At 46.3% G+C, this 57,671-nt stretch carries 56 protein-coding genes, 2 tRNA genes, 1 rRNA gene, 2 pseudogenes and 1 riboswitch (1 of these 62 running past the window's edge); of the genes and pseudogenes, 38 read left to right on the forward strand and 23 right to left on the reverse strand.

What is annotated here, in order from left to right; translation table 11 throughout:
- The first annotated feature begins 51 nt into the window (after nt 1-51).
- From rrf to ACN084_RS07240, 3 genes are all read left to right on the forward strand, one after another.
- Nucleotides 52-168: ribosomal RNA gene (gene rrf, locus ACN084_RS07230) — 5S ribosomal RNA — on the forward strand.
- A 199-nt stretch (nt 169-367) separates the two neighbouring features.
- Entirely contained in the window at nt 368-1,255 is an 888-nt protein-coding gene (locus tag ACN084_RS07235) for a DsbA family protein (RefSeq protein ID WP_419102426.1), read from the forward strand.
- Nucleotides 1,256-1,435: 180 nt separating this feature from the next.
- Nucleotides 1,436-1,512 (forward strand) — tRNA-Thr (locus ACN084_RS07240).
- A gap of 131 nt (nt 1,513-1,643) precedes the next feature.
- On the opposite strand, the gene ACN084_RS07245 is transcribed toward ACN084_RS07240, so the two are convergent.
- Nucleotides 1,644-3,275 (reverse strand): ABC-F family ATP-binding cassette domain-containing protein, encoded by a 1,632-nt coding sequence (locus ACN084_RS07245; RefSeq protein WP_419106400.1) that lies wholly within the window; start codon nt 3,273-3,275, stop codon nt 1,644-1,646.
- Nucleotides 3,276-3,739: 464 nt separating this feature from the next.
- Between ACN084_RS07245 and ACN084_RS07250 the strand changes: the two genes are divergently transcribed.
- The 11 genes from ACN084_RS07250 to ACN084_RS07300 all read left to right on the forward strand — a co-directional run bounded on the left by ACN084_RS07250 (nt 3,740) and on the right by ACN084_RS07300 (nt 13,105).
- On the forward strand, nt 3,740-4,087 hold the full coding sequence (locus ACN084_RS07250; RefSeq protein WP_419106401.1) for a hypothetical protein: 348 nt from the start codon (nt 3,740-3,742) through the stop codon (nt 4,085-4,087).
- A gap of 475 nt (nt 4,088-4,562) precedes the next feature.
- A complete protein-coding gene (locus tag ACN084_RS07255) occupies nt 4,563-5,624 on the forward strand; it encodes a zinc-dependent alcohol dehydrogenase family protein (RefSeq protein WP_419102423.1) in 1,062 nt (353 codons plus the stop codon).
- A gap of 617 nt (nt 5,625-6,241) precedes the next feature.
- The gene (gene rpmB / locus ACN084_RS07260; RefSeq protein WP_419102422.1) at nt 6,242-6,478 is read left to right on the forward strand and encodes a 50S ribosomal protein L28; all 237 of its coding nucleotides are present in this window, start codon (nt 6,242-6,244) and stop codon (nt 6,476-6,478) included.
- Nucleotides 6,479-6,480: 2 nt separating this feature from the next.
- Nucleotides 6,481-6,651, forward strand: coding sequence for a 50S ribosomal protein L33 (gene rpmG, locus ACN084_RS07265; protein WP_145175751.1), 171 nt, complete (start codon nt 6,481-6,483; stop codon nt 6,649-6,651).
- 3 nt (nt 6,652-6,654) lie between these two features.
- Entirely contained in the window at nt 6,655-6,960 is a 306-nt protein-coding gene (rpsN, locus tag ACN084_RS07270; RefSeq protein ID WP_419102421.1) for a 30S ribosomal protein S14, read from the forward strand.
- Nucleotides 6,961-7,031: 71 nt separating this feature from the next.
- Nucleotides 7,032-7,319 (forward strand): HU family DNA-binding protein, encoded by a 288-nt coding sequence (locus ACN084_RS07275; protein WP_419102420.1) that lies wholly within the window; start codon nt 7,032-7,034, stop codon nt 7,317-7,319.
- Nucleotides 7,320-7,477: 158 nt separating this feature from the next.
- Nucleotides 7,478-8,116 carry a hypothetical protein gene (locus ACN084_RS07280; RefSeq protein ID WP_419106402.1) on the forward strand — a complete coding sequence of 213 codons (639 nt, stop codon included), beginning with the start codon at nt 7,478-7,480 and terminating at the stop codon, nt 8,114-8,116.
- Nucleotides 8,117-8,139: 23 nt separating this feature from the next.
- Nucleotides 8,140-8,721 (forward strand): copper resistance CopC family protein, encoded by a 582-nt coding sequence (locus tag ACN084_RS07285; protein ID WP_419106403.1) that lies wholly within the window; start codon nt 8,140-8,142, stop codon nt 8,719-8,721.
- A 66-nt stretch (nt 8,722-8,787) separates the two neighbouring features.
- Complete coding sequence (locus ACN084_RS07290) at nt 8,788-9,507, forward strand: copper chaperone PCu(A)C (RefSeq protein ID WP_419106404.1); 720 nt, start codon at nt 8,788-8,790, stop codon at nt 9,505-9,507.
- Nucleotides 9,508-9,566: 59 nt separating this feature from the next.
- Entirely contained in the window at nt 9,567-10,877 is a 1,311-nt protein-coding gene (locus ACN084_RS07295; protein WP_419106405.1) for a Dyp-type peroxidase, read from the forward strand.
- Nucleotides 10,878-10,918: 41 nt separating this feature from the next.
- Entirely contained in the window at nt 10,919-13,105 is a 2,187-nt protein-coding gene (locus ACN084_RS07300; RefSeq protein ID WP_419106406.1) for a cytochrome c oxidase assembly protein, read from the forward strand.
- A gap of 3 nt (nt 13,106-13,108) precedes the next feature.
- On the opposite strand, the gene ACN084_RS07305 is transcribed toward ACN084_RS07300, so the two are convergent.
- Nucleotides 13,109-14,509 carry an amino acid permease gene (locus ACN084_RS07305; protein ID WP_419106407.1) on the reverse strand — a complete coding sequence of 467 codons (1,401 nt, stop codon included), beginning with the start codon at nt 14,507-14,509 and terminating at the stop codon, nt 13,109-13,111.
- A 272-nt stretch (nt 14,510-14,781) separates the two neighbouring features.
- Between ACN084_RS07305 and ACN084_RS07310 the strand changes: the two genes are divergently transcribed.
- Nucleotides 14,782-16,707: an NHL domain-containing thioredoxin family protein gene (locus ACN084_RS07310; RefSeq protein ID WP_419106408.1), complete on the forward strand. Its 1,926-nt coding sequence runs from the start codon at nt 14,782-14,784 to the stop codon at nt 16,705-16,707.
- A 63-nt stretch (nt 16,708-16,770) separates the two neighbouring features.
- Here the strand turns inward: ACN084_RS07310 and ACN084_RS07315 are convergent, their stop codons facing one another.
- Complete coding sequence (locus tag ACN084_RS07315; RefSeq protein WP_419106409.1) at nt 16,771-17,757, reverse strand: hypothetical protein; 987 nt, start codon at nt 17,755-17,757, stop codon at nt 16,771-16,773.
- 97 nt (nt 17,758-17,854) lie between these two features.
- Between ACN084_RS07315 and ACN084_RS07320 the strand changes: the two genes are divergently transcribed.
- Entirely contained in the window at nt 17,855-18,550 is a 696-nt protein-coding gene (locus ACN084_RS07320; protein WP_419102411.1) for a hypothetical protein, read from the forward strand.
- Nucleotides 18,551-18,621: 71 nt separating this feature from the next.
- Here ACN084_RS07320 and ACN084_RS07325 read toward each other — a convergent pair whose 3' ends face one another.
- On the reverse strand, nt 18,622-19,251 hold the full coding sequence (locus ACN084_RS07325) for a class I SAM-dependent methyltransferase (RefSeq protein WP_419106410.1): 630 nt from the start codon (nt 19,249-19,251) through the stop codon (nt 18,622-18,624).
- A gap of 68 nt (nt 19,252-19,319) precedes the next feature.
- Nucleotides 19,320-20,411, reverse strand: coding sequence for a MauE/DoxX family redox-associated membrane protein (locus ACN084_RS07330; protein ID WP_419106411.1), 1,092 nt, complete (start codon nt 20,409-20,411; stop codon nt 19,320-19,322).
- A gap of 288 nt (nt 20,412-20,699) precedes the next feature.
- On the opposite strand from ACN084_RS07330, the gene ACN084_RS07335 reads away from it, so the two are divergent.
- Both ACN084_RS07335 and ACN084_RS07340 read left to right on the forward strand, forming a co-directional pair.
- A complete protein-coding gene (locus ACN084_RS07335; RefSeq protein ID WP_419106412.1) occupies nt 20,700-22,121 on the forward strand; it encodes an FTR1 family iron permease in 1,422 nt (473 codons plus the stop codon).
- Nucleotides 22,122-22,241: 120 nt separating this feature from the next.
- Nucleotides 22,242-23,081: an iron transporter gene (locus ACN084_RS07340; RefSeq protein ID WP_419106413.1), complete on the forward strand. Its 840-nt coding sequence runs from the start codon at nt 22,242-22,244 to the stop codon at nt 23,079-23,081.
- 77 nt (nt 23,082-23,158) lie between these two features.
- Here the strand turns inward: ACN084_RS07340 and ACN084_RS07345 are convergent, their stop codons facing one another.
- Nucleotides 23,159-23,926, reverse strand: a complete 768-nt coding sequence (locus ACN084_RS07345; RefSeq protein WP_419106414.1) for a trypsin-like serine protease — start codon at nt 23,924-23,926, stop codon at nt 23,159-23,161.
- A gap of 475 nt (nt 23,927-24,401) precedes the next feature.
- Between ACN084_RS07345 and ACN084_RS07350 the strand changes: the two genes are divergently transcribed.
- Together ACN084_RS07350 and ACN084_RS07355 are read left to right on the forward strand one after the other, a co-directional pair.
- Entirely contained in the window at nt 24,402-25,055 is a 654-nt protein-coding gene (locus tag ACN084_RS07350; RefSeq protein ID WP_419106415.1) for a DUF6318 family protein, read from the forward strand.
- The gene (locus tag ACN084_RS07355; RefSeq protein ID WP_419106416.1) at nt 25,045-26,001 is read left to right on the forward strand and encodes a hypothetical protein; all 957 of its coding nucleotides are present in this window, start codon (nt 25,045-25,047) and stop codon (nt 25,999-26,001) included. Before ACN084_RS07350 ends, ACN084_RS07355 begins: the two co-directional genes overlap by 11 nt.
- Before the next feature lie 67 nt (nt 26,002-26,068).
- Here the strand turns inward: ACN084_RS07355 and ACN084_RS07360 are convergent, their stop codons facing one another.
- The 7 genes from ACN084_RS07360 to ACN084_RS07390 all read right to left on the reverse strand — a co-directional run bounded on the left by ACN084_RS07360 (nt 26,069) and on the right by ACN084_RS07390 (nt 33,763).
- Nucleotides 26,069-26,737, reverse strand: a complete 669-nt coding sequence (locus ACN084_RS07360) for an ABC transporter ATP-binding protein (RefSeq protein ID WP_419106417.1) — start codon at nt 26,735-26,737, stop codon at nt 26,069-26,071.
- Complete coding sequence (locus tag ACN084_RS07365; RefSeq protein ID WP_419106418.1) at nt 26,734-27,843, reverse strand: hypothetical protein; 1,110 nt, start codon at nt 27,841-27,843, stop codon at nt 26,734-26,736. Before ACN084_RS07365 ends, ACN084_RS07360 begins: the two co-directional genes overlap by 4 nt.
- 1,131 nt (nt 27,844-28,974) lie before the next feature.
- Nucleotides 28,975-29,538, reverse strand: coding sequence for a hypothetical protein (locus ACN084_RS07370; RefSeq protein WP_419106419.1), 564 nt, complete (start codon nt 29,536-29,538; stop codon nt 28,975-28,977).
- A gap of 107 nt (nt 29,539-29,645) precedes the next feature.
- Nucleotides 29,646-30,251 carry an ATP-binding cassette domain-containing protein gene (locus ACN084_RS07375; RefSeq protein ID WP_419106420.1) on the reverse strand — a complete coding sequence of 202 codons (606 nt, stop codon included), beginning with the start codon at nt 30,249-30,251 and terminating at the stop codon, nt 29,646-29,648.
- The gene (locus ACN084_RS07380; RefSeq protein ID WP_419106421.1) at nt 30,244-31,134 is read right to left on the reverse strand and encodes a hypothetical protein; all 891 of its coding nucleotides are present in this window, start codon (nt 31,132-31,134) and stop codon (nt 30,244-30,246) included. The genes ACN084_RS07375 and ACN084_RS07380 overlap by 8 nt, the downstream gene beginning before the upstream one ends.
- A gap of 881 nt (nt 31,135-32,015) precedes the next feature.
- A complete protein-coding gene (locus tag ACN084_RS07385) occupies nt 32,016-32,252 on the reverse strand; it encodes a hypothetical protein (RefSeq protein WP_419106422.1) in 237 nt (78 codons plus the stop codon).
- 566 nt (nt 32,253-32,818) lie between these two features.
- The gene (locus ACN084_RS07390; RefSeq protein WP_419106423.1) at nt 32,819-33,763 is read right to left on the reverse strand and encodes an endonuclease/exonuclease/phosphatase family protein; all 945 of its coding nucleotides are present in this window, start codon (nt 33,761-33,763) and stop codon (nt 32,819-32,821) included.
- Nucleotides 33,764-34,709: 946 nt separating this feature from the next.
- Between ACN084_RS07390 and ACN084_RS07395 the strand changes: the two genes are divergently transcribed.
- The 9 genes from ACN084_RS07395 (at nt 34,710) to ACN084_RS07435 (ending at nt 41,252) form a co-directional block, all read left to right on the forward strand.
- On the forward strand, nt 34,710-35,747 hold the full coding sequence (locus ACN084_RS07395; RefSeq protein WP_419106424.1) for a YncE family protein: 1,038 nt from the start codon (nt 34,710-34,712) through the stop codon (nt 35,745-35,747).
- A gap of 56 nt (nt 35,748-35,803) precedes the next feature.
- On the forward strand, nt 35,804-36,436 hold the full coding sequence (locus tag ACN084_RS07400; protein WP_419106425.1) for a hypothetical protein: 633 nt from the start codon (nt 35,804-35,806) through the stop codon (nt 36,434-36,436).
- Entirely contained in the window at nt 36,433-37,554 is a 1,122-nt protein-coding gene (locus ACN084_RS07405; RefSeq protein ID WP_419106426.1) for a DNA glycosylase AlkZ-like family protein, read from the forward strand. Before ACN084_RS07400 ends, ACN084_RS07405 begins: the two co-directional genes overlap by 4 nt.
- Nucleotides 37,527-38,792, forward strand: a complete 1,266-nt coding sequence (locus tag ACN084_RS07410) for an MFS transporter (RefSeq protein ID WP_419106427.1) — start codon at nt 37,527-37,529, stop codon at nt 38,790-38,792. The genes ACN084_RS07405 and ACN084_RS07410 overlap by 28 nt, the downstream gene beginning before the upstream one ends.
- Before the next feature lie 104 nt (nt 38,793-38,896).
- On the forward strand, nt 38,897-39,283 hold the full coding sequence (locus tag ACN084_RS07415) for a hypothetical protein (RefSeq protein WP_419106428.1): 387 nt from the start codon (nt 38,897-38,899) through the stop codon (nt 39,281-39,283).
- On the forward strand, nt 39,280-39,852 hold the full coding sequence (locus ACN084_RS07420; protein WP_419106429.1) for a thiamine pyrophosphate-dependent enzyme: 573 nt from the start codon (nt 39,280-39,282) through the stop codon (nt 39,850-39,852). The genes ACN084_RS07415 and ACN084_RS07420 overlap by 4 nt, the downstream gene beginning before the upstream one ends.
- 335 nt (nt 39,853-40,187) lie before the next feature.
- Nucleotides 40,188-40,661 (forward strand): helix-turn-helix domain-containing protein, encoded by a 474-nt coding sequence (locus ACN084_RS07425; RefSeq protein ID WP_419106430.1) that lies wholly within the window; start codon nt 40,188-40,190, stop codon nt 40,659-40,661.
- The gene (locus ACN084_RS07430; protein ID WP_419106431.1) at nt 40,662-40,796 is read left to right on the forward strand and encodes a hypothetical protein; all 135 of its coding nucleotides are present in this window, start codon (nt 40,662-40,664) and stop codon (nt 40,794-40,796) included. It abuts the gene before it with no gap.
- 123 nt (nt 40,797-40,919) lie between these two features.
- Complete coding sequence (locus ACN084_RS07435; protein ID WP_419106432.1) at nt 40,920-41,252, forward strand: ImmA/IrrE family metallo-endopeptidase; 333 nt, start codon at nt 40,920-40,922, stop codon at nt 41,250-41,252.
- Nucleotides 41,253-41,301: 49 nt separating this feature from the next.
- Here the strand turns inward: ACN084_RS07435 and ACN084_RS07440 are convergent.
- From ACN084_RS07440 to ACN084_RS07450, 3 genes and pseudogenes are all read right to left on the reverse strand, one after another.
- Nucleotides 41,302-41,412: pseudogene (locus ACN084_RS07440) on the reverse strand (IS3 family transposase); the annotation flags it as partial.
- Nucleotides 41,413-41,778: 366 nt separating this feature from the next.
- Nucleotides 41,779-41,964: pseudogene (locus ACN084_RS07445) on the reverse strand (IS3 family transposase); the annotation flags it as partial.
- Nucleotides 41,965-42,654: 690 nt separating this feature from the next.
- On the reverse strand, nt 42,655-42,816 hold the full coding sequence (locus tag ACN084_RS07450; protein ID WP_419106433.1) for a hypothetical protein: 162 nt from the start codon (nt 42,814-42,816) through the stop codon (nt 42,655-42,657).
- Between the two features lie 412 nt (nt 42,817-43,228).
- Between ACN084_RS07450 and ACN084_RS07455 the strand changes: the two genes are divergently transcribed.
- The 4 genes from ACN084_RS07455 to ACN084_RS07470 all read left to right on the forward strand — a co-directional run bounded on the left by ACN084_RS07455 (nt 43,229) and on the right by ACN084_RS07470 (nt 46,732).
- Nucleotides 43,229-43,615, forward strand: coding sequence for a hypothetical protein (locus tag ACN084_RS07455; protein WP_419106434.1), 387 nt, complete (start codon nt 43,229-43,231; stop codon nt 43,613-43,615).
- A gap of 576 nt (nt 43,616-44,191) precedes the next feature.
- Nucleotides 44,192-45,493 carry a daptide-type RiPP biosynthesis aminotransferase gene (mpaD, locus tag ACN084_RS07460; RefSeq protein ID WP_419106435.1) on the forward strand — a complete coding sequence of 434 codons (1,302 nt, stop codon included), beginning with the start codon at nt 44,192-44,194 and terminating at the stop codon, nt 45,491-45,493.
- Nucleotides 45,480-46,649, forward strand: a complete 1,170-nt coding sequence (locus ACN084_RS07465; protein WP_419106436.1) for an iron-containing alcohol dehydrogenase — start codon at nt 45,480-45,482, stop codon at nt 46,647-46,649. The genes mpaD and ACN084_RS07465 overlap by 14 nt, the downstream gene beginning before the upstream one ends.
- A gap of 11 nt (nt 46,650-46,660) precedes the next feature.
- The gene (locus ACN084_RS07470; protein WP_419106458.1) at nt 46,661-46,732 is read left to right on the forward strand and encodes a daptide-type RiPP; all 72 of its coding nucleotides are present in this window, start codon (nt 46,661-46,663) and stop codon (nt 46,730-46,732) included.
- Between the two features lie 647 nt (nt 46,733-47,379).
- Here the strand turns inward: ACN084_RS07470 and ACN084_RS07475 are convergent.
- Nucleotides 47,380-47,453, reverse strand: a tRNA-Gly gene (locus tag ACN084_RS07475).
- A gap of 114 nt (nt 47,454-47,567) precedes the next feature.
- Between ACN084_RS07475 and dcd the strand changes: the two genes are divergently transcribed.
- Together dcd and ACN084_RS07485 are read left to right on the forward strand one after the other, a co-directional pair.
- The gene (gene dcd, locus ACN084_RS07480; protein WP_419101969.1) at nt 47,568-48,155 is read left to right on the forward strand and encodes a dCTP deaminase; all 588 of its coding nucleotides are present in this window, start codon (nt 47,568-47,570) and stop codon (nt 48,153-48,155) included.
- Between the two features lie 7 nt (nt 48,156-48,162).
- Entirely contained in the window at nt 48,163-49,296 is a 1,134-nt protein-coding gene (locus ACN084_RS07485; protein WP_419106437.1) for a hypothetical protein, read from the forward strand.
- A 108-nt stretch (nt 49,297-49,404) separates the two neighbouring features.
- On the opposite strand, the gene ACN084_RS07490 is transcribed toward ACN084_RS07485, so the two are convergent.
- Entirely contained in the window at nt 49,405-50,754 is a 1,350-nt protein-coding gene (locus ACN084_RS07490; protein ID WP_419106438.1) for an MFS transporter, read from the reverse strand.
- 252 nt (nt 50,755-51,006) lie between these two features.
- Nucleotides 51,007-51,285: a DUF4235 domain-containing protein gene (locus ACN084_RS07495; RefSeq protein WP_419103942.1), complete on the reverse strand. Its 279-nt coding sequence runs from the start codon at nt 51,283-51,285 to the stop codon at nt 51,007-51,009.
- Nucleotides 51,286-51,476: 191 nt separating this feature from the next.
- Nucleotides 51,477-51,579, forward strand: a riboswitch (TPP riboswitch).
- 51 nt (nt 51,580-51,630) lie between these two features.
- Between ACN084_RS07495 and ACN084_RS07500 the strand changes: the two genes are divergently transcribed.
- The 3 genes from ACN084_RS07500 to ACN084_RS07510 are packed head-to-tail and all read left to right on the forward strand — an operon-like array spanning nt 51,631 to nt 54,670.
- On the forward strand, nt 51,631-52,227 hold the full coding sequence (locus ACN084_RS07500; RefSeq protein ID WP_419106439.1) for an ECF transporter S component: 597 nt from the start codon (nt 51,631-51,633) through the stop codon (nt 52,225-52,227).
- 2 nt (nt 52,228-52,229) lie between these two features.
- Nucleotides 52,230-53,867: an ABC transporter ATP-binding protein gene (locus tag ACN084_RS07505; RefSeq protein WP_419106440.1), complete on the forward strand. Its 1,638-nt coding sequence runs from the start codon at nt 52,230-52,232 to the stop codon at nt 53,865-53,867.
- Nucleotides 53,867-54,670 (forward strand): energy-coupling factor transporter transmembrane component T family protein, encoded by an 804-nt coding sequence (locus ACN084_RS07510; RefSeq protein ID WP_419106441.1) that lies wholly within the window; start codon nt 53,867-53,869, stop codon nt 54,668-54,670. Before ACN084_RS07505 ends, ACN084_RS07510 begins: the two co-directional genes overlap by 1 nt.
- Before the next feature lie 17 nt (nt 54,671-54,687).
- Here ACN084_RS07510 and ACN084_RS07515 read toward each other — a convergent pair whose 3' ends face one another.
- The 4 genes from ACN084_RS07515 to ACN084_RS07530 form a co-directional block, all read right to left on the reverse strand.
- Nucleotides 54,688-55,566: an aminodeoxychorismate lyase gene (locus tag ACN084_RS07515; RefSeq protein ID WP_419106442.1), complete on the reverse strand. Its 879-nt coding sequence runs from the start codon at nt 55,564-55,566 to the stop codon at nt 54,688-54,690.
- Nucleotides 55,567-55,594: 28 nt separating this feature from the next.
- Nucleotides 55,595-56,176, reverse strand: coding sequence for a hypothetical protein (locus tag ACN084_RS07520; protein ID WP_419106443.1), 582 nt, complete (start codon nt 56,174-56,176; stop codon nt 55,595-55,597).
- A 22-nt stretch (nt 56,177-56,198) separates the two neighbouring features.
- The gene (locus ACN084_RS07525; RefSeq protein ID WP_419101978.1) at nt 56,199-56,678 is read right to left on the reverse strand and encodes a low molecular weight protein-tyrosine-phosphatase; all 480 of its coding nucleotides are present in this window, start codon (nt 56,676-56,678) and stop codon (nt 56,199-56,201) included.
- A gap of 151 nt (nt 56,679-56,829) precedes the next feature.
- A protein-coding gene (locus ACN084_RS07530) for a hypothetical protein (protein ID WP_419106444.1) crosses the window boundary here: on the reverse strand, nt 56,830-57,671 show its 3' portion. 55 nt of this gene lie beyond the right edge of the window; 842 of the gene's 897 nt are visible here — the last part of the coding sequence; its start codon lies off the right edge, out of view; it ends in the stop codon at nt 56,830-56,832.

Raw genomic sequence — 57,671 nt, forward strand, 5'->3', positions numbered from 1 at the left:
ACGACTAACCTCCAAGTGAGGTTTCAGGCAACGTAAACTTTGTTGTAAGTTTACGGTGGCTATAGCAAGAGGGAAACGCCCGGTTCCATCCCGAACCCGGAAGCTAAGACTCTTTGCGCCGATGGTACTGCACTGGGGACGGTGTGGGAGAGTAGGTCGCCGCCGGTTTTTATCGGGATATTGAGGGGCTTTCACAATTATGTGAAAGCCCCTCTTTTTTATTTAACAACAAGTCCATGAATTTTACGACTTGGTACTCCTGTGGAAAGAATGACAGTTTTCTATAAAAGCCTCTATAACGTTTATTCTTGGGAGATAACTCAGCTAGGCTATTATCCGTAAAATACTATGAAAGAGAGTATCTCTAGTGTCTAAAGAAGATTCTAAAAACTCTGTTGATCCACGCGAACGTGCTCGCCAGATCGCTGCTAAGCAAGCAAAGCTTGGTGCACGTTCTAATAAGCGTTGGATGCAAGCAACCATCGCTTTGGTTGTTGTTGCGATTATCGCTATTGTGGCAACAATCTTTATCACAACGAAGAAAAACACCATTGAGGATGCAGGTCCTGTACCAGAATCAGCTAATAAATATGGTGGTATTGTTCTGACTGCTGACGGTATTGAGAAAGGGGCTTCTGATGAGCCTACACGCGATATCAAGAGCCTTTATAGTGCAACAGCATCGCATCAAGCGACAGAAGGAGCAAAAGAAACACCTTTGCCTCTAGGCGTACAGACTCCTGAGGAAGCTGCACACAACGGGAAACCCGTACGTGTAACGATCTTCCAAGATTATAACTGTGTTCACTGCGCTGAATTTGAAAAAGCTTATGGTGATGAAATAGAAAAACTGGTTAAAGAGGGAAAGATTACTCTTGAAATTCGTAATCTAACTTTCCTTGATGGGGAGTATGCTGGTCAGTATTCTGCTCGTACAGCTGCTGCAGCTTATGCTGTTGCAAATCAGGTTTCACCAGAGAAATTCTTGGAATATCAGAAAGAGATTTTCTCGCATCAGGGTAAAGTCATGAAGAATGCTGAGATTATTGATATCGCTAAAAAATATGGTGCTGATATCAAGGACGATATGGATAACAATAAATGGCGTTCTCTTGTGAATGTTGTGACACCTGAGTCTTCTAATAACGGTGTTTCTGGTACTCCTACGGTTTATGCTGACGGACAACAGTACACTTCTAATGACTTCACAACATGGATTAACGGCATTATTGAAGCTAAACAGAAGTCTGAGTAGTCTCTAACCTTCTAAGACGTTATAGCCGTTTGTAGAGCTTTAAAAAGCGTTTCGCTCATGAGTCTTTTTAGGCATGTGAGCGAAACGCTTTTTTGTGATGTGTTTCCTGTCTTTTAGGTCTTGCTGAAGATGCATATTATCTAAAGTTCAGGTACACTAGTTGAGTGCCTTAGCGCATATGCCTCCTTAGCTCAGCTGGCCAGAGCACCTGTCTTGTAAACAGGGGGTCACCGGTTCGAATCCGGTAGGGGGCTCCACTTATGAGTGCAAACGGTAATACGTTGTTCTAGGAATAAAATTATCTGGGCACTTGTTTTTTCAAAATTTTTGAGAAAACAAGTGCCCATTTTTTATGTACCCGGTTCACTGGTATGGCATAGGATAAGTTTCAGCCCCTGAAGCTACTTCTGTCTTTAAGATGAATTTGTCGTCCGTGCCAGTGGTTGATAAGCCAACGATCGTGACTTGCGATAATGAGTGTTCCCTTCCACATTCTCAGAGCCTTTTCGAGTGCTTGCATGGTGTCTAAATCAAGGTAGTTAGTCGGTTCATCCATTATCAGTATTGAGGGATTCTGCGCTAGTACGATAGCGAGTTGAGCACGTCGTTGATTTCCCGCAGATAAGTCTGGAATGGGCGTGGCCCACATAGAAGGGTGCAGAATTCCTTGACCTAGCTCACCGACACCCTGTTGCCAAAGTCTATTGTTAAATCCGGTATCTCCTTCACTCGGGAGGTTTTGGGGAACAATGCCAATCGAATCATCACGTGAAACTGAGCCGTTTGTTTCTGCTCCTATGGGTGGGTTTCCTGTTGCAATCCAGTTAAGTAACGTGCTTTTACCGGTGCCGTTTCTTCCGGTGATAAGGAGGTGTTCTCCCGCCGATAAATCCATGTCTATTGGTAGAAGTCGGTTAACAATGGATGCCTGCCTAACGGAAACAACAATCCCCGAGCTTGGCTGACCTTGGTATGGAGGGAACTGTAACTTGTAGCTACGAGGTTTGTGGACTTCTTCCTCTTTTAGACGGTTCAACCGAACTTCGTCGCTTCTCATGCGATTAGATGATGTTGCTGAAGCCCTATCAGCAAAAAACTTTTTAGCTACCCCGGTTGCAGTATTGAGGCGAGTTCCACCGCGAGCAATTTTCATACTTTCGTGACGGTGCTCTTGAAGTTTGCGTTTTTGGGACTGCTGAGACGAATGGATTTGTGCATGTTTTTCTTGAGCAGTTTTCTTCGCGGTGAGGTAATCCGAATAGTTCCCTCGACTGCGGAAAAGACCGCTGGAATTATTTTCTCCCCGTGCTTTAGCTAACTCGCTCCATACTGCAATGTCAGTGTCATAAATGATGGTTGCTGTCTCTTCGATAAAAGCCCGATCATGACTTGATACAAGTACAGGACCATCCCACTGACGAGTGGTATCTGAGAGGAAGCTAACTGCGTCTGCATCTAAATGGTTCGTTGGCTCATCGAGAATAAGGGCGTTGGGACGAAGGACGAGTAACGCCGCTAACCGTAATCGAGCGAGTTGCCCAGGAGAGAGCGTATTGAGGCTACGTTCCATTAGGGATGCACCGACTATGTTTAGTCCAAGACCAGTGAGAGTCTCTGCTAGCCGAGAGTCTAATGACCATACATCTCGTGCAGTCATTTCAGCAAGAACATGGTCGTATTCGGTTTCTAATGTACTGTCACCTTCAGATAACGAAGCCAATATCTGATTAAAACGTGCCGATAAATCTCTGATGGGTGCAAATGCGGTATCAAAGTAGTCGTTGACTTGACCTACGAAATGATTGGGGTCGGGCACAAAATGTTGTGATGGGGTGGGGACTACCTGCCCTGAAGTAGGTGATAATTCTCCAGAAGCGACTTTAAGTAGTGTTGTCTTTCCGCTGCCATTGGGGCCAATAATAAATACTCGTTCGCTTTCAGCAACGTGAAGATTTACGCGATTAAGTATTTGGCGAGATCCGTAAGAAAATGAGACGGTGTTAAGAGTAATAGAGGGCATAGTAATCTCCGTGACGTAGAAAAATTGAGGTTACGTCTCAGCGGGGCTGAGTGGAAATTACATCTTCATTTCTATTATGCACTCCTTGAAAAATGATGCTACAAGTAGGCATCGAACGTATGCCATTATAGGTGGAACTCGCATTGAATACACCCCAATGAAGTACTCAGAGATTATCTATGATAGTTATGTTTGGGCAGTTCACCTCAATCTTTGTTGTGTTAAATAGCTTTGATGTGCACCTCAAGTATTTATTGAAAAAATAAGATGAATAATCCTTGTGTATTTTCTTGTGTACATCCTTGGTAATGTGGTTCTACCTGGTTCTACCTGGTTCTACCTGCTTCTACCTGGTTCTGAGGGCTATATGAAAATATCTATGCTTATCGGTGCTCGATCGATAAAAATGGTATGTGTATGGTTATTCCGACGAATAGGCTGATATAAGGGGAGGAGAAAATACAATGTTCACGACAACAGGCGGTAATAAAGCTTTGACCGTTGTTTTACTGGTTGTGCTGATGCTTTGGTCTACGTATTTGGCGAGTTTTCATGCTCCTCATTCTATTGTTGCTGCCGTTTCTTTTGTCTTTCTGCTGGTGCTCTATCTTTATTGGGTTTTGAGAGAACGAATTTTCCTAACGGTTAAGACTCTTCTGCCTCTTTATTGCGTGGTAGGAGCTTCTATGCTGTTCAGGTGTAGCGGGGAGAGTAATAGCGTTCTGGTCCTCATCGCAGATGCTCTAGCTATTATTGCGCTTGTATCCGTATCTTTGCTTCTGTATAAGGAATCTTCTCGCCGTCATTCATAATTTTGGGTGTTATTTTTGGGCTAGAATCGCTACTCGTAGAATACCTAGATAGTTTAAATCTTGGGGCTTTCTTACTGTTGATTTTTGTTGAAAAGCCAATATTAATTGTATTAATGTCATGACTTTAATACTTTTCAATAAAGGTTATTTTCACCTCTTATAAATGAGGGTTTTAGGGGCTTATTTACCTTAAGTTTTTATGCGACACACCGAGGTTTTCTTGTATGTTTCTATGAAACAGCTTGAGTTAAGGTATAAAAATTTTTTTATAGATTTTTATTTTTGCATAAAAAGTTTTCCCATGTGAAAGTATTGTTTTTATGGCTTGGCGACAATATGTAACTTAGTGGGAAAAAAGTAAGTACGAGTTAGTATTGTGTGGCGTAACACAGGGGGCTATCCTTATGTGTAGATGGAAAACGCCCGAGTACCATCACGGGCAACACACTAGACATTTATTGGAGGAGTAGACCTTATGAAGGCACTCGTTTACCACGGTCCCGGCAAGCGTAACTGGGAAGAAGTACCAAACCCCACCATCTTGGAGCCAACCGACGTTATTGCTCGTGTTGACACCACCACTATTTGCGGTACCGACCTCCACATTCTTAAAGGCGATGTTCCTGAAGTTGAAGAGGGTCGTATTCTTGGACACGAAGCTATTGGTACCATTACCGAGGTTGGCGAAGCCGTAACCGACCTTAAAGTTGGCGACCGCATCATCATTCCTGCTGTTACTAACTGTGGTAAGTGCTCCTACTGTAAGGCAAATCAGCCAGCACACTGCCAGACTGTTGGTGGCGTTGGCTGGATTTTTGGTTACATGATTGACGGTACTCAGGCTGAGTACGTTCGTGTTCCTTACGCAGAAACTTCTGTGCACCTCGTACCTGAGGGTCTAGACGACGAAGACGTTCTCTTCCTTACTGACGCTCTACCTACCGGTTTCGAGATTGGTATTCTCAACGGTAACACCAAGCCTGGTGACACTGTTGCAGTTATCGGTGCAGGCCCCGTCGGTCTCGGCGCAATTATGACCGCAAACCTCTGCGGTGCAGGTCGTGTCATCACCGTTGACATGGACGAGAACCGTATGGATAAAGCTCTCGAGCTCGGTGCAACCGATAAGGTTAACGCATCTGATCCTGACGCAATCGAAAAGATTAAGGCTCTCTCTAACGATGGCCTTGGTGTGGACGTTGCAATTGAGGCAGTTGGTATCCCTGCAACCTTCCAGACTTGCATGGACATCGTTCGCCCCTTCGGTTCTATCGCAAACGCTGGTGTTCACGGTAAGCCTGTGGAGCTTCCTATCAATAAGATGTGGATTTCTAACGTCTCCATCAATATGGGTCTCGTAAGCTGCAACACTGTTGGTAACCTCTTGAACATGGTGAAGTCAGGCCGCCTCAACGCTCGCGCAATGGCAACCCACCACTTCACCTTCGATGAATTCGAAGAAGCATACGAGCTTTTTGCAAACGCTGCTAAGCACGACGCTGTAAAGGTTGTTATCTCCCGTGAGAAGAAAGCATAACTAGCTTCTTGCGTTCTACGCTGAAACCTTTAACGGTTGGATAAAAAAGGTGTGTTGCCTCAATCTTTTTTGGGGTAACACACCTTTTTTGTGTGTAGGAACAATGTGCATGAAAAAATTAAGCCGTTAATCTCACACTGTAAATTTCATGCATGTAATTTATCGGGCTTGAGTGCTGTTTTGAGAGGTAGAAATAATGGATAAAATAATCTTAAAACAGTTTTGACAAGCAAAAATGTGAAGTTGTGGTAGACTTATGTATGGCTTGAAGGCGCACTTGCTGTCATTTTTTGAGGCTCAAGTACTCCGATGAAGCGCTGAGTTTCTAGGAATCTTGCACTCTTAAAGGTGGTTTTAGGTTGCATAAAAGCCAGTATTTACATAGTATTTAAGGCTGTCGCATTGGTGGCAACACCTCTCGACACCTTGAACTATTCACCGTTATTCCGCGGCGGGGATTTAGCTTGTTTTCTCACCCAAGCTGAGTCTCATACACTCCAGCCCGGCGAATAACCCGGTGCTCTACCTTGGTGACGGGACGCTCATACAACTTGCACTTGTGCTAAGTATGTACCGCCTGCGCACCGTCATTACGTCAACAAATGGAGGAGAAAACTATGGCAGCAAACTGCCAGGTGACCGGAGCTGTTCCCGGCTTTGGACACAGCATTTCCCACTCGCATCGTCGCAACAAGCGTCGTTTCGATCCGAACATTCAGAAGAAGCGTTACTGGGTGCCTTCACTGCGCCGCAACGTAACCCTCAACGTGTCCGCTAAGGGCATCAAAGTTATTGATGCTCGTGGTATTGATGCTGTTGTTGCAGAAATGATTGCACGCGGGGAGAAGATTTAATTATGGCTTCAAAGACCAAGGACGTACGTCCTATTATCAAGCTTAAGTCCACTGCGGGTACCGGATACACCTACGTAACCCGCAAAAACCGTCGTAACAACCCCGACCGTATGACCCTTAAGAAATACGATCCCGTTGTTCGTAAGCACGTAGAATTCCGAGAGGAGCGATAAGACATGGCTAAGAAGTCCAAAATCGCTCGTAACGAACAGCGCAAAGAAATCGTTGCACGTTACGCAGAAAAGCGCCTAGCGCTCAAAAAGACCCTAGTCGACGAAAACGCTACTCCAGAAGAGCGCGAAGCTGCTCGTCTCGGATTGCAGAAGCTTCCTCGTAACGCTTCTCCAGTACGTGTTCGTAACCGTGACCAGATTGACGGTCGCCCCCGTGGCACTTTCCAAAAATTTGGCATTTCTCGCGTCCGTTTCCGTGAAATGGCACACCGCGGCGAATTGCCCGGTATCACCAAGTCAAGCTGGTAAGGTTTGGCTAGTAACGATTTAGCTACTGAAGCTAATCGCTAGATAAACATAAAGTCTCAGGAGGGGCAACTATGGCTAAGAACCGCAGCGAACTCGTCGCAGAGGTTGCAGAGAAAGCTGGCACCAGCCAGGCAGCTGTAAACGGTGTGCTAGACGCACTATTCCAGGTATTTGAGAAATCTGTCGCCAAAGGCGAAAAGATTACCATTCCTGGTTGGATGGCTATTGAGCGCACTGACCGCGCTGCACGCACCGGTCGCAACCCACAGACCGGGGAAACTATTCAGATTCCTGCTGGTCATGGTGTTAAGCTGACCGCTGGTTCCAAGCTGAAGGCAGCAGTCTCCAACAAGAAATAAAAACTTGTCAAAGACTTACAGAAGAGGTTGTTTCATCGAAAGATGAAGCAACCTCTTCTGTATATCTACGGTGTATAGATGTTTCAGTAACCTCAAGAGGACGAAACCTCAGATACACTAGAAAAAGTATTGGATACACAGGAGAGGAGCCACAACGGATGATACACACATCCCTCGACCGCTCGTCTTCTGAACGTACTGAACAACTACTGCGTGCATGGTGTACCGCACTAACCTCCACCTCAGTAGGAGCCCTTGCCCACGGTATTGCAGGAGGCGGTCTGCCTCACCCCATTATCTGGCTTCTCTGCACCGCACTGACAGCATTAGCCTGTTTACCGTTTAGTACGTATCGCATATCAAAGTATCTCTTAGCCGGAGCAATACTCCTTGGACAAGGATTATTGCATCTCATGCTTGCATATAGCGGGACGTCACTGACCGATACACACAGCCATCATCATGGAGCTCAACGGCTCAACTTTAGCTTGCATTTAGAGACTACTACTCACCACGCGCATCATGGGAATATGCCGCTGATGGTGCTTTTTCACATCGGTGCGGCAGCAATAACTTTTGGCATGTTCTGCTATGGACAAGAAACGATTCGTCGTTGTCTCAACGCCCTAAGCCTTCGCCTGACAGAACTGTTCTGGACTCTACCGGTACACATTCACCTTCCCCGAACATACCGTGTGCCAATCTACTTTTTTGAGCAGACGCTCCATACCCTGCTACTTCTTCTTACACAGCCTCGACGAGGCCCACCTCTATTGCGTTGTTCTTTCCATAACTAAACAACACAATAGAAGGAATATATATGAAGACAGCACCATCTCGTGCACTCCATAAAACACTAATCTCTGCTCTATACGCACTATTAGTGTTAGGTTTGAGCGCCTTAGCCATAACTCCAGCTCAAGCCCATGACCAACTTATTTCTACGGTTCCTGCCGATGGAGAAACCCTTAACCAGCTACCTGACAAAATCACCCTCAAATATAGTGGGAATATTTTAGATGTCGATGGAGCTAACCAAGTACGAGTAACAACCTCGACGGGGGAATCTATCGCTAGCGAATCTCCAGAAATTTCAGGAAAAGATGTCTCGACGACACTTTCAGGAGACAAAAAAGCTAACGAAACATACACCGTTACGTGGCGAGTAGTTTCTGAAGATGGACATCCCATTCAAGGAAAATATGAGTTCGTCGTCGGTGAAGGTGCACCGAAAACATCGGCTACAGAGGCAACAGCAACTCACGAAGTTTCAGCCGAAAAACAGGATGCGCCAGAAACCTCTTTGATCGAGAAAAATAAAGGCATTATCTTTTCTCTTGCAACATTAGCTACGGTAGTCGCCGTTATCGTTCTCCTTCTTAAGAAGCGACGTTCTTCTTAACTCATCTTCTCTATCGTCCAAACGTTCCTAAAAGCGTTTTATTATATTTTTTTTTGAGGAATACTCATGTTTAAGATTTCTACACCCAAAACTACTGTCCTATTGAGCTCTGTCGCTATTGGTGCGCTTGTCCTTACGGGCTGCGGAGCACAAGATACCTCAAACCATCATTCTCAAAGCTCGGCTACTCCCACATCTTCTGCAGATGCTAGCAGTACTGCTACGACACCTACAGAAACTACAACGAATGCCTCTGCGCAAAGTAGTGCACTGGTCTTTTCTGATACTTGGGTTAAAGCTACAAAAGGTGGTATGACCGCGTTCTTCGGGAAAGTAAAAAATACGACGGATAAACCCATCACCATTGTTTCTGCGACGAGCTCTATCTCTGATGATACGCAACTGCATACTACAGAGAAGGACCCCGCTACCGGCTCAACGATGATGAAACAAGTGACAAGTTTTACCATCAACCCCGGAGAAGATTTTGTCTTTGAACCAGGCGGAAACCACATTATGGCAGTGGGAATGAAATGTTCCCTACCTGCAGGACTTCGTGCAAATGTCACCCTCAAAACCGAAGACGGTCAAGAGTTTGGTTTTGAAGCAGTCGCTCGCGACTACTCTGGAGCAAAAGAAGAGTATGCTCCTAGCAAGGAACATACTCCCGCAGAAGGTGAACACTCCCACGAACAGGGAGACTCCCACGAAGGAATGCACCATATGGACGGCATGTCTGAGGATGGAGATAACTCCCAGGGAATGCTGCCACAATGTGCACAATAATATCCACTACATCTAAGACGATGACAGCGTCTTAGAAAACCTCCACCTTGAGGAAACCGATGAGTGATTCTGAGCAGACCCCCGCACACATTTCTGACAAAGAAACAAGACCAGCACCAACACGTAGACACCTCGTCGCAGGTGCCCTCGGTGCCGGTATAGGAGCTCTTGCAACAGAAACAATCCATAGGATGTCCTCCGAAACCCACCAAGAGACAGCAAAAAAACAACAAGCTGCACCTCTTCAGGAATCGAGAACATCCTTTTACGGGGCACGGCAAGTTGGAATAGACACACCAGCACCAGCAATTGGGCATTTTATCGCTATCGACTTAAACGACGACACCGACGCCCAACAGCTAAGCCGTCTGCTCAGAATCCTCACCGATGACGCCGCGCAACTAACTCAAGGACACGCCCCAATCGTTGACCAAGAACCAGAACTCGCAGAAACTCCAGCGTCACTAACCATCACTTTTGGATTCGGCGAAAAAATCTTCGAGATAGCAAACCCCCGCCAAAAACCACCATGGCTCAAACCACTACCACCCTTCGCACAAATCGACCAGCTACAAGAACGCTGGAGTGACGGCGACCTCCTCATTCAAATCTGTGCCGACGACAGAATGACCGTCGCCCACGCGCAACGAATGCTACTCAAAGACACCCGAACTTTTGGAACTATCCGATGGGTACAAGAAGGATTCCGCCATGCGTACGGATCCCAAAAACCCGGGCAGACCATGCGAAACCTCTTTGGGCAAGTCGACGGAACCGTCAACCCCACAACATCAGATAACAGCATGGAACAAGTCGTATGGGGAAAACACCCTAAGACCCCCGCATGGGAAGAGAACGGAACCTCTATCGTCATCCGACGTATCCATATGAACCTAGACACCTGGGACGAAGCAGACAGAATTGCACGTGAAGACGCCGTTGGCAGAAAGCTAAGCAACGGAGCACCTCTTACCGGAGAAAAAGAATACGACATACCCGACCTCTCGGCAACAGACCACCTCGGATTTAACGTCATCGCACCCTACGCACACATACGTAGAGCAAGCCCACAAGAACCCCAAGAACGTATCCTCCGACGAGGATACAACTACGACCTTCCTGTAACAGACGCATCAGGCTTTTCACGACATGGAGAAACTACCGGAGGCATCTCCCAAAGCGGACTAATCTTCGCCTCATACCAGAGTGACCCCACACAACAATTCGTTCCCATCCAAAAACGCTTAGCACAACTCGACATGCTGAACACCTGGACGGTACCCATCGGATCAGCAGTATTTGCGATTCCCGCCGGATGCCAAGAAAATGGATTTATCGGAGAAAACCTCTTCAAACCCTCCCAGCCATAACAAACCCACACATCACACCACAACACAGGAACAACCAGCACATGGCGCAGAGACGACTTACGCAACAAAAAACACCTCAAGAGAAGACCCCACACCTTATCAAGGCACTCTCTTACGGGGGAATAAACCGCCAATGGATTTGGTCTTTTCCCATATCAGCGCTGCTACTACTTATCCTGTCATTACTTGTCACCGGCGAAAGCAACGCAACTGCTCTTATCGATGCTGGAGCCTTTGTTCGTTGGGGACTACCTATCGTTGAAGTACTTCACAACTTCGCCATGATGGCAACAATGGGCGCTCTTATCTTTGCTATAGGCATCATCCCACGATTTACAGACTCCACTCTGAACGTAAAGACCTACCGAAAAAACTCCACCCAATGTCAAAAACAAAGAGCAGAATACCCTCCCTTCACTTCACTGCTTAACTTCGCCTCAGCACTATCAGTCACTTGGACACTCACCGCTATAGCAGTGCTAGTGCTTACCTACTCCGACATCTCAGGAAGACCACTAACCTCTGCAAGCTCTTACGCATCAGAACTCATCAGCTATATCACCGATATTGACGCAGGAAAAGAACAAGCTACAACAGTCATTGTTGCAGCCACTGTCTCAACGCTCATCTTCGCAGTACGTTCACTACTAGGATTACTTATCACCTGGGGTATTTCACTAATAGCCATTGTCGATATGGCATTAGGCGGACACTCTTCTGGAGGTGCAGACCATATGGGAGCAGTCAATTCCCTCGGACTCCACCTTTTAGGAGCCATCAGCTGGTGCGGAGGGTTAATTGCGTTCGCCTACATCTCCCAGCAAATTAGCACACCAGAAGCGGGCACCGGCACCACTGTAGAACAAGACCGAGGTACTAATACTACTCTGAACCGTCGTGCGCCAATGGCAATTGTGGTCCTCAGAAGGTACTCTGCAGTAGCACTCTTCGGCTTTATTCTTATTCTTCTATCGGGAATTATTAACGCTGCTGTGCGTATGAATAATATTTCTGAACTATTCACCACGGCCTATGGCAATATAATTTTCACAAAATTTATTCTGACCATGATGCTAGGTGTCATAGGCGCAGCCCACCGACTTTACCTCATACCTGCTATGTCTCGGGGGAAGATTCGCCCCCTTATCGGTATCTGGCGTGCAATTATTGCTGAAATTATAATTATGGGTGGAGCTAGCGGACTAGCCGTATCACTCTCTCGAACAGCCCCACCCGTTCCAGAAACTCTTGCAACAGACGCCCCACCTGTACGCATTATCACCTGGTACGACATGCCACCAGAACCCTCTCTCACCCACTGGGTTACACAATGGCGCTTTGACTGGTTATGGGTATTCCTCATCTGCTGTGCAGGATACTTTTACCTATGGGCCTACTATCGTGTCAAAAAAGCTGGTGGAACATGGCCAATCATGCGAACCGTCTCATGGATAGTTGGACTCTTCGCACTGAACTACATCACATCCGGTGCCCTAGCCATTTATGGGCGAGTACTCTTCTCCGCACACATGGTAGAACACATGTCGCTGACCATGATTGTTCCCATTTTTCTCGTCCTCGGAGCACCTATCACACTCGTCTTGAAAGCTTTAGAACCTCGTCAAGATGGAACACGAGGCCCACGAGAATGGATTTTGAGGATTATTCACTCTCGATGGTCCAAAATCGTTACAAATCCCATTTTTGCAGCCGTAAACTTCGCCGGATCTATTGTCATCGTCTACTTCACACCATTACTCAATTTCGTGCTCTCCTACCACGTAGGTCACGAGTTGATGATTATCCATTTCTTAATGACCGGATACATTTTCTCTCTCGTGCTCATCGGCATCGACCCTATTCCGTATCGTCCTGCCTACCCCATGCGGCTTATCCTCCTCATCGCAACGTTGGGATACCATGCATTTGTTGGTATTGCCATGATGAATATGGAAACACTACTTGCTGCATCCTGGTTCGGAAACCTCGGAAGAGAATGGGGACTATCCGCCATCGACGACCAAAAACTTGGTGGATCCCTGATGTGGGGGATAGGTGAATTGCCTACCATGCTCATCGCTGTAGCTGTCGGTATTCAATGGGCAGCATCCGATAAAAAAGTCGCCAAACGACTAGACCGCCAAGCTGATCGAGACGGCGACGCAGAGCTCAAAGCCTACAACGAAATGTTCGAAAAACTCAATGAAGAAAACTCAACATTAAAATAACAGCTAACGAGGTATACGAACAGAACGCACCCATCCAAAGAACACCACAACACCCGCCACACCAGTAGAGATAAGAACCTCATAACGGTGCTCTACACTCGCACCCATGAACAGCAAAAGAGCAACTAACACGACAATAAGCGCCCAGTTAAGATAGGGGAAAGCCCACATCTTAAGCACTTCTGTATGAGCCGTCACATCAACACCCTCTGCCAAAAGAATACGGCGAGAACGAAGATGAGACACCGCAATAAAAAGCCACACAAAAATACCAGTAGCGCCGGTCGTATTCACCAAAAAACTAAAAACAGCATCCGGCATAAAATAATTCAAAAGAACTGAAGCAATACCAATACAGGACGAGAAAATAACTGCAGTCCACGGGCTACCCACAGAAGAAACCCCACTAAAAAATCTCGGAGCGTCCCCACGCGAAGCCATCGCAAAAAGCATACGAGAAGAGCTGTATAGGGAAGCATTCAAACATGATATAAGAGCCGTAAGAACCACAATATTCATTGCAACTGCAGCATACGGAACACCAAAACTCTCAAAAACCGTCACAAAAGGTGAAACGCCCGCGACAATAGACGTCCACGGAACAACACACAACGTCACCGCAACAGCACCAATATAAAAAATAAGAATACGCAGCAATACCGCATTTACAGCCTTTACCACAGACTCCCGAGGATGCGTTGACTCACCAGCGGCGATGGTAACAATCTCAGCGCCAAACATCGAAAAAATCACGGCAAGAAGCGCACTAAAAACAGCACCCACACCATGCGGGAAAAACCCACCATGACCAATCAACTGAAAAAGGCCCGCAGAAGAATGAGGGATAACACCAACAAGTGCCAACACACCCAGCACAATTAACAGCCCTAAAGCAAAAACCTTAACAGAAGAAAACCAAAACTCAGATTCCCCATAAACACGAACTGATACAAGGTTCAAAAGCATCAACACGAGAACAAGAACGCCAGCAACAGCCCACTGCTCAAAAGCCGGAAACCACCCAGAAATAATCGTGGCAGCAGCCGTCGCCTCAATCGCAACCGTAACAGCCCAAAACCACCAATACAACCATCCCACGGTAAAACCGGCCCAAGCACCAATAAAACGATGAGCATACGCAGAAAAAGAACCAGTCTGCGGAGAAGCTGAAGACAACTCACCCAACATACGCATCACCAGAGTCAAAATCACTCCGGCTAAAATATAAGAAAGAATCACGGCAGGGCCAGCAACCGTAATAGCAGTAGAAGACGCCACCAAAAGACCTGCACCAATAGCCCCTCCCAACGCAATCATCGAAAGATGACGAGGACTCAACGCCTTCGTCAACGAACGGTCAGAATGGGAAGCTAACTCCATAGAACTCTCACCATCATGAGACATAGCGAAACTGCTACTTTCTACTAAAACGCAAATGCAAACACAAACCCGCACATAAAACCATCAGGAAAGCGTTTTTACCGCTACATAGACTACTCCGACAAGGGGAAATAACAAAAATAAAAGAGAACAGAGCGTATATGACACAACATCACAAAATATGACGGTCTATAACAAGCACTATCTCAAACAAAGAAATACTTTCAGACAAAAATGCATCCTAAGATAGTGTAAACACACCAATGACCCCATATCGATACGAAAGACTACCTCTAATGAACAATACAATACGCTCACACAAGGTACGCGCTAGCGAATTAACCGGACGCGGATGGCTCAACACCGGAGGCAAAGACATCAACTTACAAAGCCTCCGCGGGAAAATTGTCATTCTCGATTTCTGGACACTGTGTTGTATCAACTGCCTCCACGTCCTCGATGAGCTACGTCCCCTTGAAGAACAGTACGGCGACGTCCTCGTCACTATCGGCGTGCACTCCCCAAAATTTGAACACGAAGCAGATCCTAAAGCCCTCGAAGCAGCTATCGACCGATACGACATCACACACCCCGTCCTCGACGACCCAAAACTAAGCACCTGGCAATCCTATACCGCACGAGCCTGGCCCACACTCGTCGTTATTGACCCCGAAGGATACATCGTGGCGCACCTCTCCGGGGAAGGACACGTTCAAGGGCTCACCTCACTCGTCGAAGAACTCATCCAAGAACACAAAGAATCCGGTACTTTACGCTACGGCGACAGCCCCTACGTCCCACGTCCCAAACCACAAGGCATCCTAGCCTTCCCCGGAAAAGCTATCGAACTACCCGCCGAATACTCCGAGGAAAACACCACCACCTACCTTGTCACCGACAGCGCACGCCACCGACTCGTACAACTCAACCCCGACCTCGAAACACCGCAACGCACCATCGGAACAACACAACGAGGATGGAAAGACGGAAACAGCGATGAAGCACTCTTCAACGAACCACAAGGCCTATGCCTCGTACCTGAAGAACTCCGCGAAACACTCGGATACGACATCCTCATCGCAGACACCGTCAACCACCGTATCCGCGCCCTCAACTGGAAAACCCAACGCATCACAACCATCGCTGGTAACGGCGTACAACGCCTCATCGACGGCGAAAAAGCACGCTCAAAAGACCACAACCACATCCCAGAAAACCTCAACCCAACCGACGTTGCACTCTCCTCACCCTGGGACATCACATGGTCACACCAAGCACAAGAATTCATCATCGCCATGGCCGGAACACAACAACTCTTCAGCTACAACCCACACACCAATAAAATCCGTGTATTCGCCGGAACAGGAGCTGAAGGACTCAAAGACGGAACAGCACAAGAAAGCTGGTTCGCCCAACCCTCCGGACTAGCAGAAGACTATCAAGGCAACATCTGGGTTGCAGACTCAGAAACCTCCGCACTTCGTCTCATCCGCTTCGAAAACAACACCCCACACATAGAAACAGCCATAGGCGTTGGACTTTTCGACTTCGGATACGTTGACGGACACAGCACCACATCACGACTACAACACCCCCTCGGGCTCACCGCCCTACCCGACGGATCAATAGCTATCGCTGACACCTACAATGGTGCCATCCGCCGATACCAACCCGAAACACAAGAAGTAACAACGCTCATCCGCGACCTAGACGAACCCTCAGACGTCCTCATAGAACATACAGACACCGGCGCTCGCCTGATCGTAGTAGAAGCTAACGCACACCAACTCATCCGCATCAATATCCCTGAAAATACACAAAAAATTGATGAAGGATCATCACAAACAGCACGCCCAGCGACCTCCCTCAAAGGGGAGAGCCTGCAACTGGTAGCCCGTTTTAGTGCGCCAACGGGACAAAAACTTGATTACCGTTGGGGAGACCCCACCCAATTACAGGTATCTTCGACGCCTGAAGAATTCATCCTTTCAGGAGCCGGAACATCCCAAGGACTACAACGTTCGTTAACTCTCAACCCACAAATTAGTAATGCGGTACTACATATTACTGCTCGAGCTGCTGCTTGTGATGGGGAAGAAGGACAAGAAATTCCTGAACACGCAGCTTGTCACCTCTACCAACAAGACTGGGGTATTCCTGTAGTAGTTGATGGAGTTGGAGAAGAAATATTAACTCTTGACTTACGAGGTATAAACTCCTAAGAAAAAGGTTTTAGGCACATCATTGTCTTGATGTACCTAAAACCTTTTTTATAAAATCTAGAACTAAAAACGAGGTCGCACAACTACTTCATGGTCTGATACATCTAAATCAGCAGAAAAAGTAAAAGGAACATCTTCTTTTACTTTGTGCTGTTGACCCGTATAAAGATTAAGCTCGGTAAACGAAATTTGAGCTATTCCTGAAGATGAAGGCAACACCCACCGCCCCTCATCATTAATAACGGCCTTAGTCGTAGGGTATTTCTGAATAGTCCATGAGACATTTCCTTGAACACGTCCCGTAAAATCATATTCAAAAGGACAATTTACGGGAAATAGAGAATTATTTGACGCACACTCATTCAAATCTGCTGAAACCTGTGACGTAATAGAATTCTGGGCGTTCTCACTCGGTACAAGACGTAAAACTACTGTTGTTTCATGAGGGTCATTCCCCCTGATAAGAACTTTTTGCTGCTCAGCAGAATACAGAGACGATTCATACGTTATAGAAAAAACACCAGGGTAAAGAACCGCGAAATTCTGAGATGCTGAATCAATACCCACCTTCACCCCATTAATACTTGCACTGTGCACTGCTGGTGCTTGCAATCTAATAATAGGAAGAGTTTGAGGGTCGATATGCCATTGGTCAAAGACGCCCCAATGAGAGCCCACCTTTGTGAGATGAAAACTACTGCGATATGTTGAACCATCAACAACGTACTCGACATCTACCTGTGCTTTAGAACCCCCATCAGTAATAGCACTACCAATAATTGAAAAATTTTTAATCTCTGATACAGAATTTTTTAATGCTTTACCATCAAGTAAGGTCCCATCAGCATCAGGAACATGAGCATCAAGAATACCCAAAGCATGGTCTCCTTTGCCACGTTCAAGAGCCTGAAAATACTGATGTACTTGCCCTTCTGGTGCGTACACTAACCGGTTAATAAGGGTCAAAGAAATCAATGCCAGAGCTATTGCACAGAACATTCCAATAACCCAAAAAGCTAAGATACGATCAACAGAAGAACGAAAACGCATACCACTAATGTAGCCCAGAAAATCAGTGTGAGAGAACTCAGCAAAGAACACAGAAAAAGAAGCGCCTGTGTAGAGAAGAAACTAATAAGATGAACCTATGGCAGAACATATCCATCAGGTCCCTGAAAAATACGGCGAAATTCTTGCAACCTATCATCCGCGTATCAGTTCATACCATCGCCGACTGATAGCAGCAGTTCCTCCATCACTTGTCATTATTGCTATCGGTCTACTACTTGCGCGTCGGCGCCTTGCCCTGCCTTACACCGTTATTCTTGTGTTTGTTGTCTTAGCCGCAGCGCTGTCCGTGTACTCATTTCTGAAACCAACTATTGCAGTGCGCACGAAAACACATTTTCTGATGGGGCGAACCTTCGGGTGGAGAACCATTGAGCTCAACGAAATTCACCAAACAATTTTTGCTGAACGTCTCATCGGAAAAAAATCGGTGCACAAAGCCCAAAAAGGTCTTAAAAGTTTAGGGCACCGTGGAGTACCAGCACTCTGGGCTACTAACGCACAGAAAAAAAGAATCTTCCGCATGGACGGAAGAATCTGGGACAAAAAAACGATGAAAAAGATTAGTGGCGATATCTCACCGCAAACCGTGATGTACCCGAACATCAACGTTTTGCAGATGAATAAACAACACCCCGGTCTTGTGAGCTTTAACGAATTACACCCCCAGTGGCGTTCCACCTTAGCCATTATCGTGTATTTATTGCTGCTGTCTCTCGTCGTTTCTGCAAACTTTCTGCCCACAGAAGTTCTTGAAGAGATACATCTTCTCTAAAAGAAACGAAGACTTACCCATAAAAATGATGGTGGTGTTTTCCTCTCTAACGGAAACACCACCATCATCTTTTAAGCTGAAGGAACAGCTAGTACTGCGACGAGAAACGAAGCATCAGACGTATAAGGATATAAATCCCATGTCGAGAAACGCTGAGAAACTTCTAGCCCCGCTTCTTGAACATCAGAGAAAAAATCTTCAAAAGAATAGCCACGGCCAGCACCAAAACCGATAACAGCTCGACCTGACGTACCCAGAACGGTAGCGAATCCGCGAAGTACCTGAACACGTGTGGACGGTGCAAGAAAAGTCATCACATTTCCGGCGCAGACAATCATGTCAAAAGGTTGAGGTGCTTCAATATCTTGCTGAGAATAACCTAACACTTCAGCTGTATCCGCCAAATCTGCGGTAATCCACTGCGCTTCAGGGCATACCCGTTGGGCCTCAGCTATTAATTCAGAATCAATATCAATACCAATAACCTGATGGCCTTGCTTCTGTAAATAAGAACCGATACGTCCGGGACCAGCACCAGCATCTAAAATACGAGAACCGCGAGCACACATCGCATCAATCAGACGGGCCTCACCTAAAATATCAGCGCCTTGCTCTTGCATCGTCTTAAAACGTTGAATATACCACTGAGAATGACCAGGATTTTGCTCTTTCTTAATCTGCCACAACGACTTATCACGCATGATATTGACCTAACCTATATATAAAGAATGCCGGTACGTACAACGTTACCGGCATTCTTTAAAACTGTCTAAGAATCTTTTTCTGCGACAGATTCCAAAACATCATCTGTTGCAGACACAGCCTCATCTTCTTCGGTAGGTTCAGTAAGCTGAGCAATGATATCTGCAAAGAACTGTTCAATATCTTGTTGCCCGCGAACAGGCCCACCCGCGACAAGACCATCAGCACCCAACGCAACCGCCATCGGAGAACCCCAACCAAAAGCTGGCTGGAACTGGTGCTGCGGATCAACCAACGGCTCAAAAGTATCTGAAAGGCCCAGATAAGGAATCAAATCATGCTCCGAGACAATAGGATGAATCTTCACTAATGGAAGAAGCTGCTCTTGCCAGCCGTCTATTTGCTCTAATAGACCTTGGCACGGGCCACAACCGGGAGACACCCACAACAAAATACGTGCCTGTGAAGAAGCAAATTCTCGTACGTTAACCTGGAAACCATCACTATTTTCTAATGTTCCAAAAGGAATAGGCAAACGAATGTACTCAGCTTCAACACCGTCATACTCTTGAAGATAGCTCTCAAGAGCAGAAGGATCTTCGAGAGAATCAGATCTCCCTACCGTAGGCGATGCAGGAACAGTTTCAGAACGATAAATAAACCACAGTGTTGACGACAAAACTACAGCTGAGAAAATCCATAGCCAGCCTTCGCTGTTCAGAGAGAAAAACTGAACCAACGCAGAATTACCGGTTTGGACAGCACCAACCAAAGCTCCCATCGCCGCACCAAAAAGTGCAGTATTTCGGCCAAGCGTAAATACGGAGATAGGTGCTTGCGAGCTAGAACCAAAACACTGACACGAAGCAGTATTTCCTGTGACTACCGCACGAGCGATAACAACCCAATACACCGCAAAAAGAATAACTGCGACAAAGGCCCCCAAAGCCCCGATAGTCCCAGGAACTACAAGAATCCACGCCGCAAGAAATAACTCAACCCAAGGAAGAGTCTTTGCGATGAATTTTAAAGGAAGCCAACTATCTAACTTGAGATTGACTAGAGCAGTTGCGGTACTTTGGGGCTCTTTTGCCTTAGCAATACCACTAATAACAAGAACGGCAACAACCGTTAACGAACAAAGAACAAGGGGAGTCACGGATATTTCCCTAAAGATAGAGCGAATGAAGAAAACTAACTGTCTTTAAGACTAACCGCACATGTCTGAATAACCCTAGAAATACGACAAAAAACCTGAGCAAACCTAGAAAACAAGAGAGAATAAAGCTAAAAAATAAGCCCCTTTGAGGTAGAAGCTACTCAACATATAGGAGCAATAAAAAATTTTCAGAACCAAAAAATCTTGACAATTAGGTTAGACTAATCTTAGTATCCTTGAATACCGACTAGGGTTTTGCCCCAGAAACCCAGACTAGGGAATAACACATTGACAGCTTCGCTTCGCGAAAATACATCTAAAAATATTCTGATAAGAGCAATAGCAGTACTCTTTGCCACTCTCATCCTCTTATCATCATCGCCTACACAACTTCTTGCAGCACCGACACAGAACAGCTCAACACGCAATAGTGCAACAGAGCAAACTCTGCCAATCTGTGAAAAAGGTGCGACCAACCCAGACGGAACACAACGCAACCACCAAGACTACGCGTTGTGCATGGCAGCAGAAATTAACCAAGCCATCGCCGCCTACAAAAACAAGGATTACAACAAAACCTTAGAAGATATCGGCGAAGCATACTTTGGGTGGTATGAAAATTCGCTAGAGCCAGCCTCCATGACGCTATCGGGAAACCGAAAAGTCAAAATGGAAGGCCGCTTCACTCGCGTAAAACTAGCTATCAAAGCTGACCCCGGAAACCCCGACGTTATTCAACAACTAGAAATCATCAAAACCGCGGTGGCACGAGATGCCATGGTACTTGACGGAGTAGCACCAGCAGATTCTTCTGAATCCATCGGCAACAAACTACTTGAAGCGCAACACGTAGAAAAAGCGGATCCAACCGTACAACGATGGGTAGACTTCAGCACCGCAATGACCTTATTGCTACGTGAGGGGCTCGAAGCACTCCTCGTCGTTGTTGCGATTGTGCTCTACCTCGTCAAAAGTGGCAATAAAAACCTCGTCAAATACGTGTACTTCGGTGTCGCTGCAGCTATCGCTCTATCCTTCCTGCTCGCCTGGGGACTTTCTGAACTGCTCGGTGGAGCAGGACAAGCATCAGAACTACTCGAAGGCATCACCATGTTCCTCGCCGTAGGTATGCTCTTCTACGTTTCCAACTGGATGCTCTCAAAATCCTCCGGAAAAAACTGGTCACAATACATCAACGGAATGGTTAAAACCTCCGTATCAGCAGGAGCAGCAAAAGCTCTCGTCTTTGCAGCCTTCCTCGCCGTCATCCGAGAAGGGGCAGAACTCGTCTTGTTCTACACCGCATCCTTCTCCGGCGGAAAAAGCGACCCTCTCTGGATAGCTTTGGGGTTCGTGGCTGGTGTTGCACTCCTCGCAATCATCTTCCTTATCTTCCGCTTTGGAGGAGCAAAACTACCAGTACGCCCCATCTTTATGGGAACTTCCATCATGCTCTTTATTATGTGTATCTCCTTCGTTGGAAAAGGTGTACAAGAACTTAAAGAAGCAAACGTCATCCTTGGAAGCACTAACCTACCGTGGATGGAATACTACATTCCAGAACTAGGAATATACCCCCAAGCAGAAACACTGCTACCACAAATTATTCTCTTCGTTGCTAGCGTGTGGATTATCTTGTCCCATACCCTACGAGAGCGCCGTGAACGCCGCGAAGCAGAACAAGAACAACAGTCCTTAGCCAAAAGCTAAAGACCACACAAAAACTTCACCCATTGAGGTGTAAAAAGAGGAAAACCCTCGACACAATAAATATCCTCACCATACAGGTACGGATATTCATTGCGACATAAATATCTAAGGAGAAACTCCATGGAACTAGGTAAGAAGACCCTCGTTACCTTGGCATCACTTGCTATCGCGACGACCGCGCTAGCAGGCTGCACCAAGAACGAAGAATCAAAAACTGCAGATGAAGCAAAAGCAACCGCCAGCGTCAGTGCAGAAGCTAAAGCTAGTGACGAAGCAGCTGCACCTGAAGAAGCAGAAGGCGCAGTAGCAGCCAACAAACGTCCCGACGAATGTGGATTGCAGGAACAAGCCGGACCAGAAGCTGACTTTGGACCTTTCATCGGTGCAATCCACTTCTTCCAGCCAGGTCAAATGTTCGACAACCCCAAGTCAACCATGAAAATGCTTGACTACAAAGACTCACAAATGCACCTTGAGTTCGATCTCAAAGCAACAGAGTTCGCAACCAACTGGGGATACTCCGTCGACGAAACCCCTGCTGACCTACACCTCATGTACAAACTCGATAACAGTGAAGGCAAAACTGTTGCAAGCGGCATGATGATGGAAATGAACGCAATCGATGGTTCACACTACGGCACCAACCTGCCAAAGGACTCCATCACCGAACCTGGCGACTACACCCTCACTGTCACCATCTACGCACCCAACAACTACGACCTACATCAGGACTACATCACTGGTGTACCTGCACGCGGCTGGTTCAAACCACTCACCGCTGTGATGCCATGGAAGATTACTCAGGAAAACCTCGACATCGTCAAGAAAAATACTGTGGAGAACTTCATGGAACCATCTGACGCATGTAAAGACTACCCCGTCAAGATGTTCGAAGATCCAGCAGCTCAAAAAGCAATGGAAAAAGCAGAATCTGAAACTGCTGTTCCTATGAACATGTAAGCTAACCAATAGCTAACAGACGGGGCGCCCTCAAGAAAAGTCTTGAGGGCGCCCCACCCGTTTAATATCAGAAATTATTAAATACCAGTAGTGCGGTGAATCCAATTACGCTCAGGAGCAGAAATAGACATAAACGAATTAGACTTTGACTTAGGCCAATAAGCGACAGTCACACCAGAAAGCACTCCGTTGCACACAAGAGACCCTCCAGAATCACCTGTTACGAGGAAGCCACCGCGGTCGTTATAACCACGAAGCTGCGCTGAATTAGAGTTCTTAATAGAAGTACTCGCATAACGAATCTTCATCTTCAAACCTCGCTGACGCTGAGCATAAGAACTCTCAGAATCAATGTCGTCCTCCCACAAGCCGTAACCATACGCCGTGCAACGAGCATTTTTAAGATCTTCTGCGGTACCACCGTCACGCAAACGATAAGTTGCCACACGAGCCTGAGCTAAACCTGGTACATGCACCAACGCCATATCCTTATTTTCGTCCGGATGGGTGACGATTCTGTCGATACCAGAATTTGGGCCGGTGTATTGATCCTCTGGAAGGTTCCAGTTAATACGAGGATTTCCCCAAACAACACGACTTGACCATGTGTTGACACCAATATCATCCACACAATGTTTTGCGGTGAGCACCCATCCATCACCAATATGGCTACCACTACATAATAAGTCCGGTGCTTTATAGCCATAAGCCCATAGTCGAACAGTTGCGCTCTGATTAGAATTGAACCCTCCAACTACTGCATGAGCAGGTGCTGCTACCGGCGCCACGAAAACAGCACTCAGCGCAGCTGCCGCAAGGAAACGTAATTTCTTGAACCTAGCCATAACATATTCCTATCTTCTTCATTGACACGCATAGTGCGGTCTTCCCCTCGACGTTGAGGCGTAACCTAAACCGCAAATAATTGTGATACGCACAACCAAATATGCGTTGTCGTTGATAAGGAATATCATAAAACGCCAGAACAAAAAACTCTGTCCCCATAAGGGTATACATTATTCGCTAATGGTACTTTTAGCGCGCTAAACCGCGAATATAATGACGAAGAAAAAAGTTCTGCGCTGTCACTGACCTGTCATATATCCACAGATAGCCATGACCTTCTTTCCAATACACTTTTCTCATTGTAGGTTTAATGAAAAATTAAGTTTGTCTTTGAACTTAGACTACTAACTCCCTTATGAAACAGGTGCTCTTATGTCGTTTAAAAGCTGGTTGCTTCGTTCTAGCGTAGTGCTATGTATCAGTTCCCTACTATGCGGATGCTCTACTCAAGAAGCGGTATCTGAAAAAGATAAGATGAACTCGCCTTCAGCTTCCATGACGGCAAGTGTTAGCGCGTCAGCTTCTTCTTCAGCTGGTACTTCATCTACGTCAGAATCCGAAAATGCTTCTACATCACCTGATGATGTTAACGAGTCTGGTCTGACAGTAGAGGAACAAAAGAAAGTTGATGCTGGTGAGTATGTTGCGGCTTCTGTAAAGCATCGTGCGTTTAACGTGCCGAAGCCTGTTTTTCCTGAGGCTGCTCGTGAAGAGACCTTAGAAGGTGCCTTAGCATTTCTGGACTATTGGCTTGATATGCGTCAATATGCAGTATTAACAGGTGATATATCAGGAATAAAAGAGTTAACCGATGCTCAGAACGTGAAGGAACACGATTTTTATCAAAGGCTTCATTCAGATTACGCAAGTGGGAATTGGCTTTTCAGAGAGAGACCTAATACAAAGTATTACACTGATAATTTGGTGATTTCTCCTGATGGAATTTATAGAATACTAATTTCTACTCACACACCGGATGGTACTTTTTGTGAGAAAGATAGGGGTTGCTCCACGATAGAAGGTGGAGGTAACGAAGATAAGCTTATTAATAATGAAATATATTATGATGAGGGACGCTGGGTTTTCTTAGGTCTTACCGCAGTCGAAGGCATTGACTATGATAGCTAAGAAGATATTTCTGGTACTTTTTTCAGTTATTTTTTTAGTTTCTTATTCTTTACCGGCTTCTAACGCTGAGGAGAAGAGGAAATATACCGGGGATTCTTACGAATCGATTATTGAGATATCTGGAACTTTCTCATCCCCTCTAACGTCTCGCCGAAAGGCTCATCCTCAAGCTCCTCCGAATGCGTATATCACTCCTACCGGTATTCCCATTATCGCTAATTCGTCGGGTGGACAGAGTGCGATTTCATATGCTGGTCCGCAGATAGAGTATCGTCTTGTTCGCTATTGTGACGGTAAGAAACGTTGTGTGCCTCCTCGTTGCGGGCTTTTTGCTGATGATGTTGCGCATCGGGTTCAATCTTCTTCTGGCAATGGTTGGTCAGATACTGGTAAAACATGGTGCCCGTCTCGTGGTTCTCGCCCAGCAGGAGGCGCACCAGACCCATCTGGTGCTGATAATACCGAAGCCGAGTCGGACTCTGACGTCATTGAATTTCCGGTGTTTTCTGGTGAAGATTTTGAACGATTAGTTCTTGACGCGCCCGAGATTGTTGTTGAACCGGGCGCTGATACTTTGGTGAACTACCATACAAACTTTATGGTCAAAGCTCACCCTCAAGATTTTGAGGTGGAGGTTCTTGGGTTTCCTGTAAAAGTTCGTGCCGTGCCCGTGGGTTATGTATTTGATTATGGTGATGGTACGTCCTCGGGTGTGCTTAGCTCACCTGGGAAAGTTCTAGGTGATGGAGTATGGGATGAGCAAACACCAACAAGTCATCAGTATTCTTCTACCGGTAATGTGCAGGTGAATGTTTCTGTTGTGTATTCGGGGGAGTACTCCGTGGGAGACGGTGGGGTATGGCTACCTGTTTCTGGTGTGAACGTTGTACAAGGCTCCGCCGATGTCGCTATATGGTCTGTGCGTTCTGACCTCGTAGATCGATAAACTTGATGACAAGAAGTCGTATTTCACCTCCCATGTTCTAGTAAAGAAAAAAGTGAAAGTTAAAACGTTAGTATTCTTTTCTTTCTAACTGGATGACACGATCATGCTGTTGAGCAAGAATATTATCGTGAGTTACTGTTATGATTGAGGCGCCAAAATCATGAGCTGCGCCAAATAATAAATCGATAATCTTTGATTTATTCTTGTCATCTAGTGAAGCAGTGGGTTCATCAGCCAAAATAACCTGTGGGCTCATAATAATCGCTCTAGCGAAAGCTGCTCGAGCTCTTTCACCTCCGGAACATTCAAGAGGTTTTTTCGTGAGGATATTGGATATTCCAAGTGCTCCGGTAATATCCTCAAATCTTTGCTGTTCTTTTTGCCCTCGGCTTTGAGAATATATGAGTGGAAGTTTTATATTATCCTCAACACTTAAAGAAGTAATGAGAGCTGATTCTTGTAAAGCAAATCCAATATTTTTATTTCTTAACTTTGCTAACTCTCTATCAGAAAGTTTTTGCGTAGATTTCCCGAATAGTGTATAAGTGCCAGAGTATGAGGTGTCGATAAGGCCCAATATGTTGAGTAACGTGCTTTTCCCTGAGCCGGACTCTCCAACAACAGAAACTTTTTCTCCTTGCTCAACAGCGAGGGAAAAATTTTGAAGAAGAGTTATTTTTTGGCTTTTAGCACAATAAACTTTCTCATCCAGATATAAATCTAATATATTGTTCATTCTATAACTCCTATGGAAATAGGGATTTTCTGTATTTTCCACATGGTAATATTTGTGACTATTATTATCAGTAAAATATTAAAAATAAATGCTGAAAGTATCCCAATCCAATCCATCGTGAGTAAACCTAAAAATCCGTACGTAACAAGATAAGATTTTTTACCTATCCAAAAATTGTATCTTAAATATAAAGTTAAACAAAAAACTACAAAAAGACTTATCGATGATATTGCACCATAGTATATGTAAAATAATTTTTTAAGCTTATTGTAACTTAATCCTAGTAGGATATTAATAGTAAAATCTCGAACTTTTATCTTTATTGTGGATGTAGAGATCCAAATTGCTATACCTAGAATAAGAATAGAAATAAATGTAATTACTCCTATAAGAGTTTTTATCGATGAGAAAAAATAATTATTGTAAAAATCAGTGTTGTCTTTTTGGTTATAGTAGTTAAACTTGGTGTCAATTTTTTCGTTAATATACCTACCTAATTGAGAGGCTTTCTGTTCATCTGTATTTAAGAGAATTAAATTCATTAAACCGTTTATCTTAAATTGAAATTCAGACTCGTTAAGATACGACTCATTGACAGGTATAATAACTGAGAAATTATAATATTGTTTAAAATCTAGTGCATAATAGTTGGAACGAGAAATATCCCCCTCTAAGACTCCGGATACTTCAGCTGTAATGTTCTTTCCTAGCGCTGGGTCATAAAAATGAACCTGCGTGCCTACTGGGTATTCTTCTGCTAGCCCAAAACCAACTAATATAGGAACTATTGTGTTTTGTGTACCTAATTGATAATCAAAAGAAATAGGGCTGCCCTCACTCAAGGGAAAAGCATTGATTCTGCTGTAATTATTATTAATATATACTGCAGGCACTTCGATGGCATGACTGTTCGTTAATTCTGTTATAAGACCGTCGGTAAAAAATGCGTATTCATAGTTTTTATTAATAAACTGATAGATATCATTCATTGAATCTTTAGTTAATTTATCAGGATTAATTATAGATTCTGAATCTAAATTCTCGATAAAAGTTGATTCTTTGCTAATTTTTTCTACCTCTGCATATCCTTCAAGTGTAGATTGCACTGACCTTGAAGCGGAAAAAATAAGATAATTAGATATAAATATTAGAATAATCGTCATTAAAGTAAAAATGGGTCTACTGAGGAAAATCTTCCTAAAGAAAAAATATGTAACTCTCATTTTTTCCTCAATAGATATGAAGAAAGTATTATATACGCAGATAGAATTATAAATAAGTATATATTTTCAAGTAATGGAAAGCTAAATGCTAGGCTAAATATAGTAGATAAGATAAAGCATAATATCAGAATAGAAAAGAGTTCAATAAAGTACCTAATCTTTATATCCCTTACAGTATCTCCGACTAATACTCGGCAATTCACCTCGACTCTAGCTATAGTTAAAAATCGATAATGGAATAATAGTGCTATAGTTGATAGTGTTAATATGAAAATTGTTCTATATTCTATAACGTATCTAAAATATCTCATTAAAACATCAGAGTCCGCTGATGTTCGTTCAATAAATAGTAATAGTATTAGAAAAGAGAATAGCGAAAAGTATAATAAAAATAATTCAATGCGATTACTCATTCTTAACAATAATTTTGCTGAAAAATCTGGCACTGCTTACTCCGAATAGGCTCATGGCAATAGCTGAAGCTGTTCATAGTGCTTACTCCCTCGTAATCAGCCAGAACCAGCCACTCCGATTACAGCCAACTAACCATCACCATTGTCACGATTAGTTGGTCAATTTTAAAGATATTCTTACTATCCTATCCGAATTCTTAGATAAGTAAAGAGTATAGAAGCTATATCGCTATACACCCGCCACCCAAAGCAAAAGACCTTGTTGCCTCAGTGATAGAAGGAGAATACTAGATGGCTAAATATCATGACGAAGATTTAATTTAAGCATTATCTTCTGACGAACAGTCGCAGTCTCTCCTCAACATCTCCGTTATCAGGGCACTGATGTTCTGAAAAACTATAGTTTGTAATCACCATAATCTTGGCTCAATAGAATCTTGAGGACATGGCTTACTAACTTAACTATCAAGCTTAGCGTCCTGACTAAAATATAGTTCGCCTATACCCGCACGGTGTCTACCATGAAGTATAGACAGGACGGAGGAACAGATAAACCTTCTAATCTAGCTTGCTCAACTTTTAGACAGTGCTAGATGATGCCTTATGCGTGTATCTGACTTGTTATCAAGAGTATTGCAGAATTAGCCGCGATTGTTAGCACAATAAATGCAACGAGCCTCGGATACACAACCTGCTTCCCTCGTGAAGCAAAAATCGCAAAAACAATCGCTGTTATCACTCCCGATAGCTGTTGAACATACGGCCCATAAGCCATTGGTAGAGCGTCAGTTTTGCCTAGAACAAATAGTGTGAATACTGCGAGTGAAAATGGCATCTGCGCTACTAAAATATATCCCCAACTTTCGCCAATTCTTGGGCGGGGAAGGCCCGTTGATACTGCAAAAAGAATACCCAACGCTATACCTTGGAAAAGAGTCAGTAAAAGAGCCCATCCAGCAGTGATAACACGTAAGAAAACCATAGTCGCACTCAGCGATAAAACCTGTGACCCGCCAAAAGAATTAAGTTGTGTAACGAGCAAATTTTCTACAGTAATAAGGATAGAAGCGGTATACACCAGCCCTAAGATAATACGGAGACTTACAGGGATGAGCGTTCGTTGTGATACATTGGTTTGTTGAGTATGTGACGGTTTCGTTAACATTTTATGGGTCCTTTATCGGTGAAGAAAATAATGATTTCACTCATCCGGTAACCATTGCTCTATACAAGTAGAACAACATTTAATACATTACGAGTAATATTGCCTAATCACTTCAGAGTACTTTTCTCTAAGGAAATCAGATGCGGTCCGTCAATGTGCAAAATGTGCGTTGCTAGCTCATTCATATCCTGCAAATTATGAGTTGCAAAAAGAATCGACTTTTCTTGACTAATATTCACTAACTGATCTTGAGCGCTCGTACAAGCTTCAACGTCCAGCCCATTAAAAGGCTCGTCAAGCAATAGCATCGAAGAGGTAGGTAATGAACAAGCTATTGCAAGTACCAGCCTTTGACGTTGCCCCAAAGATAATGCCCCTAACGGGGTACTCAACATCTGCTGAGTGATTAGAGGATTTTTTGACAACATCTCACTTTTGAGATGCTTACCCTGCCGAGAGAGTACCTCAACTACTTCAGCAACCGTTAAAGTGTCGAGAGTTAAATATTCTGTGTCTATATAAGTAGCCGTAAATTGAGGTGAACCAATGAAATGAGCCTGATATACCCTGCCAAGAATGCGTAATAAGGTTGTTTTGCCAACCCCATTACGTCCGGTGACTGCTACGAGACCTCGTTCTGGTAGTTGAAACGTAACATCATCGAATACAACATGATTCCCATACGAAAAAAATAGTTCCTCAATTTTAATCATCTATATCTTGATCCTTTGGTGTGCAAAAAATTGAAAGCAACCACTTATCTGAGTCGAGGTAACGAACCCACATGAGAACACCAGCCGATACAAGAAATAACAAACTTGCAATAACGACGCTTAAAGAATTCTCGTCTAAGTGAATAGAAGGCGTTACTCCAACAGCGCCCGAAACGGAACACACTATGGCTAGGGCAATACCAGCGCCTAATCCAGAACGAGAAATTATCCCTAATGAATTAAGTGATGACGAAGGTAGAACTACTGTTCGACGCTGAATGGCTATTTCCTCGACAGCTAACTCCAAAAATACAAGAGAAAAAAACAGAACGATTCCAGAATAGGTACCTTGTAACGCTAAAAAGAGAACCCCTCCAACAAACAGAGGTAATGACAAAAGCACCCAATTAAAACGATAGAATCTCACAATTTTCTCACCAGAAAATTGCAAATCTCGACCAAGTAATAGACCCATACCTAGTGATTCTGGGTTGGTAAACCGTGCCGCATGTACTCGTAGCAAGAGGCAACCCAACATGATGCCAGTAACAAGAATAAGACCTGTTAAATGTGAAAAACGGTCACTCATCTGTAAAACAACAGTCACTACCCACGACAGTGCAAGGGATAGACCAACAAGTATTCCAATCCTTTGATAGGTCTTGGTATCTTTCGGTCCAAAACGGTGTTTCCCAAGCCAACTAGCCATAATAGAAGTCATGATTGCGGCTAATGCAGTTAGTAGTCCGGCAAAAAGTGATTGCACTATTGTGAGGGCAAATAACTTGATACCCCACTGGCTCACATCAAAATAATATGTCACTAGCCTAAGAGCAACCGCAACGGTTGTCAGGTTGATGACGCGAACCAATAATGTGCTCATTTTTCGCTCAAAGGCTAGAAGCAGCATTAGCAGTATTACATAAATTGAGACTACCTCGAATAAAACTTTAGTTTGTAGATGTATCGCCTGTTTAATCGTGAATACCACGATAGGAAGAGCCACTAACAGAGACCCCGAACAAAACCCGTATCGGCTAGCTGGAGATAATAAGCTGAGGAAAAGATGATGACGACGCCTATTCTTTGCCTCAACGTTCAGCACAAACAGTACGCACCCCATACAGATGAGTAAGATCATTCCGTTTGCATCGGACGTTTGAAGGTCAAAAATTCGCTGAAGGGGAGGGGCGATAAATGAGCATACTAGACTCGTAGCGATATTTATCCACGAAAAATAAGCAAGCACACGAAAAATAAGCAAGCACACGAGAAATTGTGCGTGCATTACGGGCCTCAACCCCAAAAGATTCTAAACGGCTTTGGGTAGCATACATTACTTTACGCGTCTCGAATAAAAGTGCTACCCGAACGCCGATGAGCAGTGAGCCAGCCCATGACTTCAACGAATACACTCGAACCGCCTATACATTCAGAACAACGCTCACATTGAAGATAAAAACCATAAAAATACCGTCAAATACCCTGTATAAGGATATACACCTACTATCTTAAAAAATTAATGACAGTACCAATAGTAGCTTTAACCCTTGTCTTGGCAATAGTGCTGACCATCAGGAGGAATAGAGAACATGAAACTCAGCTTCTCCAAATTGCTAAATAAAGTGTTTGGGCGTTAACCCCTAAAGGGGTTAACGCCCAAACAGTGCTGACTTATCCAACCTCATGCCAAACCGCTTGAGGCAGTGTCACAAAGCAATAGCATAAAAACCCTGCACTACTGACGCATTCAGGCAAGTGTAATCAACGCTTGTTCTTATTCCTGTGCTGCATGAAAGCATTCCACCACAACAGCATGGCCAGGCCAACGTATCCTGCAGCAATTTCACCAGCAACGATGAGTAACTTCAGCCATGTTGCCTCGATACTTGTTAATTCGTCCCAGGTGAAAAAGTATGCGACCAGAGCTAGCACTGGAATCCCAAACAGCGCCCAACGCCAGAACTGAGAATCCAAAAGATGTGGCTTCATCTTCTCCATATACCCTCCTCCTGACTAGGCGCGGCAAGAACCGGTAAATTGGTCGGGTGAAACAATAGCCGTGACAGCCACCTTAAACCTTGTAGCCATGAATTACTCCTTAGGTTTTGTGTAGTAGCACCATTGCACTACGAAAGAATATTAGTACCCAGTATGTGTCTTTCAGCACATATGACATTATTAGTGTGAAATGCTCTACAACCCCAAAAGCCTGCGCCCGTTATATACGCTTCCACTCGCATCGCCTTAGCCTCTGATAGCACAGTCGAGTCCACCAGAACATGCCCTGCCTTCCATCTCCGATAGGTTGATGTGGGATAGAGGCTCGTACCCAAACATGCATGAGTATCCACTGCGCGGACTGTTTGACCCACTGGCTGAGGTAGCCTTCAGGTTTCGTCAGTAGATGTAGACCTGCGCCCTGGCAGACCCTGTGTTTTGCCACAGGTTTCCAACCAAGGCACTCTGGAAGGAGGGCTCCTCTTGATGGAAATCTAAATCCGCAGTTAAGATATCTGCCAGTTTCAGAGAATGCCAGGAAGTACCTTAGGTTTAAATCCAAAATATTATTTAGTGATTATGACATCGGTTTTGTAGGCGAGATGATCGGAGTGACCAACAGAAAACGCCTGGCAACCTTCGGCTCGTAAATCTGAGGTTACTAGAACATGGTCAATTGGTGTGCGCAAGACTTCGTTAACATTGGCTGGCCACGTACCTATTTGCTTTGTTCTGCACGATTCTTGGGAATCAAGAAGATGATAACGTGATGCCATTGCTGAGTGGCGGGTAGTCGCATTGAAATCGCCAGCTAGAATTGTAGGCCGCGTGGCATTTTCGCCGAACGTGACTAGCCGTTCTAGATCACCTCGCCAAGCCTCCATTAATCCCGGCAAAGGAGGTGCGGTATGAACCCCTACAAGTAAGGGCAGGGCATCATCTTTAAACTCTATCGCAACAGTGCCAAATGTGGTGGCTGGTGCACTCGAGAGATGAGCATGGCCGAGTCTCTGGCTAACGATGATAGTTGTCGGAGCAATCTGACCGCTATAGGCCGCCGTGAAACCACTATTAGGCGTATCGAATATTTCTCCACCGTATCCGATACTTTCAATGGCGAGCTTAGCGTCGTAAGCACTTGTTTCGGGAAGGACGATGATATCAGGGGTACCTTCTTCAAGAATCTCATTAAGATCGGCAGGAGTGAAGGTTCCTCCCGAATTATAAGTAACGATGATGAGCGATCGTTGAGCCTGCGATGTTGGAGAAACACCGAGTTGAGGTAGTCCAAAAGGAATAAAAACAAGACTAATTCCGACTAAACACCACACTACATATTGCAGAGAGCGCAAGATAGTAAAACTTTTGCCACGTGTTAAAAAAGCAAGCAATGTGCAACACAACAAGGCAAGCACGCCAAGAATCCGAGGGAATGCCATAATCTGCGCAAAAGGCAGGTAGGAAGTGACGAATCGGTTAACGATGAAATGTGGGAAAACAGTTCCAGTCAAACACAGAAGCCCGATAATTATTACAAGTGAGCGAATGACTATTGTTCTCATGTTCATATGATGATGCAAATGCTGGTGTAGTTGTAATTGCGTTGACTGCAATTAAACTTTCAGCTGATGTAACGCATCGATTCCTGATGTAAGTTGCAGCTCATCCAGTGACGCTTCTTTACCAACACCTAGCAAGGGCGGCGTCAAACCACCCATCGGACGCCCAATTCACCTCCAATCGAGGCTCCCTAACAGCCACTCTGTACCCAGCCAGAACACAAAACCCCTTAGGTTACGTGCTTGACTCGGCAAAACACGTAACCCAAGGGGCTTTCTACTCACTCAGATCTTTGTATCAAAATGGGCGTCTAGATGGATACTTTCTAGACAATTTGGATACAAAGTAGCGCCCCAGTGAGAACGTTGATATTTGGGCTTTTCGCTTGATATCGAGAGAAAACACCACTCGCATACAGCGAAGCGAGCCTGCCGCTACGGCAGGTTCAAAGCTACCGTATGTCACCTGTCATGCCGATACGAAACAAACGACCCATTTGAACAGGTTGGCCAATGCTTGTGTTTCGGAGTTCAGTCAACCCGTAACAAAAATTTGATTAGAGGGTGGCATGATGCAATACGAAGTAAATTTGGCTATTGCAATGTTCTGCAAACTGCCAGGTGATTTAGGGGTGCCTGAGCCCGCACAGACACATATTCGCACAACTTAATGGCCCGCATAGGGAAGTTGCCCCATCCTTGAAAGGGCATGGAACTACGAAGCGGTGTGATTCTAGAGAACCAGAGAGGCTCGTACCCCAAACCTCCTACCCATCTCTCTGCGAGCCTGAATTGTACAAAAAGAGCCTGGGGCCATGTGATGCTTATCGCCACCCATTATGATGATGGGGATGTTAGTGTAGGCGTTATCAACTTGACATCTACCGAAGGAACGAAAATGACTGAAATTTACTCGACCGACACAGACTCCGGAACCTTGTCGGTATTTGAAGACGCGAACGGCACCGTGCGCAAAATTGCAACTATTCGGGTCGGAAACGCGCCACGTGGTAGTGTCAGGTTTACATCTGACGGGCGAGGTTTTGTAAGTAATACAAGCACAAATACTGTCTCGGAAATCGACGGATTAACACACGAAGAGATACGTAGGATTGAGGTTGGAAATGGGCCTCGTGGACTTTTCATTGTAGGCAATGAAAAGTACCTTCTCGTCTCAAACTCGGGCTCAGACAGTCTGTCAATCGTCGACTTGGCTATCGGCAAAGAAGTTCACCAAGTACCTTCTGGGCGTGACCCGCGACATATGGCTGTTCTCAACGGTTTTGCGTATGTCTCCCTCTGGGGAGAAGGAAATATCGCTAAATTCGACATTAAGAGTCTGGGCAATGATGATGTCGATGGTGTTAAGTTGGTTTCTACGATTAAGCTAGCTCCAGAAGCATTCCCATACAGCCTTAATATTGACGAATCTCGCAATATAGCGCTGATTGCCTGCAATGCTGTACATAGCATCCCTGTCATTGACCTCGAGACGGACACGGTATGCGCGCATATCCCAGTTCGAGCAAGTGGGGTTAGGGCTATTGCGTTCTCAAATGACAAGAAATATGCGGTCGCAACCCTCGAGCGCGACAACTCAGTTGCAGTCATCAATATGGATACGTTTGAAGTGACACGGTACATTGATGCTGGCCCAGCACCTCGAGGAATTGTCACTAATCCCGATAATGGCGCTATGTACATTGCAGCGTTTTCACGATCAACAATAGCTCGACACGATATGCCTGATTGGGGCTCGCATGGAGTCACAATCATTAACGCAGATTCTGATGTGCTATCGGATCAGGATTCTAAGGTAGAGATGTCTTCGGTCAAATCAGGATTCGGACCATGTAGTGTATCGCTATTTGACCCTGCCTCAGCGAGGGCCGCTCGGAAAAATCTTGAAGAACAGCTCAACTATCATTCTTTGTGAGATTGACTGTCCTCCACAGACGTCGATTTAGTCAAGTTCGTTGAACCGAATATGTAATGATATTTAGAGAAATTCATCAGTGGGCCGTTTTGCCGAAGAAACACGTTGCCGATTTAGGATCTGCACGTGAACGTCGGCAAATTTTACGCCAAAATTTTGTGCATTTGCGTGCTGAAAGGCAACCTCAATTCTGCCCTCCTTGGGTTCAGGGGGCAACGCTTGGGTGGCGAATTTTTTCACCCATCGATGTAACGTTGTCTCCTCTAGACCAAATTGAAATTGCAGGAGGAGATTTTGTTGAGGCTTCAGCTCGCGCTGTTGGAAAAAGACAAATTTGGACTCGCGGTGACGCGACCATAGCTCTTGATCCTCCATCATGGTTGAACTCGTATGAGTTTGAAACCGATGACGGCAATCAATCAATGTTTCTGCCAAACGGCCTTGGCACTATTGAATGGCGACAAGGTTGGACTGTAGAAGGCTGGGATGATTTTGGTCTTCTAATTGTCCCTTCACCACAGATACCGAATCTTGGAGTTGAAATAGGGCTTTTGTCTCCCGCTACCCTGGAGAGAATTATGCCAAAAGGAATCAGTATCGCTGTAGCACCCCGCTGCAAAGTCGAGATTCGGCGTGGTGATGAGATTGCGCGACTTATTCCAATAAGTCGCGAGTGTATGTCACTATGATTGCCAGTGACGGCTTCAAGCGCATTATGCGTATCGATTTGCATACTGCGCGTAAGGTTGCGGTGTTCGCACAGGGGCTAGCTTTGCAACAAGCGAGTCCACCTGCTTCTTTAGCTTCGATAGTAGGTAGGCTCGGTTGTTTGCAAGTGGATTCGATTCAGGCAGTGCGACGTTCGCAGGAAATAGTATTGCTGTCGCGAGGTGTGCCTCGCACAGAGGTTGACAGACTTTACACCCCTGAGGCTGGCTTGTATGAGACTTGGGGCCACGCGCATTCATTGTTGCCGCAGTCATTGTGGCCGATTTTTCGGTGGCGTCGTGAACGTATACGTAAAAATGGCCTGACTGGTCCAACCTACAATCCAAAGGTGGGAGCTCAGGTGTTGCGTCGGATTCAGAGTGATGGTCCGGCAACCCACGGAATGCTAGGTAAGACCCGTGGTAGCGGCTGGGAACGTGCTAGTGAGGTAAAGACAGCCTGTGAGTGGTTGTTGAGTTTTGGTGACCTAGTCGTGGTAAGCAGAGATGATCGATGGCAAAGGATTTACTGCACACCAGATCAGGCGAACATGCCTATGTCGGAGTCATTGGATGTTCAGGAAAGCTTGTTAAAAACAGTAGACGTAGCGATTGAAGCGCTAGGGATTGCCACATTGAGGGATATTCAAGACTACTTCCGTTTCCCAAAGGATCTGCAGATTTCTGACTACTGTTTAAACACGGGCTTTATTCCGGTGCAGATAGAGGGTATGAAAGACACTTGGCTTGTTAGCGAACGCTTACTTAATGCGGTTGACGAGCATGATTGGTCGAGTGACAAAATTTCTATTCTATCACCATTTGACTCGTTAATTTGGTATCGTCCGCGTCAGTTAGCATTGTTTGGGAAGGATTATAAACTTGAGGTTTATAAGCCAGCACATAAGCGCGATTTTGGTTACTTTTCAATGCCGATACTGTGCAATGAGAACATCATTGGACGGGTAGCTGCGAGAGTTAAAAACAGCGATGTCTTGATAGAGAATATCGAAATTGATGAACCATACGACTTAAGGTCCATTGTGAGTGAAATTACGAGGTTGCTTACGCTATGGACATCTCCGCTTCAGGCAGCATGATTAAGAAAATGAAATATAAAGATATTCTCTCAAATAAAGACGCGGCGCCTATACTTCTCGCAATAAATTTCAGTAGGCTCGCTGCTGGGTTAGTTCCATTCGGCCTAATCGCTCTGTACAGCAGCAAACATGAATATGCATATGCAGGGATTGCATCTTCTTTATTGATGGCAACAGGTGCACTCAGTGCACCTTATAAAGGAAAACTTATCATGCGCTTTGCGCCTGTGAAGACAGTAATTCCTTTATCAATGATTTACTGCTTGTTCGTAGCGTTAGGTGCATTTCTTAGCTATTCAAACAAACCTTTCTATATCGCTATCGTATTCCTATTTGCGGGAAATTTAGTTGCTCCACCTACTCCTGCCCTGGTGCGAACACTATGGACACGTATCGCTAACAATCAGGATTACAACCGTGCACTTCATGCTCTCGATTCTATAACAGAGGAGCTAGTGTTCGCTATTACTCCATTAATCACAGCGTTTCTTTGGTCTACTGTGGGTGCTTTCTGGGTGATACCAGTAGGCTTGCTTTGTGGCTTTATAAGTACTTCATCGATAATAATTCTCGCCGGAAGAAAAAATGCGCCTACATACGAGCTAATCCACTCCTCAGATAATGCATATATACGTGCAAGCGCAAATTCTACTGACACTAGGTCAAGCTCAATTTATTTCAACCGTATTACCTGGGGACTTCTCGGGCCGATGCTCGGCTTGGGCGCTGCAATGGGGGCTTTAAGCATCATACTAACCAGATGGTCTGAAGTTTCAATTGGTGAACAATATGCTTCTGGAATTATTCTCAGCATCATAAGTTTTTCTGGATTTTTTGCAGGCCTGTTATTCGGTAAATTTAAAATCAACTCACTTAGCACTGCCACACAGTACACCATAGCTTCTCTTGCTATCGGCGTAGGAATACTATTCATCTCGCTTGGGTTTGATATTGCATTCGTAGTAATTGGAGCGGTAATTCTAGGCTCTGCTATGACAATTATGTTTATCGCCTCATTTGTTCTTATCGGAGAACACTATGAGGTGGTGGAACAAACCGAAATGAACGCCGCTATTGGTGCGTCGTTTGATATTGCTAGTGGTGTTTCTAATTTGTCTGCTGGATTTCTGATTTCAATGTTTGGATTATTGGCATCCTTCCATGTTATGAGCATCGCTATCCTTCCATTAGTAGCTTTGTCATTTTTGTTGCAGGCTAAGAATAGATTGAGGAGCTAACTATCGTGCCTGATTCATACCTCACACCATCTAGCAAGTTGAACAATTGCTATGATTCGTTCCCTATGGTTCCATGTTCAGAGTTGAACAATATTGTTCAACTTATGACTCTCAGTGACGTTTTGCTGTGTTCGCGTGAGGAAGAGGCAATTGCAGTTGGTGCCGGTCTATATATTGCTAGACGGCGACCTCTGGTAATGATGCAGTCATCAGGGTTAATGTCATCTTTGAACACGTTAGGCTCACTTGTTATTGCGTATGAAATCCCACTTGTTATTGCGGTTGCATTGCGCGGAGGAGACCACGAGTATAATCCGACGCAGATTCCCGCAGGTCGTGCAGTATCATCAACTCTTACAACTATGGGATGCGATATTGTAAACACTTCATCTGATCATGCAATAGAAACTTTATGCAGAGCATCCTATTCTGCGGAGTCTACTAGCTTTGGCTCACGCCCTACTGTTATTCTTATAGAGGAATCACGATGACACAAAACCCTATAGACATAAAGCATTTATTCACTAAGCTAAATGCCGAAAATGCTGAAATGCAGCTTGTATGCCATCTAGGTCCAACTGCATTTCTTGCTATGGATGTATTCCCTGAGGGGATGGTGCTCCCTCTTTATGGCTCCATGGGCATGGTATTGCCCGTTAGTCTCGGCTTAGCTATGGGTTCAAACTCAAAAATCATAGCTATCGAGGGTGATGGTGGTCTTCTAATGAATCTCGGTGCTGTTGCAACAGTCGCTTCCATCTCTCCTTCAAATATGCTCTGCATCATACTTGACAACGGTGGCTACAACACTACTGGTGGTCAGCCTACCGCTTTTTCGGCGACGCAAGGTATCTCAAACATACTATCCGCAGCTGGTTTTCAAAATTTGATGACTGCTTCGCAAGATAATATCGATGATGCAATAACATGGGGTCTTAAACCTGGACTGCGGGCTATTGTGTGTAAAACCGCACCGTTGATTTACCCTTTTAGGGATCGACGCGTTTATCCTGCCGATTCGGTGGTAGCATTTTCAAGAAGGCAGCATTTACGCTTTTAACCCCTAATTACGTGCTGTTTGCAGTTCTTTCCTGAATTATCGTCTGATATGAAAATTTCGTAGAACAGTAATAAAGCACCGATATCGCTGTGCGCCCCTTTATGGCTAATTCCAATTTCGGCCCTAGCGTCAGTTAGAAAAGCACTAATCACGATTAACCGACTTAATTAGTTTCATTGAAAGTTTTATCGGCACTAAAGAGATACTATCGGGCACGGGCCATTCACTTCTTTTCATCTTTTCGCCTTTCCAAAGACTTGATAGCTTCTATTTAGATGGCAGGATTTTTCGCGCCATAAGACACTCTTTACGCCTCGAACAAACGTTCGACAAGTTTGCTTCCGCGGGTTATTGTTGTTCGCACAGGAAGCGAACATTGCGATGTTGTTGAAGGAGGCGCATGTTGCATGGATGAGGACTACCGGGCTTTTGGCCGGTTCATTGAGACCCGCCGTAAAGAACTGGGGCTCACGGCTAAGAAGCTGGCTGACGCGATGGGTGTTGGCACCCCATACATGTCAGATATTGAAAACTGGCGCCGCTACCCACCTGAGAAGCATTTCGACACCCTAGCCGAGATGCTCCAGCTAGATGAAGCTGGGTGTTTACACATGATCGACCTTGCCGCCTGTGCACGCGAGAATCAGTTGGCCCCCGACATTGTGGGCTATGTACGCAAAACTGACCTTGCGCGGGTCGCGCTTCGTAAAGCCCGTAAGCGTGGGGTGCCCAATGATGCGTGGGAGCGGGTCATTGAAATGCTTGATGAGCAATACCCCGACCAAGGTAGTGAAGGTGGTGGGGTGTAGATGGTTTCTCGTTTTTCTAAACCCGCCCTCGACGCGCGAGCCCAAACGGTGCTCCGTGACTACGATCCGGGGCTGTTGAGAGCCCTTGGGGCGTTGGATGTGGAGCATTTTGCTGAGTTCTATCTTGGTGCCTAACTGCAGTATGAGTCGCTTTCGCCTGATGGTGACATTCTGGGTTTAACCTGCCTGGAGGACACGCAGGTGCAGGTGTGGGATGAAACTCGCACCACAGCGCTGGTGCGCCAAGGGGTGGCGGGCATGATCTTCCTCGACGAGACCGCAGAGGAAGGCTCGTGTAATGGGCGTAAGCGTTTCACCCTCGCTCACGAATGCTCCCACCTGATCCTCCACAAACACCTACCCCCAAGCAACGGCAATCAAGGAGTGTTGGTTAACAGCCGCTCTAAACACCAAATCGAAAACCGTACCGAGGGTAAAGGCGAGGATTGGTGGGTCGAGTGGCAGGCTGACAACATGGCTGCTTACCTGCTCATGCCAACCCCATCACTCAAAGTGGCACTACCAGAAGTGTGGTCATGGCATGAAGGTAAAAAGTGTGTGGACTTTGATAGGATCTCACACACTGTGTGACATCTTTGAAGTGTATAGAACCCCGAAAGTTAGACACTTTGGTTGTAGCCTACGCCGCTCTGTCGAGAGCATCTTGACGTAGTTCGTGGGGAGTGATTCCGCCAAGTCGTTCTTGGATGCGTTCGTCGTTGTACCAGAGAATGTAAGTTTTAATGACTCGGGTTAAACGGCGATATTGGCAAACTTTTCACCGGTAAACATCTCTTGTTTAAGGTGTGTGAAAAAGTTTTCCGCAACAGAGTTGTCGTAACAGTTTCCTTTGCGTGGCATCGATTGGATGCAACTGTGAGACTGCAATTGAGATATCCAAGAAATATGGTGGTAGTGAAACCCTTGATCAGTATGTACCAGCACATTTTGTGGATGCCCGGCATTTTTTAAAAGCCTTTCTTAGGCTCTGTGAAGTTAGACGTGTAGTGGGTGCTGTACCGATAGTAAACGACACCACAGAATGGTCAAATAGATCGATCACTGGGGAGAGATAGAGTTTGTTCCCGTTAAGTTGGAACATGGTGATATCACTGACCTATTTTTGATTCGGAGCATCAGCTACAAATCTACGCTCCAAAACATTGGGTGCAGTATTACTAACATTCCCGCGGAAAGAGGAGTAGTTCTTTTTGCACCTCGTCTTGCTTCTTAGGCCCATCTGACGCATTAACTTTGCGACCAGTTTCCAAGAGACTGTCCATCCTTGTCGAACCAAGGTGCGGCGAACTCTTCGCGGTACCCATACCGTGACTTACTAGCTCTAAATATCGCGATCTCCGCCTTGAGGTCCTGGTGGCGCTCTGCGCGTTCTAATTTAGATAGATGGTAGTAATAGGTTGAGCGTGCAATACCTGCAATCTTCAAAAACAGACACGGCCACTCAGGTGCTAGTCACCTAGCAAGGGCTGGTATTCAAGGCTCCCACCCGACACCGCAACACTACCGGTGGCAGGGTGGGATTTTTCGTTGCAAAACAAGGAAGAAAAGCGGGGTTAACACGCCCTGAATAAAAACGACCCATTTTTGGTCTAACTCCGGGAAAAGCGCCCCGTTGTATCCAAATGAGTCAAGAAGTGGATACTTAGACGTCGGATTTGATAAGGGCTCAACTTGCCTTAGATCTTTGGTGATAAGGGGTTTTGTTACTTCCGGGGGCGACCTCTAGAGCTCTGTCCTAAGCGTCCGGTGACCGCCATGGGACTGACTCATACTGAAGGGCTGCGCAGCGGACTGTCTAGGGGTGCGGACCGCGGTTTGCGTTGGCGTGTATCTCGTGAGGGGGAGCAGCCTCGCTGGGTACCATCTTTAGTAAATAACTTTATGGATTGCATAGCGCATTAGCTTATGACTGCGGAGCTGCGCTGAGAAGGATCGATGTGGGTGGCAAAACGGAGAAGACAACAATTGGCTTCTACAATATGTAGACTTCCTGCATGGTCAGCCCCTCGAAGGCCATCACGAAGCTATCCGAAGAAGATGAGGCTGCTTTCATGCTTAAGAACGGCAGACCGATGGCGGTGCTCATCTCGATCGACAGGTGCGAGCGGCTAATGAAGGCCGGGATCGGCGTCACCGAGTACTAGAAGGCTTCTACGAGGGATATTTGATGGCAGTGAAAAGACATACTGGATCTACTGGTGGAACACCACACGCCTTAACGAGTCCTTGGATTACGCCGTACCAGGCAGGGGCCTCGCCAGCTAGAATCAAACCCGGATCAACGAGCTGGTCCCATATAAGAAGCGGAACAAAACCCAGTACTCTTCAACCGCTACTGACTAACCCAAAACGACAGTCTAGATGACTGTTCAAACTGCTAAATCGATCCGGGAATTGTGTAATCTTGTCAAGCTAATACATAGCTTGACTATCATCTTGTTCATAGGTATAGGTATGATTCTATACAGTTCTCAAATGCGACGATGGAGTTGAATTTTGATATGTAGGAATACTGTTAAATGGGGCTTTGCTAGCTGGGCTAGCGGTTGTCCTCAGGCTCTTGGAGTTTCGCAGTTGTTGTACTTGCCGACGTACATCATCTGCCCATACTGCTCGAAAATAACTACATCAACGACAAGACACTCGTTTTTGCTCCATCCGAGGCACCAAGGGTTGATGTGACGTTTGATGGAGATTTGGAAGCTCCGACCAGTGAGGTGCGCCTCGCGAATAGTTTTACCATCCAATCAACCTCACTCGCACTGGCTGACTTCATGCCAACCATTGGACCCCGGTTGTTGCGAATCGCAACAGAATCAGACCTTGACGTACTGTTAGTTGCTGCTGACGAAGCTTTCCATAACGGTTACTTCAAACCAATACTAGTAGACCCATCTACGATCATTGCGAACGAAACAGCCTTCGGGCTTTGACGGGGTCAGGGAACACCCAATGAGCGTCTATGGATTGCTTCTGACGGGACTGTGCGGGTGAGTGCTGATGGCACTCCGCTCGGGAGTGTACGTCAACAATTTAGCCATATTAAGAACTCATATGCCGAATTGCATAGCCCAATATCAGGTTGCCCAGCAGCTCTCGAAATCGTATCGGCTAACAAGGGTTGCCAAGAAGCTATCGAGAGTAGACCTTGGTTGAAAAACTTCCTGAATGTGGCAGGCATGTGACGTTCACTCCTAGCTAGAGGAATTGAACCCGTGAGAGCTTCAGGATTTGGTGGCGTTCACGACCTGGAATCCTCGATGCAGTGGGGACGCACTGACTACGGCATCTTGCGGAGTGCTGAAAACGCGTACATAGGTACAGGATCACTTGGCTCGATTATCAAAATCTCACGTGAGGCTGCCCGTGTATTAGAAACAGTGCGGATGCTAAACGGAGATTCCCTGAATGATCTGGACCCAACCATCCGCAGCCACGTAGAAAAATTGGAACGAAAGTTAGGTGTTCACATCCTACCAAGTAGCTCATTAGTGAGAGGGGAGTAGGAAATGACGGCAAATCCAAGTAGCGCGCTCTTGGCAAACCTTCTAGCACCCGTAGATCGTAATCGCCCAGAACACATCGCCATGAGTGCTCAAGGTCATCACGTGACATATGAGGATGGAAGTGTCAAGCTTTGCGCAACAAGTGGGTTATGGAATGTACCACTGGGATACGGTAACCGCAACATCGCAGATGCGATACATCGGGCGGCTATTGATGCTTCATACCTCAGCACGTTTCGTGCCGAACATACGTATGCTCGACAAGCCGCTGATGCACTGGTTACGTTCAGTGGACTGGATAATGCGTATACGAGGGTGTACTTCTCCACAAGTGGTGCTTCTGCGAACGATCTCGCGATGAAGATCATTCGTATATATCAACTTGTAAATGGCAACACGAACAAGGCGAATATCGTTTCCCTTCACGATAGTTATCATGGATTGTCTTTCGGTGCTTTCGCATTGACAGGTCAAGATCTCGGTCAAGCCATGTATGGAGTAGATCAAAGGAATATTCGGCATGTTCGCGTAAACGACGTGAATCAGCTGCGACAGTTATTCGACATCGAAGGAGAACGTATCGGTGGCATCATTCTTGAGCCGGTCCTTGGAAACGGATGCCAGGTTATTGAACCAGATTTCTTGCGTGCAGTCTTCGCCTTACGTTCCCGCTACGGCTTCTTAATTATTGCCGATGAGGTCGCCACCGGCTTTTGGCGCACAGGAGTAGATTTTGCGAGTAATCAGTGGGAAGAGAAGCCCGATGTGCTTTTACTTTCGAAGGCGCTGACAAACGGGACACTTGCAGCTTCTGCGATTTTGTTGAGCAAGAATACTTCGGAAGTGCTCGATACGGTGACAACCGCCCATGGGGAAACTCAGGCCGGTTCACCAATTGTAAGTGCAGCAATCCTAGCGACATTGCGGGAACTCTCTGCGTTTGAAACGGATACATGTGTTAAACAATTAGAAATTAAACTGACAAGTGCACTCGAAACTCTCCGGGAAAGCAATGAGCTGATCACCGAAATAGGTGGCGTAGGCGCAATGCGGTCAATTAGCTGTGTAACTCCGAATGGTCATCCGCTGAATGGCGAACAGGTTCAACGTCTAGTCAGGTTAATCAAGACCGAGGGAGTCATAGTATATCCAGGAGTTTCCGGTATTCAAGTATTTCCGGCTTATACCTACACGACAACAGATCTCGAGTTTATGACGGAACAAATCGACGCAGGGCTCGAAGCGTTTTCGCAGACATTTCAAGATGAATCAAAGCTAAAGGGGGTGTCTAATGCTTCCCATTAACATTCAAACTGTGCTTGTCGCTGGGATGTCAGATCTCCGTAGGTGGATCCATGGCTATAACAGTGACTTTTTAGATATCGTCCTTGATTCATCCATCTTGGAAGGCTCAGTGACGGAAAGATTCATTAATTCTTTGGGACATTCTGTTGGTGACACTCGTGTGATCACGTATCGCAGTGGAAGACTCGACGGTCATCTCCGAACTGGTTCTTTTGTAATCGTTGTTGGAGGAGGCTCCTGCCTCGATGACGTGAAGCTCCGTGTCTATTTGAACTCCCTTGGACTTACGGAGTTGCCTAATCTAAATGCGCGGTGTGGGTTTCTCCTTCTTCCTGAGCTACAACACCGTGCCCACCTTCTAGCGGCAATCCCGACGACTCTCGGGACTGGAAGCGAAGTAAGCCAAGTTGCGGTGGCGAAGAAGCCGGGAGATCGAAAGCTTGTCTTGGGGGCAGGGCTTGCACCTACGGTCGCGTGGCATAATACGGATTTCTTGCAATCGCTCCCTTTGAATATCCTCCATGAAGGTGTTCTGGAAATCTTTGCTCGTCTCCTTGGAACATTTATCGCACCGCAAGACGATACGCATCAGCCTGAAGATGCAGTGGTTCGGGGATACGTGCACTGCATGGCTCCAGCACTAATGGACGGTGACCGACTCAAAGACTCTCGTTGGCAAGAGAACTTACTCAGAATTGGCGCACGTTCTCATCAATCAGGTGTGACGTACAAACGCCCACCTTTTGGAGTTAAGTGGTGGCCAATCGTCAACGAGATTTGCGCACTGACAGGGGAGCGTAAAATCCCTGTTCTGTCGTTGATCCTTCCCCAAATACTTCTTCGGATCCTAGAAGGTGATGATCGTTGGGGAAGTGCGGTACGCCTGAGATCCATTTGGAGCTCGTTTGCAGAGAACGCCGGGCGGGATGTACCTGAAGACCCAGTGGCAGGTGTTGCTTCCCTACTTGCTGACAACGTTCAGCACTCAGATCATCAATCTTTATGCATTCCTATGCTTGTGCAGAGAATAATGCGAGCATGGGGTGAAGGGCTACCGATGTTTCGTGGATTCGAGGGCAATGAGCTTGAGAACCTTCTTGAAACTGCATTAGTACCGTCCCATGCTGTATCGGTAGCTAGTCAAGGTAATAATTGAAAGGAGGGGAAATGAAAAACCAGCTAGAACTTCTTGAACTCGATATGCAGGAACTTGAGGCCATGGACGCACCCGGTTGGTAGACTGGTTTCCAAAAGGGCGTCGAAATTACCGTCGCGACACTGGTCTTCTCGGCTGCGACAGCTGCCTCCGCAGCAACCTAATCCCAAACGATCCATTACTGACTAGTAATGCTAATTGGCTATGTGAACCTGAGCATTCAGGTTCACATAGCCACCCAGAGGACGTGATACACGTGAATAAGAAGAACAACGGTAGTGCCAAGGTGACGTGGGTCCTCATCGCCCTGCTCGCCGCAATCTTTGTCATCGTTACATTTGTCGATGAGAGGTTTAAGTCGGGCTCCCTCTACGTCGCACTCATAGCCACTCTAGCTGCCTTGGCTTTTATTGGCTTTCAAAATCGCCGGGATCGATAGTTATGGCAGAGGTGGCAATCGAGTTCACCTTCCGCACCGGGCAAACAATCCGCATCAGCCTATAACCAACACTCACAACCCCAGCCCACACTCTAGCCCGCTCCATATCCGAGTGGGCTTTTCTCGCGTGCCGATGAAACCGAGCTTTTCTCGCGTGCCGATGAAACCGAAGAGCCATGAAACTGCGGAATATCAGGCAAAACCCGAACCCGCCAACGCGAGCCAAAAATCTACCCCCCCAAGCGCAAACACACCAACGCAACCAGGGGCTTATCAAATGCGACGTGAAAGTGGAGCGGCTGACGGGAATCGAACCCGCGTATCAGGCTTGGGAAGCGTGCGCTCTACCATTGAGCTACAGCCGCATATAGCGTTGATAAGACGGTCTGTCTTCATTTTTATTGCTATGTTGTGAATACTTTAGCGCGTTCTGGTACTAAATGAAAATTTCTGCACGTTTAATACGATATTTTTAGAGTGTGCTTATTTCAGACCGTGATATTCGCCAGGAGATTGCTGGCGGTCGTATAGTTTTAGAACCTTTTGATGAGTCGATGATTCAGCCGGCGTCGGTTGATGTTCGTTTGGACCGTTTTTTCCGTCTTTTTGATAATCATAAGTATCCGCATATTGATCCGTCATCGGATCAGTCTGAGTTGACTCGTCTGGTTGAGGTCGCTCCGGATGAGCCGTTCATTTTGCATCCGGGGGAGTTTGTTCTTGGCTCAACGTATGAGTCTGTCACCTTGCCTGCTGATGTAGCTGCCCGTTTGGAGGGTAAATCGTCGTTGGGGCGTTTGGGCCTTTTGACGCATTCTACAGCTGGTTTTATTGATCCTGGTTTTTCGGGGCATGTGACGTTAGAGCTGTCAAATATGGCGACGTTGCCTATTATGTTGTGGCCTGGCTCTAAGGTTGGTCAGCTGTGCTTTTTCCGGTTGTCTTCAGAGGCTGAGCACCCTTATGGTGATGGTGCATACGGCAACCGTTATCAGGGTCAGCGTGGTCCGACGGCTTCGCGTAGCTATCTGAATTTTCATCGTACTAATATCGTTTCGGACGGTTAGGGTTTTGATGCGCGCTATACGTTTATGTCCTGCTGGTACACGTGTTGAACTGTTTTTTGATGATTCTGTTGAAGAATCATTGGTTGAGGACGTTTTGAGTTCGTGGGCGGCGATGGAGCCGGTTCGTTGTGTGGGCGATTTAGAGCAGAGCACTGCGGACGGGAAAGTTTTTGTTTCTGCGGAGTTGAGTTGCCCTGAAAAATATCGAGGTGTTGAAGGCTTGCAGTTTTTGAGTGTTCAGCATGTTGATGCCGCTCAAGAGCGTTTGACGGTTGAGGTGACGTTGGCGATGCTTCGTACTTTAGCTGGTTCGGTGAGTCTTTTTCATGCGGCTGCCTTGGGTGATGAATCTTCTGGCCGTGCCATGATTTTAATTGGCCCGTCAGGGCGTGGTAAAACGACGGCGTCTCGTTTTTTGGGTCAGCATTTTGCGTATTTGTCGGATGAGACGGCTGTTGTGCAGGATGATTTATGTGTACGTCCGTATCCTAAGCCGTTGTCGGTGATTGTGGAGAAGGGCTCTCCTAAACATCAGATAGATCCGGAGTCTTTGGGTATTTCGGTAGTTGCGCCAGATAATTTTTCGTATCAGCTGTCTCGTATCGTACTTTTGGGGCGTATTGAGGAGCCAACTGTTCCGTATGTGGAGGACGTGAGTTGGGCTGAGGCGTTAGTGGAGATTGCTGGTCAGACTTCTGGCTTGTTGCTCACCGATGATGGTTTACCTCGTTTGCTGAATGCGATGAAGCGTTGTGGCGGTGTGCGCCGTGTGGTGTATTCTGAGATTTCTCAGACATTGCCGGTGTTTAGGGAGTTATTGTCTTCGCCGGCGGAGGAGTCTTCTGCGTCATGGCAGATTGTTCATTCTGTTGAGCAGGAAGTACCGGCGGGTCTTGTGTCTCGTGTTTCGGGTACGTCTGCTGTGCTTTTAGACGATGCTTCGTTAATTTATGGTGGTGGGCTGTTGTCTGAGGTGTCGGAGTTCGCCGCTGATAGTTGGCTGTTGTTGGATGAGCCGTTGCCTGTGGATATTTTCCGTCAGAGGATTGAACAGCAGTATGGGCCTATTCCTGATAACCAGTTTCCTACGGCATTGCAGAACCTTGTGGATTCTCAGATGATTTCTTATCAGAAGCCGTGATGTTTTAGTGGCTGTTGTCTCGTATGGTGCAACACAAAAAGCTAGGGTGGGTGCTTACACAACAGTGTAAGCACCCACCCTATTCTTTGATAAGCGGTAAGTGGCGTATTATAGTTGCCCTTTTTCGAGGGTTTCTTGGTGTTCTTTGCGGTGTACTCGTGGTAGTGGCAGGGTCAGGAGCAGGCCTACTGCGAGAACCACCATGATGCCAAGAATACCCCAGATTTGTGCGCCGAACGCCCAGACGAATAGTCCAAATAGTAGCGGTGCTAGAGGTGCTGCTGCGCGTCCTGTGGTGGAGTATAGTCCGAAGATTTCTCCTTCATGCCCGGGTGGGGTGATACGCGAGAGGTAGGTTCGTGACGCGGATTGTGCTGGCCCGACGAAAGCGCAGAGCCCTAATCCACAAATCCAGAAGACAATAGGGCTTTGGATAAATAGGAGCGGGGTTGCAGAGATGAGCAAGAAGACAAGGCTAGAGACGATAACTCGTTTGGGTCCGATGAGGTCATCAAATTTACCGCCGAGAAGTGCACCGATACCGGCAACAACATTACCTGCGATAGCGAAAATGATGATTTCTGTGGTGCTAAACCCAAAAGTACCTGCGGCGACGATACCGCCGAAGGTGAAAATGCCGGTAAAGCCATCACGGAAGATTGCGGAGGCAAAGAGGAATGCGAGGGTTTTAGGTGAGTTTTTGTAGAGGGCTTTTAGTGTTGCCCAGAGCTTTTTGTAGGAGTCTATGAGCCCAACTTTGGGTGCTACTGGTTTTTTGGGGTGACGACGGTCGTGACGGTAGAGCGCAATAACAAGCGGTGTGCTAAGCACGATGGACCATACTGCTGAGAAGATGGCGACTGCACGAATATTCAAAGAGTTATCGGGTGAGATACCTAAGAAACCGGTGTCTGAGCTAAGCCCAACAAATGCGAAGAGGACGATTCCTAGGGCGATAATGCCGCCGAAGTAGCCTGCAGACCATCCGATACCACTAATTTTTCCAACCGTTGAGGGAGTTGATAGTTCTGGCAGTAGCGCGTTGTAGTTGACGATGGCGAACTCGTTCATGACGTTTGCTGCGCAGATGAGCGTTACACCGTAGAGAAGCCATTGTGGTTCGGGGAATGTGAAGAAGCAAAGTGCCATGAGCACGGCTGTGAGGAATGTGTTGACTGCTAACCATAGGGTGCGTTGACCTGATGCGTCTGCGCGTTGTCCTGTGACGGGGGCAAGTAATGCGATGAGCAGTCCTGCAATGGCGAGGCCGGTGGAGAGCATTTCGGAGGCGTCTTTGGGATCGCCGAATGCTTTGCTGGTGAGATAGACGGTGAAGACGAATGTTGTCATGACCGCGTTGAAGGAGGCGCCACCGGCGTCCCATAATGCCCAGGCTGTGATGGTGCCTCGGGTCCCTAATGGTGCAGATTCGTTCTGCTCTTTGGCGTGTTTGCTCATAAGGATAAGAGTATCTATTGAGCGTGGGTAATGGTGTGAAATACCCGCAGAAACAAAGATAAAGTGAAGAAATTTGTGTACTTTTTACCAGAACTATGTGCACCGTCTAAGGTTCACTTCTAGTGGGCTTATCTTCAAAGGATTTGTTAATGCTGATGAGCGGTAAGTTTATGGGGTTTAAAGAAGTGTAGACGGCAACAAAATGACTGTTGCCGTCTACACGAGGATGAGGTTTTCTAAGAAGTGGTGTTCTTAGACTTCGTTTTGTCCGATGGGGTCATTTTTGCGTTTTGCTTTGACCTCATTGGTTTTACGGGTGATGCTGACCTTGATAACGGTGCCAACAAGACCGGTCAGAAGTGACCATAGAATGATGTCTCGCCAACGCTCATCATCGTCGGGGTTGCTTGCGGGTGGTTCATTTCCGGTTACTTTTTTCCATGTTGCAGAGAGCGCTTTGTTTGCCACGGTGATGCCAGCAAGAGAAGCTGCGGTTCCTACAAGATTAATGGGGTTCATGTTTTTCTCCATCGTTGATGAGTATCCTTAGCAATCCTATAACAGGAGAAGCCCAACAGCGTATTACTACTCACGAATAATTCTCTAAGAAAGCGTGGAAACTGCAGATATTGTCATAACTTCTCTGGAGGGTGGAATTGAACGTGGTGAACAAACTATACTGAACAAGGCTTTGACAATAAAGCCGTATAAACATATACGTATAGAAGCGACAGGGGAGCACCGTAAGGTGCTGAGAGTGCGAAAGCAGACCCTCGAACCTGATCCGGTTAGTACCGGCGTTTAGGAAGTCGAGTTCTCTCAAACGTTCACGTAGTGTAACGTTCCCCTTCCTGTATTCGGGAAGGAAAATTTACGATGGCTAAGAAATCTTCTTTAGCGTGGCGAGTTAACGATATCGTTATCGCCTCTGTCCTGTCCGTAGCATGCGGACTCATTTTCTGGTTCTGGTCTGTTGCGATTTACCCGCTGGCAAAAACGATTTTTGCAACGGTACCAGAATATATGCCTATTATCGGCGGTGGCTGGCTGATTGCTGGTGTGCTGGGCGGAATTGTTATCCGTAAACCTGGTGCAGCACTATATTGTGAACTTCTTGGCGCCATCATTGAGGGTATCCTTGGCACACATTTTGGTATGTCCGTTATTATCTCAGGCTTAATCCAAGGTCTTGGTGCAGAACTAATTTTTGCGGTATTCCTTTACCGCCAGTGGAATATTATGGTCGCAGCTCTTGCCGGCGCAGTATCTGGTTTCGGTATGGGCGTCTCAGAAATTATCATCTACTACGCAAATGAGCTTTCTTTTGCAAAGATGCTGGTTTACACGGCATGCGGAACGATTTCTGGGGCATTGCTTGCTGGGGTTCTTTCGTGGTTCTTAATGAAAGCACTAGCACAAACGGGTGTCTTGTCGTCCTTGGCTTCTGGACGGTCGAAACGAGCACGCGCCTAACCGTGGATACAACATCTTCCATAACGCCACCGCCTGCTGACTCTCAGCCGGTGCGTGGCGTTCGTATTAGTGTACGTGAGTTTGGCTGGCATTACGCAGGACGAGAAAAACCTACTCTAGAATCTGTACATCTGACCATTGAACCTGGACAAAAAGTGCTTCTTTTGGGTTCTTCTGGCGCAGGCAAATCAACCCTTCTACACGCCATGGGCGGGCTATTACACGACGATGATGGTCAATCTCAACAGGGCACTATCACCATTGATGGTATACCTGCTGAAGATGCTCACGGTGCAGTAGGACTCATGCAACAGGACCCAGAGTCATCTATTGTGCTATCTCGTATAGGAGATGATGTTGCTTTCGGTCCCGAAAATTTAGGTGTGCCGCATGAACAAATATGGGAACGTGTTAAACGTGCTTTAGCAGATGTTGGCTTAGAGAAGTTTGACTTATCACATCCGACGAGTGCCCTATCTGGCGGACAAAAACAACGACTAGGGTTGGCTGGCATCCTTGCGATGCATCCTGGTGGTATTTTCTTAGATGAACCAACAGCAAATCTTGATCCTGCTGGTGTTGAAGATGTTCGTGATGCCGTAATACGCGCACAAAAACATACGGGAGCAACCCTTGTCGTTATTGAACATCGTGTTGGTGTGTGGGCTGAGCATATGGACAGAATTATTGTTCTTGGTGCAGGCGGACGTGTTACTCATGACGGTTCACCTACTGAGGTTCTTGCAGAAGCGAGGGAAGAGCTTATTTCTGCGGGGGTATGGGTTCCTGACTACACGCCAGAGGTTCTTCCTTCAACGCAACAGGCTGGGGCAGAGCTAATTTGTGCTCGTAATGTGGCAGTAACTCGTCATTATCCTTCTGCACGAGAGCGACGTAAACGACGAAAGGCCCTTAAGAATTGTTCTGAACCGTATATTTTTGATGCGCCTATTGTTTCTTCAGGGATTAATGCTTCTATCCGAGCTGGTGAACATACAAGTGTCCTTGGCTGTAATGGTGCCGGAAAATCTACTTTTGCTCTGACCTTAGCTGGGTTACTCTACCCTGTTTCTGGGGAGATTGTAGCAACGTCAGCATTTTTAGAAGACGCTGCTCCTTCACCGTCACGGCAGTATAAGGAGCCTTCACCTGATATGACACAGTGGCGTTCTCGTGATATTGCTTCGCGTATTGGTCTAGTCTTTCAAGAACCTGAGCAACAGTTTTTAACTGCTACGGTACGTGAAGAACTTGAATTTGGGCCACGACAACTTGCGCGGCTTCGTCAAGAACCTGTCGACGAACAAGCTCTTAAACACCGTATTGACGCGTTATCTGAACGTTTACGTTTGCGTCATCTTGAAGGAGCAAACCCGTTCACCCTTTCTGGGGGTGAGAAACGCCGTCTTTCTGTAGCAACCGCATTGGCAACAGCACCTCAGGTCCTCATTCTTGACGAACCTACTTTTGGGCAAGACGCTCATACGTGGAAGGAATTGGTGCTTTTGATTCAAGAACTCTTGGAACAGGGCACAGCAGTCGTTTCAGTAACTCACGATGATGATTTTGTGCGTGCTTTAGGAGGAATACAGCTAAGGCTTATCTCGGAATCAGACTATCACGGGGAAGAAGAACGTTGATGAGTTTTGATATTTTTGCGTCTACCGCAGAAAAAGAAGGGATTCTTGGAAGCGTTAATGCAGGGGTTAAAGTTGCGCTCACTTTGCTTCTGACAATTATCCTTATTCTGCTCAAAGATTGGGTGAGCATCACCATCATCTTTTGTATCGAGTTAGTGGGTTTATGGGCCCTGGGGTTGAACCCTGTGCGTCTTTTGGGTCAGCTTTGGCCTGTATTATTTGGTGTTCTACTATCGGGCTGGTCGACTGCTCTTTTGGTGGAGAAGACAGGGACGATGCTTTTTGACATGGGATTTTTGTCGATGAGCACTGGTTCTCTTGTGACAGGTATTGTTCTGACTATTCGTGGCTTGGCAATGGTTCTTCCTGGGATGATGCTCATGCTAACAACCGACCCAACGGACGTTGCTGATTCTTTGGCGCAGAGCGCAAAATTGCCGGTTCGTTTTGTGCTCGGAGCATTGGTTGCTTTACGTCTTGTCGGGTTGTTGTTGAGCGAATGGAATACACTAGGGCAGGCTCGACGCGCTCGCGGTCTTGGATCAGAAGATACGTTGTGGCAACGTGTTAAAACGTTTTGTGGTCAGAGCTTCGCCTTGTTAGTTCAGGCTATTCGTCGTGGTACACGCTTATCTATAACGATGGAGGCCCGCGGTTTTGGGTCTGCTTCAACTCGCACTTGGGCTCGTATACCGCAGTACGGTCTCGTAGACGTATGGTTTACGGTGGGTGTTGTACTGACGGTTTTGGCAGGTGTTTTAGGTGCTTTAGGATCCGGTACCTTAACTTTTATCTGGCAGTAGTTTTAAGGTTGCGTGTTTTACCCTTCTGCAAGGAATGCTAAGAATTCTTCAGTGGTCTGTTGGGACGTTGCTAATGCTGTTCCGTTGAGGTGTGTTACAGGAGCGATAAGCCGTACGGAAGAGGCTAACCAGACACCTTCAGATTCGAGTAAATCCTGAGGGTAAAGTTCTTGGTATTTGAGTTCCCAGCCGTGTTTGCGTGCTTGCTCAAAAATCATTCCTTGGGTAGTGCCGGGGAGGATTCCGTGGTTTGGTTCTGGGGTGAGGAGGGTTTTTTGCCCATTAATAGTTTGTGCCACAATGACAGAGCTGGTTGCGCCTTCTAGAATACGGCGGTCATCGGTGATGAAGATTGCTTCGTCTGCTCCTTGGGTTCGTACGTATCGTAGGACGGCCATGTTGATGGCGTACGAGAGAGTTTTTGCGCCGGCAAGTAGCCACGGGTATGCGGTGTCTTGAGCAGGATCATGTCCGCGAGGCAGAGTGATTGCTTTGACACCGTGGGTTCTTTGGTCGAGGGTATTCTGAGGCGTCGGTGCGACGGTAACCCAGCTGTGTGGGCCGTTTGCTGTGGTACCACGAGAGATAATAATTTTGACGGTGTGTTCTTCACCTAGTGTCGTGGTGTGAGCCTGTTCGGCATTTTCTAGGGCGGTCTTAAGCGCTTGAGTGAGGTGCTCTTTTGCTGGTAGAGGGAGTTGCAATTTTCGGGCAGAATTTGTTAGCCGTTCAAAGTGTGCATCAAATTTTCGGATGCTGCGGTTAACGGCAATCATCGTTTCAAAGACGCCGTCTCCGCGGGTGAGTCCTTCATCTTCGATGCTGATGAGGGGGCGTGAGGGGTCTACAAGTTCTCCCTCTGGGTGCTGAGGGGTGAGCATTACTACTGTTGTCATAATTTCATCCTATTCTTGGGGTGTCGTTTTATACAGGTGGCAAGAAAATATAGTCAATATGTGATGCTGGGTGTGCAGGTAGTTGGAGGTTTTCTTGTTCTGCCCACGTATCCCAATAGGGGCGGTATGTTTCTCCGTCACGGTTGAGCGCTCGTTCTTTGCGGTGATGTGATGACATATCGAGCCAACATGTGATGACGTTAAATGGTGCTTGGTAGCTGTGAGGCGGTGTGGCGCCGACGCCCTCGACGATGAGCGTTTGGCGTGGGTCAATTGTCGTGAGGTGTGGACCTGTTGGTTGTTGTGTTTCCCAATCCCAACCGAACCAGATGAGGGGTGATTGCGGGTTATCACTGAGGTTATTGAGGTTGCGGCGCCATTGCTTGATACCTGCTTGTAGCCCGTTCCATCCTTGATAGAGATTTTCGAGGGTGAAGATCTGGGATGGAATGTTGCGTTGGTTAAGGTAGGTGTAGAGGCTATGGGAGAACGTTGTTTTTCCGGCCCCGCTTCGTCCATCAATAGTGATAATTTTGGGCGCGCCTTGTTGGCAGATGTTGTGGTGGATTTTTTCGAGTAGCTGTTGTTCTTCAATGCACAGTACGCTCATGGGCGTTGAATTTTCCTCGTTTTTAGTGGGACTGGATGTAGTGGATAATTCCGGGTATGGCATCTTCAATCATGCGTTGGGTGCAGTAGAAGTCTTCTTGAGTTCCATACCAAGGGTCATAGATGCCGAGTTCTTTGAACGGTGTGTTACATAGTTGCGGGTCGTATTCACGCCAGAGGTGTATTTTTTCTTGGTCTTTGGGGTTTCGTGCGAGTTGCTGTAACCGTTGGTAATGGTTGGTGTCCATGGCAAGAATAAGGTGGTATATGTCAAAGTCTTCTCGTGTGAAGGTTTTGGCACGGTGTTTGCTACTGTCGATTCCGCGTTCGTTGAGGACTTTTTGTGCTCTTGGGTCGATAGGGTTTCCGTATTCTTCGGAAGATATTCCGCATGAGGATACTTCAACATTGAGTTGTAGTGATGTAATTTTTTCTCTGAGGAGGTATTCCCCCATAGGGGACCGGCAAATATTTCCTGTACAGACAACCAAGATTTTATTCATGTTTCTATCTTTCCACGTTGGGAGAGATATTACCTATCTTTTCTTTTGCACGAATAATGGGGTAGAAGAACTGATAGAAAAAGCGGTTTCTTTGCTCCTCCTAGTAGGAGAACCAAAGAAACCGCTTAAGAATTTTTATACGAGATGGAGTTTAGAATTTTCCGTCGTATGCTGAACGGTTGATGGGACCTGCATATCCGACGGTGTCAAGTACGTGCCAGTGTCCCATGTCGTTGTTGCGGATAACCCAGATAGCTTTGACCCAGCTCTTTCCGGAGGAGAACCAACGGTTATTGAGGTTGAGGTTGAGGCGTCCAATTCCGGTTTTCCCGGAGAAACGTAGTTTCTGTGCTTGAACCATGATGGAGCCTGAGGGTAGAACGATATCAGAGCCGTTGGGGTTACCGGTGGAACCGTTAAATGAGTGGGGGATGACTGCGCCAGAAACGTTAACTGGTGCAGACCAGTTACCGGCGTAGAATCCTGGTGCGCTTCCGGACCCGGTGGTGATGGATTGGAAGCGTGCGCTTGCGTTGCCGTAGGCGTTAGTGCGGTTGTAATCATTGTTAACGGGGACGATGTAGCACTGTACGTCGTAGCCGTTAGGTCCTGCGTCTTCTGCGGAGAGCGCTAGTGAGACTTCACGTCCCCAATGCCATGCTCGTCCTTCACCATTGGACTGGTCAATAAAGGACGCGCAAGGGATGTCTTTGCGCCATGCTCCGTCGGGGCATCCTGCAGGTAGCGTTGGGTATGAGGGGTTTGTTGCTCCACCGTGTCCACCGTGGCCACCGTGGCCACCGTGTCCGCCGGTGCTTCCCCCGTTACCGTGACCTCCACCTTGGTGACCACCGTTTCCGTGCCCACCGTCGTGGTGTCCCCCACCGGTGCTTCCACCATTACCATGACCGCCGTGATGGTGACCGTGTCCCTGATTATCATCGGTGCCGGTGCTATTGGAGAATGCCGCTGTGGTAGTGATAGCCAGTGCTG

Source organism: Rothia sp. P7208 (assembly GCF_048512915.1).
Lineage (GTDB): Bacteria > Actinomycetota > Actinomycetes > Actinomycetales > Micrococcaceae > Rothia.

What these genes read in the sequence shown, in the direction of transcription:
- ACN084_RS07245 (WP_419106400.1), bottom strand. Translation starts at nt 3,275, where the DNA reads ATGCCCTCTATTACTCTTAACACCGTCTCATTTTCTTACGGATCTCGC.
- ACN084_RS07250 (WP_419106401.1), top strand. Translation starts at nt 3,740, where the DNA reads ATGTTCACGACAACAGGCGGTAATAAAGCTTTGACCGTTGTTTTACTG.
- ACN084_RS07255 (WP_419102423.1), top strand. Translation starts at nt 4,563, where the DNA reads ATGAAGGCACTCGTTTACCACGGTCCCGGCAAGCGTAACTGGGAAGAA.
- rpmB (WP_419102422.1), top strand. Translation starts at nt 6,242, where the DNA reads ATGGCAGCAAACTGCCAGGTGACCGGAGCTGTTCCCGGCTTTGGACAC.
- rpmG (WP_145175751.1), top strand. Translation starts at nt 6,481, where the DNA reads ATGGCTTCAAAGACCAAGGACGTACGTCCTATTATCAAGCTTAAGTCC.
- rpsN (WP_419102421.1), top strand. Translation starts at nt 6,655, where the DNA reads ATGGCTAAGAAGTCCAAAATCGCTCGTAACGAACAGCGCAAAGAAATC.
- ACN084_RS07275 (WP_419102420.1), top strand. Translation starts at nt 7,032, where the DNA reads ATGGCTAAGAACCGCAGCGAACTCGTCGCAGAGGTTGCAGAGAAAGCT.
- ACN084_RS07280 (WP_419106402.1), top strand. Translation starts at nt 7,478, where the DNA reads ATGATACACACATCCCTCGACCGCTCGTCTTCTGAACGTACTGAACAA.
- ACN084_RS07285 (WP_419106403.1), top strand. Translation starts at nt 8,140, where the DNA reads ATGAAGACAGCACCATCTCGTGCACTCCATAAAACACTAATCTCTGCT.
- ACN084_RS07290 (WP_419106404.1), top strand. Translation starts at nt 8,788, where the DNA reads ATGTTTAAGATTTCTACACCCAAAACTACTGTCCTATTGAGCTCTGTC.
- ACN084_RS07295 (WP_419106405.1), top strand. Translation starts at nt 9,567, where the DNA reads ATGAGTGATTCTGAGCAGACCCCCGCACACATTTCTGACAAAGAAACA.
- ACN084_RS07300 (WP_419106406.1), top strand. Translation starts at nt 10,919, where the DNA reads ATGGCGCAGAGACGACTTACGCAACAAAAAACACCTCAAGAGAAGACC.
- ACN084_RS07305 (WP_419106407.1), bottom strand. Translation starts at nt 14,509, where the DNA reads ATGTCTCATGATGGTGAGAGTTCTATGGAGTTAGCTTCCCATTCTGAC.
- ACN084_RS07310 (WP_419106408.1), top strand. Translation starts at nt 14,782, where the DNA reads ATGAACAATACAATACGCTCACACAAGGTACGCGCTAGCGAATTAACC.
- ACN084_RS07315 (WP_419106409.1), bottom strand. Translation starts at nt 17,757, where the DNA reads ATGCGTTTTCGTTCTTCTGTTGATCGTATCTTAGCTTTTTGGGTTATT.
- ACN084_RS07320 (WP_419102411.1), top strand. Translation starts at nt 17,855, where the DNA reads ATGGCAGAACATATCCATCAGGTCCCTGAAAAATACGGCGAAATTCTT.
- ACN084_RS07325 (WP_419106410.1), bottom strand. Translation starts at nt 19,251, where the DNA reads ATGCGTGATAAGTCGTTGTGGCAGATTAAGAAAGAGCAAAATCCTGGT.
- ACN084_RS07340 (WP_419106413.1), top strand. Translation starts at nt 22,242, where the DNA reads ATGGAACTAGGTAAGAAGACCCTCGTTACCTTGGCATCACTTGCTATC.
- ACN084_RS07345 (WP_419106414.1), bottom strand. Translation starts at nt 23,926, where the DNA reads ATGGCTAGGTTCAAGAAATTACGTTTCCTTGCGGCAGCTGCGCTGAGT.
- ACN084_RS07350 (WP_419106415.1), top strand. Translation starts at nt 24,402, where the DNA reads ATGAACTCGCCTTCAGCTTCCATGACGGCAAGTGTTAGCGCGTCAGCT.
- ACN084_RS07355 (WP_419106416.1), top strand. Translation starts at nt 25,045, where the DNA reads ATGATAGCTAAGAAGATATTTCTGGTACTTTTTTCAGTTATTTTTTTA.
- ACN084_RS07360 (WP_419106417.1), bottom strand. Translation starts at nt 26,737, where the DNA reads ATGAACAATATATTAGATTTATATCTGGATGAGAAAGTTTATTGTGCT.
- ACN084_RS07370 (WP_419106419.1), bottom strand. Translation starts at nt 29,538, where the DNA reads ATGTTAACGAAACCGTCACATACTCAACAAACCAATGTATCACAACGA.
- ACN084_RS07375 (WP_419106420.1), bottom strand. Translation starts at nt 30,251, where the DNA reads ATGATTAAAATTGAGGAACTATTTTTTTCGTATGGGAATCATGTTGTA.
- ACN084_RS07380 (WP_419106421.1), bottom strand. Translation starts at nt 31,134, where the DNA reads ATGAGCACATTATTGGTTCGCGTCATCAACCTGACAACCGTTGCGGTT.
- ACN084_RS07385 (WP_419106422.1), bottom strand. Translation starts at nt 32,252, where the DNA reads ATGGAGAAGATGAAGCCACATCTTTTGGATTCTCAGTTCTGGCGTTGG.
- ACN084_RS07395 (WP_419106424.1), top strand. Translation starts at nt 34,710, where the DNA reads ATGACTGAAATTTACTCGACCGACACAGACTCCGGAACCTTGTCGGTA.
- ACN084_RS07400 (WP_419106425.1), top strand. Translation starts at nt 35,804, where the DNA reads ATGATATTTAGAGAAATTCATCAGTGGGCCGTTTTGCCGAAGAAACAC.
- ACN084_RS07405 (WP_419106426.1), top strand. Translation starts at nt 36,433, where the DNA reads ATGATTGCCAGTGACGGCTTCAAGCGCATTATGCGTATCGATTTGCAT.
- ACN084_RS07410 (WP_419106427.1), top strand. Translation starts at nt 37,527, where the DNA reads ATGGACATCTCCGCTTCAGGCAGCATGATTAAGAAAATGAAATATAAA.
- ACN084_RS07415 (WP_419106428.1), top strand. Translation starts at nt 38,897, where the DNA reads ATGACTCTCAGTGACGTTTTGCTGTGTTCGCGTGAGGAAGAGGCAATT.
- ACN084_RS07420 (WP_419106429.1), top strand. Translation starts at nt 39,280, where the DNA reads ATGACACAAAACCCTATAGACATAAAGCATTTATTCACTAAGCTAAAT.
- ACN084_RS07430 (WP_419106431.1), top strand. Translation starts at nt 40,662, where the DNA reads ATGGTTTCTCGTTTTTCTAAACCCGCCCTCGACGCGCGAGCCCAAACG.
- ACN084_RS07435 (WP_419106432.1), top strand. Translation starts at nt 40,920, where the DNA reads ATGATCTTCCTCGACGAGACCGCAGAGGAAGGCTCGTGTAATGGGCGT.
- mpaD (WP_419106435.1), top strand. Translation starts at nt 44,192, where the DNA reads ATGACGGCAAATCCAAGTAGCGCGCTCTTGGCAAACCTTCTAGCACCC.
- ACN084_RS07465 (WP_419106436.1), top strand. Translation starts at nt 45,480, where the DNA reads ATGCTTCCCATTAACATTCAAACTGTGCTTGTCGCTGGGATGTCAGAT.
- ACN084_RS07485 (WP_419106437.1), top strand. Translation starts at nt 48,163, where the DNA reads ATGCGCGCTATACGTTTATGTCCTGCTGGTACACGTGTTGAACTGTTT.
- ACN084_RS07490 (WP_419106438.1), bottom strand. Translation starts at nt 50,754, where the DNA reads ATGAGCAAACACGCCAAAGAGCAGAACGAATCTGCACCATTAGGGACC.
- ACN084_RS07495 (WP_419103942.1), bottom strand. Translation starts at nt 51,285, where the DNA reads ATGGAGAAAAACATGAACCCCATTAATCTTGTAGGAACCGCAGCTTCT.
- ACN084_RS07500 (WP_419106439.1), top strand. Translation starts at nt 51,631, where the DNA reads ATGGCTAAGAAATCTTCTTTAGCGTGGCGAGTTAACGATATCGTTATC.
- ACN084_RS07510 (WP_419106441.1), top strand. Translation starts at nt 53,867, where the DNA reads ATGAGTTTTGATATTTTTGCGTCTACCGCAGAAAAAGAAGGGATTCTT.
- ACN084_RS07515 (WP_419106442.1), bottom strand. Translation starts at nt 55,566, where the DNA reads ATGACAACAGTAGTAATGCTCACCCCTCAGCACCCAGAGGGAGAACTT.
- ACN084_RS07520 (WP_419106443.1), bottom strand. Translation starts at nt 56,176, where the DNA reads ATGAGCGTACTGTGCATTGAAGAACAACAGCTACTCGAAAAAATCCAC.
- ACN084_RS07525 (WP_419101978.1), bottom strand. Translation starts at nt 56,678, where the DNA reads ATGAATAAAATCTTGGTTGTCTGTACAGGAAATATTTGCCGGTCCCCT.